This is a genomic window from Nonomuraea antimicrobica (assembly GCF_039536965.1).
GTDB classification, from domain to species: domain Bacteria; phylum Actinomycetota; class Actinomycetes; order Streptosporangiales; family Streptosporangiaceae; genus Nonomuraea; species Nonomuraea antimicrobica.
The window spans coordinates 55,679-113,349 of the sequence record NZ_BAAAZP010000238.1 but is presented as its reverse complement, the minus strand read 5'-3'; the positions used below and the strand labels follow the sequence as shown (position 1 = coordinate 113,349).

Genomic DNA, 57,671 nt, shown 5'->3' with positions numbered 1-57,671 from the left:
CTGGCCCAGGGGCTGGCCAGGCGCGGCCACGAGGTGCACGTGATCGGGCTGCAACGGACGGGCGCCCCGTTCCGCTACGTCCAGCGCCCCCGCTACCACCGGCACCTGATCAGCCAGTTCCCCTCGGACTGCGCGCTGGCCCGCAAGCGGTACGACCGGCGGCTCAAGGCGCTGCTCGGGGAGATCGGGTCGGGCTACGCGGTGCTGACCTCGCCGTCCGTGGTGGCCCGGGTGTCGCGGCTGCTGCCGCGCGGGTTCCGTCCGATCGGGCAGTACCACGGCTCGTACGACCACGCCGAGAGCTGCTGGCACCTGGCCTCGATCCGGCGCCACTACCCCGGCCTCGACCAGGCCGTCTTCCTCACCGAGTACGACGCGTGGCGCTTCTCCGAGCACGCGCTGCTGCCCAACGCCCACGCGCTGCCGAACCCGCTGGCCGAATGGCCCGACGAGGTGTCCCGGCTGGAGTCGCCGCGGGTGCTGGGCGTGGGACGGCTGGAGGGGGTCAAGCGGTTCGACCGGCTGATCAGCGCGTTCGCCCGGTCGGGGGCGCCCGAGCCGTGGGAGCTGCACCTCGTCGGGGAGGGCGGCGAGCTGGACCGGCTGCGTACGCACGCCGAGCGGGAGGGGCTGGGCGGCCGGGTGGTGTTCAGGGGCGCGGTGCCCGCCGCGCGGATGCCCCAGGAGTACCTGGATGCCTCGGTCGTGGGGCTGACCAGCGAGCACGAGGGGCTGCCGATCGTGCTGCTGGAGTCGGGGGCGCACGGGGTGCCCGCGGTGGCCTTCGACGTGTCCGGCGGCGTACGGTCGGCCGGGCCTGTGCTGGTGCCGCCGGGGGACGTGGACGCGTTCGCGGCGGAGCTGGGGCGGCTGGTGCGGGACGAGGAGGAGCGGCGGCGCCTGGGAGCCGAGGCGCGGGCGAGGGCGGAGTCGTTCCGGCTCCACCACGTGCTGGACGGGTGGGAGGCCCTGTTCGCCCACGTCGACCGCTGAGGCCGGTTCCGGGGAGTCGGCGACAGGGGCCTCCCGCCCGGCTTGTACGAAGGGTCCCGGTCATGCGGGACGCGGGCGGGAGGGAACGGCCCCGGCTACACGGGCTCGGTCAGCTCCTTGCGCTGCTGCGGGATGCCGGCGAGCGAGCGCTGGCGGGTGGTGAGCATGGCGGCCACCGGGCCGGGCTCGCGCATCCGGTTGACCCGGTCGCGCATGCCCTTGCGCATCCGGCTGGCCTTGCGCTTCTGCATGGTCTTCTGGCAGGCCGTGATGTGCTCCTTGGCCGGCCTGGGCGCGCCGCTCAGCTCGTACCCCATCGACTCCAGGCGGTCGCCGAGCATGTGCTCGCACAGGGCGATCTCCCAGTCGTCGAGCCGGGCGGCCCAGCTCCCGACCCGGCTGCGGGTGACCTCGCGGTGGGTGTTGCTGTGCCAGACCTTGTGCTGCGGCACCGCCGCGACAGCCGCCTCGCGAGGCGAGATCATCGACGTCGAGAAGTCCTCCTCCAGGAAGTGGCAGAGCTTCTTCAGCTCGGTCATCGGGTCGTCGGTGAGGTCCTCGTAGCGCAGCTCGTAGTAGGTGTCCTCGGCAAGGGTGCGCCGCAGCCGGCCGCCCGCGTCGATGGCCTCGGCCCAGGTGGAGACGGCATGGAAGGAGTCCAGCGTGTACCAGGGCATCTCCTTCAGCGAGGCCACGCAGTCGCGGCCGTCCCTGATGAGATGGACGAACTGGGCGTCGGGGAAGAGCCGCAGCAGCATGTCCACCTGCTTGACGTAGCTGGGCCGCTTGTCGCCCCAGCGGGCCTTGTCGAAGCGGTCGGCGTACATGCGGAAGGCGGTGCCGAACACGGAGCCGAGCGAGCCCGGCCCGTCCACGGCCTGCTGGACGAACTCGTCCTTGTCGATCTTGAGTTCGCGGAACTTCGTGCTGCGGTCGGTCGCGATCCACTGCGCCAGGGCGCGGCGGCGCTGGTCCACCCGCAGGTCGCCCCACGTGCGACGCCGGTAATAAGCGGGAACGAGGAAGCGCGTCTCCGGCGGCACCGCCAGGCGGGGGTGCGAGTGGAGCATGAGCTGGAGCATCGTGGTGCCGGACCGCGGGCATCCGATGACGAAGACTGGCCGGTCTGACATTTCGTTCTAACCCCCGAAAACTTAGACGAGAACGTGCTCTCGGCTCTCCTGGGACGAGCCCACGCTGTGCCTGCGCGTGAAGAGCCACATCCGGTAGACAAGGAAGACCTCGTTGGCGAGCAGCAGGAGCCCCGACGCCACGGCGAGCGGGATCAGCGCCCATGCCCCCGCAAGGGGCGCGATCACGAACACCGCCGCGTGAAACTCGATGCCGCTCACCAAGTGCGAGCGGACGCGATGGCGGGCCAGGAACCTGTTCAGCCGCCGGAAGAACCGGAAGAAGCCGCGCGGCCGGGACGCCCGCCCCAGCGAGTCCGGCTCCAGCGGGTCGGCGAGCAGCGGGTCGGCCAGCACAGGATCGGCCAGCACGGGATCGACCAGCGCTGGATCGGCGAGCAGCGGGTCGGCGAGCAGGGGATCCGGGCCCGGCTCCTGCCGCTCCTCCCTGACGGCCTCACGCACCCGCTTCATCTGCGGCGCGTTGACGTACCTGAACAGGTCCAGGACGGCCACCGCCGCGCCGAGCACGACGTAGCGCACGTCGCCGGTCAGCGCGTACTGCCCGTACGCCAGCCCGCCCGCGCACAGGACGACCCTGATCCGGTCCCCCACGTAGTCGAGCCAGAGGCCGAAGGGGGTCCCCGTACCCTTGAGCCTGGCGATTTTGCCGTCCACGCAGTCGATCATGAAGCTCAGATAGAAGAAGCATGCGCCCGCTATGAGCTGATTCGCCGCGAAAAAGGCCGCCGACGCCGTGCCGAGGACCAGCGACAGCACGGTGAGCCCGTTGGGCGTCAGCCGGGTGTGGTTGGCGACGGGAAGGGTGACCCGGCAGGCGACCGGGTCCACGAAATACACGGTCCACCAGGAATCTCTCCGCTTGCGTGTCTCGTAGACGTCATCGAGCGAATAGGTCCTCATGGATCCCAGCATGACCACGCGACGCGCCGGAGCGATTACTGTCTGGAACTACTGGGGGATGTCCATGCCGCTTCTTGACCAACCCGGCACGGTAAACCGCCACGCCGTGTTCGCCTCACCGTCCCTGGCCCAGCCCTTGAGCACCAGGCCGCGGATCTCGGCCCGTACCTGGAGGCGCCAGGGGCCGTCGCCTTCGAGGCGGCCGGGGTCGACGGCGGCCACGACGCCGTAGCGGCCCTTGCGCCGCGTCTCCAGCGGGATCCGGCGGCGGCCGTCGCTGAGCCACAGGCCGACCTTGGGGACCTTGCGGTCGACGCGGTGGATGCCCACGTACCCGCTCAGGCGGTACTCGGCGCCCGTCCACTCGCACTCGTCGACCCGGGCGATCAGCTTGAGCTCGTCGCGGGCGTCGAACACCTCGTCGGGCACGCGCAGGCGGCGGTCGCGGAAGAAGGGGTAGTCGCCGTACCAGTTGGTGGTGCGCCAGCCGCGCGGCACCACGCGGGTGACCTCCTCCCGCCCGCGCCGGAACTCGCGTACGGCGCGCAGCTCGCGTACCAGGCCCCGCCTGAGCAGGTGCAGCTCCAGGCGGCGCAGCGAGGGGGCGGTGGCCAGCACGTGCGGGCCCAGCTCGGCCATCCACGAGCGGCCCAGCTCCAGCAGCGGCCCGCAGTCGCCCTCGCACTGCTCCAGCGCCTGGAAGAGGAAGACGGTGTCCTTCTCCAGCACGAGGGAGTCGAAGCCGTCGAGCAGCTCGGGCGCCCGCTCGTCGAGGAAGGCGCGCACGGCGCGGATGGCGGCCAGCCGTTCGCGCAGGTTGGGCAGCTCGGAGCGGCGCTGCGTGATCGAGGTCTCCCCGTCGTCGCGCTTGCGCCAGTGGTAGACGACCTCGCCCAGCATGTCCACGCCGGTGGCCAGCACGTGGGCCTGCATGGCGACGGGCACGTCCTCGTAGATGCCCGAGGGGAAGCACAGGCCGGCGCGTTCCCAGAAGTCGCGGCGGTAGACCTTGTTCCAGACGGTACGGTCTCTGATCAGGACCTGTTTGTCGGTGATGTGGGTGCACAGCTCGGGGCGCCTGAACACCTTCTCGTGCAGGATCGACTCCTCCAGCTCGCCGTCCACCAGCCGCCGCACGGCGCCGCACGCCAGGTCGGAGCCGGTCTCGGCGAGCCTGCCGACGAGCTGCTCGTACGCCTGCGACGGCACGACGTCGTCGCTGTCGGCGAAGGCCAGGTAGGTGCCACGGGCCTGCCTGATCCCCTGGTTGCGGGCCGGTCCCGGCCCGAGGTTGCGCTGGCCGACGAGGACGAAGCGGCTGTCCCTGGCGGCGAAGTCCTCGGCGACGCGCCTGCTGCCGTCCACGGAGCCGTCGTCCACGAGGATCACCTCCATGTCGTCCATGGTCTGGGCGGCCAGTGACTTCAGGCACTCGGTGATGTACGGCTCCACGTTGTAGAACGGGACGACGACGCTGAGCAGGGGGATCATGCCGAATTCGCTCCTTGGCTCGGTATGGGGTCGAGGGCAGCATGCCCCGGCGACCGTCCCGATTCCTGGTCCGATGGCTGTCCCTGATGAGCTCTTTACCCCACGCGTAATCCGCTACGTTGTGCAAGGGATGAAGCACGGACAGTAGGGGGACGCGATGCTGAGAGACGTCCGGAACGAGGAGCTGCCGGTCATCCGCCGCTGGCGCAACCACCCGCGCGTACGCGCCGCCAGCTTCACCACCCACGAGATCAGCCGCGACGAGCACACCCGCTGGTGGGCGGCGACCCTCGCCGACGCGACGCGGCGCGTGCTGATCTACGACCACGACGGCGCCCCCGCCGGGGTGGTGCACTACACGGACGTGTTGCCAGGAACGGCCCGCTGGGGCTTCTACCTCGACCTCGACGGCCTGGAGCGGGCCGGGACACTGCTGCGGGCCTGGGTCGGGCTGGAGCGGGCGGCCATCGAGCACGCCTTCGGACCGCTCGGGCTGACCACGCTGTGCGGGGAGGTGCTGGCCGGCAACGAGCCGGTCATGCGGCTGCACCGGCGGTTCGGGTTCGTCGAGGTGGACGCCTACCAGCGGGAAGTGGACGGGGTGCCGCGCGACGTCGTGGCCATCGAGCTGAGGAGGGACCACACATGATCTCCATCGGGGGACGCGCGATCGGGCCTGGGCATCCGCCGTTCGTCGTCGCGGAGTTGTCCGGCAACCACAACGGCAGCCTGGAGCGGGCGCTGGCCATCGTGGACGCGGTGGCCGACGCGGGGGCGCACGCGCTGAAGCTGCAGACCTACACGCCCGACACGCTCACCATCGACTGCGACGAGCCCGCCTTCCGCGTGGCCGCCGAGCACGAGCTGTGGGGCGGGGAGAACCTCTACCGGCTCTTCGAGCGCGCCCACACGCCGTGGGAGTGGCATGAGCCGATCTTCGAACGGGCGCGCAGGCGCGGCCTGCTGGCGTTCTCCGCGCCCTTCGACCCGACGGCGGTGGAGCTGCTGGAGAAGCTGGGCGTGCCGGCGTACAAGATCGCCTCGTCGGAGGTCGTGGACCTGCCGCTGATCCGGCTCGCGGCGGCGACGGGCAAGCCGATGATCATCTCGACGGGGATGGCCTCGGTCTCCGAGATCGACGCCGCCGTGTCGGCCGCCCGCGAGGCCGGGTGCGCGCAACTGGCCGTGTTGTCGTGCACGGCCACGTACCCGGCGCCGCCGTCGGAGAGCAACGTGCGCTCGCTGCCGCTGCTGGCGGCGCTGACGGGCGAGGTCGTGGGCCTGTCCGACCACACCCTGGGCATCGGGGCCGCGCTGGCGGCGGTGGCGCTGGGGGCGTGCCTGATAGAGAAGCACGTCACCCTGTCGCGGGCCGACGGCGGCGTGGACTCGGCCTTCTCGCTGGAGCCGGCCGAGCTGGCGGCGCTGGTCACCGAGAGCGAGCGGGCCTGGCGGTCGCTGGGCGGGGTGGCGATCGGGCCGCGGTCGTCCGAGCGGGAGGGGCTGCGCTTCCGCCGCTCGCTGTACGTCGTGCGCGACGTGAGCGCGGGCGAGCCCGTGACCCCGGAGAACGTCCGCTCGATCCGCCCCGCGGGCGGCCTGCCGCCCGACGCCGCCGCGCAGGTCATGGGCCGCCACTTCACCCGCGACGTGTCCTTCGGCACCCCGCTCACGTGGGACCTGATCTGACCCGGCCCGTTCAGGAGCTGGTCCGGCGGAGTCCGAGGAGGGCGTCGGCGACGCGTTCCCTGCCCCGGCCGTCCACCAGGCCGCCGCCCCGCCTGCCGTGCTCCTCGCGCACGGCGGGGTCGGCGAGCAGCCGGGCCAGCACGCCGACGGCCCGCTCGTCGGGGGCGCGGCCGAGCCCGGCCGCCACGCCCCGGCCCACCAGTTCCTCGTAGCCGATGAGCTGGTTGTCGGCCACCCAGCTCAGCGCCGTGGGGACGCCGAGGTGGAGCAGCTCCCAAACGGCCGAGCCGGCCGCCGTCACCACCAGGTCGGCCCCGGCCATCAGCTCGGGCAGCCGGTCCGTCGGCGGGATCACGGTGATCGGGTCGTCCGCCTCGAACGGCCGCGGGCTGACGACCGTGGCCCGGAAGGGGCGCCCGGTGGCGGTCAGCGCCCGTGCCCAGGCCGGGGCGACGCCCGCGCTGTCAGTGCCGCCGAAGAAGCACAGCACGTGCGGCACCCCGCCGGGGCCAGGTGTCCGGGTGCGGCGTCGTACGCTGTCGCGCAGCAGCACGTAACGGGCCCCGGCCAGGCGCCGGTCCTGCGCGGGGAAGGGCCGCCGCTCGGCGCCGAGGTTCTGGTCGAGGTAGAGGTCGGCCTCCTGGCCCAGCGGGTCGCCGTCGACGACGGCCAGCACCGCCGTCCCCGCGGCCCTGAGCGCCGTGCCGGTCGGCGGCGGCAGGTCGTACGAGTCGAGCACCACGGCGTCGAGGCCCAGCTCGCGGGCGAGCGCCGCCAGCCCGGCGGGCTCACGGGGCGCCGGGGCCAGCCGCAGCCCGCGCTCGCGGAGCTGGGCCGCCGCCCACGGCGAGTCGCGTACTTCGCCCAGGAAGAGCCCCTCGACCCCCCGGGAGCACAGCTCCTCGGCCAGGGCCACGCACCGTACGAGATGGCCGACCCCGCGCTCCGCCCCCGCGTCGCACCGGAACCCGACCCGCCGGGCGCGGCCCCCGCCCGTCACGCGTCCTGCAAGGACTTCTGCCGTACGTGGGCGTTGAGCCCGCTCACGTCGGGCCGCTCGCGCAGCCAGCCGACCAGCGTCCTGGCCGGGAGGCAGCGGTCGCCCAGCGCGGTCACCACCGCGCGGATCAGCCGCCAGTCGTCCTCGGTGTCGAGGGTGACCCGCAGGTCGTCGGCGACCGGCCGGTAGGCCAGGCCGAGCAGCCGCGCGTCGCCGGGGTGCTCGTAGAGGTAGGAGGTCACGTGGGTGCGGTGGAAGCCGGTGGCCTCCCGGTCGGCCCTGTCGAGCGCGGCCCGGCCGGCGATCTCCACGTCGAGCCCGCGCGGCAGCGTACGGGCCAGGCTGGTGCTGAGGTAGTCGAGCCCGGGCACGGCACGGAAGACCAGCGCTGCCTCCCTGATCACCTCGGGGTCGAGCAGCGGGCAGTCGGCGGTGAAGCGCATGACGGCGTCGCACCGCCGCCCCGCGAGCGCCTGCGTGAACCTGGTCAGCACGTCGTCGACAGGCCCCCGGTGCCAGGCCACGCCCAGCCTGCGGCACTCGGCGACCACCGCGTCGTCGGCCGGCTCGGTCGTGGTGGCCACGAGGAGGTCGTCGAGCGCCCCCGCCTCGCGCGCCGCGCGTACGACCCACGCCAGGACGGACCGGCCGCCCAGCTCCCGCAACACCTTTTCCGGCAAACGCGTCGAGCCCATGCGCGCCTGAATAATTCCGACAATACGCACCGAAGCCCCATTCCCCCGTGTGACTCTGCGTCGTCGAGCGATCGCGCTATGCTACCGCCTGCCACGACGACTACAGCGCGCACGCACGATTCAGGGGGCCACGTGAGCATACTCAGTGGATCGTCGATTCTGATCACCGGAGGCACGGGGTCCTTCGGCAAGGCGTTCATCCGCTACGCGCTCGACTCGCTCGGAGTCCGCCGCCTGGTGGTCTTCTCCCGCGACGAGCTGAAGCAGTACGAGACCCGGCAGCTCTTCGCCGACGACGAGCGACTGCGCTGGTTCATCGGCGACGTACGCGACCGCGACCGGCTGACCCGCGCCATGCACGGCATCGACCACGTCGTCCACGCCGCCGCGCTCAAGCAGGTCGACACCGCCGAGTACAACCCCTTCGAGTACGTCCGCACCAACGTGGCCGGCTCCCAGAACGTCGTGGAGGCCGCGATCGACTGCGGCGTGCGCAAGGTCGTCGCCCTCTCCACCGACAAGGCCTCCAGCCCGATCAACCTCTACGGCGCCACGAAGCTGGTGGCCGACAAGCTGTTCGTCTCGGCCAACCACTACGCCGCCGCCCACGAGACCCGCTTCTCCGTGGTCCGCTACGGCAACGTCGTCGGCAGCCGCGGCTCGGTGGTCCCGCTGTTCCAGCGGCTGGCCGAGCAGGGCACCAGCGTGCCCATCACCGACAAGCGCATGACCAGGTTCTGGATCACGCTGGAGCAGGCGGTGAGGTTCGTGGTCGACTCGTTCGACCTGATGCAGGGCGGCGAGCTCTACGTGCCGCGCATCCCCAGCATGCGCATCACCGACCTGGCCGAGGCCCTGGCCCCGCACAGCCCCGTCTACGAGATCGGCGTGCGTCCCGGCGAGAAGCTGCACGAGGAGATGATCGGCCCCGACGACAGCCGCAGGGCGCTGCGCCTGGCCGACCGCTACGTGGTCCAGCCCACGATCGCGACCTGGGGCTACGTGCCGCCGAACGGCGGCGAGTCCTTGCCCGAGGGCTTCTCCTACCGCTCCGACACCAACGAGCAGTGGTTGTCGGTCGACGACCTGCGCGCCATGGTGACCGGCTGATGCTGCCCTACGGACGCCAATCGATCAACGACTCCGACATCGAGGCGGTCTCCGAGGTGCTGCGCGGCGACTGGCTGACCACCGGGCCCGCGGTCGCCATGTTCGAGACGGAGCTGGCCCGGTGGACGGGCGGCGTGCCGTGCGTGACGGTCACCTCCGGCACCGCGGCGCTGCACGTCGCCTACGTGGCCGCCGAGGTCGGGCCGGGCGACGAGGTGATCACCTCGCCGCTGACGTTCGTGGCCACGGCCGCCACGGCCGCGCTGCTGGGCGCGCGGGTGGTCTTCGCCGACGTGCAGCCCGACACCGGCAACCTCGACCCCGACGCCGCCGCCGCGCTGGTCACCGGCCGCACGCGGGCGGTCACGGCGGTCGACTACGCCGGTCACCCCGCCGACTACGACGAGCTGCGGCAGGTCACCGACCGGGCCGGGGCGGTGCTGGTGGGCGACTCGGCGCACTCCATCGGGTCGGCGTACAAGGACCGGCCGGTGGGGGCGCTGGCCGACCTGACCGCGTTCTCCTTCTTCCCCACCAAGACCGTGACGACGGCCGAGGGCGGGGCCGTCGCGGCGGCCGACCCCCAGCGGCTCCTGCGCGCCACCCGCTTCAGGAACCACGGCCTGGTCAGAGACCCAGCCGAGCAACGCGCCCCCGGCGAGGGCAACTGGCACCAGGAGGTGCACGAGTTCGGGCTCAACTACCGGCTGCCCGACGTGCTGTGCGCGCTCGGGATCAGCCAGTTGCGCAGGCTCGAACGCTTCCGCGAGCGCCGCGCCGAGCTGGTCGCCCGTTACAACGCGCTGCTGTGCGACGTGCCGGGGCTGGAGCTGCCTGCCCAGCGCGCCTACGTACGGCCGAGCTGGCACCTCTATCCCGTCCGGGTCCGCGACGGGCGCCGGCGCGAGGTCTACGAACGCATGCGGGCCGCCGGGATCGGCGTACAGGTCAACTACCTGCCCGCGTACTGGCACCCGGTGTTCGAGGACCTCGGCTACCGGCGGGGCCTGTGCCCCCTGGCCGAGGCGTACTACGCCGAGGAGCTGTCGCTGCCGCTCTACCCCGACCTGTCCGACGCCGAGCACGACCGGGTCGTCGAGACGCTGACCGGCATCCTGGCCTGAGCCGCGCCCGCGCCCCCGCCGGTCAGCGTTCGGCCAGGAGCAGGCAGCCGTCCTCGGCGCGGTCGATGAGGAAGCGCCGCTCGTCGACGGTCGCGACCGTCCGCTGCCGCGTACGCACCAGCGGCCTGATGGGCCTGCCCTGGTCGATGACCACGTCCCACCACGACTCGTGGCCGATGCTCTCGTCGATGTCGGCCAGCGGCACCCGCGCCAGGAAGTCCTGGCCGGTCAGCGCCACCGGGAAGTACATCTCCTCCCCATCGCTCCTGCGCTGCAGCCTGACCACCGGCTCGCCGTCGCCGACGTCGGACATCTCACCGGAGAACACCAGGTCTCCGCCGTCCACCCGGCACTCGCCGATGAGCGCCTGGGCCGTGCGCAGGCGTACGCCCCAGGCGCCCTTCGCGTTGCGGCCCGGCACCAGCCACACTCCCGACCTGCGGCGCGGCGCCGGGGTCAGCGGCGGCAGCCAGCGCGGCCCCGCCACCCTGCCCTCCAGCCGCAGCCCGTGCCCCCTGACGCGGACGTACAGGTCCCAGTGGCCGTGCCTGGCCAGCCGCGCCCGCGACAACACGTCCGGGTCGAAGGCGAACCTGAACGGGAAGCCGTGCTCCGGCACCCGGTCGCCGCCCTCCAGCTCGACGTCCTCCCACGTCGGGACGCTCTCCTCGTCGGAGAGCTGCACGATCTCGCCGGTGCCGCGCTCCTGCAGCCAGCTCCGCACGCGCACCCGGCTCAGCTCGCCCACGTCGAACCTGCCGAGCGCCACCCGCCCCGAGCCGTGCAGCACGCCGTCGCGCCAGTCGAGGCTCACCAGCCTGGGCTGGAGGCTCAGCTCGCCGGAGACCTCCGACAGGTGACCGGGCAGCGCCGGATGTCGCCCGTACCAGCGTTTGCGCAGCCACCCGGCCGAGCCGACCCTGGGTTGCAGGCGGCCGTCCCGCACTTGGGCGAAGAACCCGGCCAGCTCGTCGAGGCGGCGCCGGTGCAGCAGGTGGACCAGCAGGCGCTGCTCGTACGGGAGGCTCTGCCACGCCTCGCGCGACACGCCGTCGAGGTAGCGGACGGCCAGGTCCACCAGGTCGGGCTCGGCCGAGACGCCCATGCCGGCCAGGGCCTCCACCGCGACGCTCATGTCGATGTCGAGCGTGTCGCGGTCGAAGTCGGGCTTGAGCTGCGGCGCGTCACCGGCCAGCAGGGCGGCGGTCTGCGACACCGACAGCAGCCGGTCGCGCAGGTTGCCCGGCTCCAGGCAGCGCTGCGTGATCGAGGAGCCGGGCTCGTCGCGCTGCCGCCAGTGGTAGACGACCCTGGCCAGCACGTCCACCGAACGGGCTCCGACGTGGGCGGCGATGGCGACGGGCTGGTCCTCGTACATGCGCTCGGGGAAGCTCAGGCCCAGGCGGTCCCAGAAGGAGCGGCGGTAGACCTTGTTCCACAACATGCGGTCGCGGATCAGCAGCGGGCGGCGGGTGATGTGGGTGCGCTGGGCGGGCTTGGCGAACGCCTCCCGGTGCGCCCACGACGGGATGAGCAGGTTGCGGTGCAGGCGCATGACGTTTCCGCAGGCCAGGTCGGAGCCGGTGGTCTCCAGCGAGGACACCAGGCGCTTGAACGCGTCGCGCGGCACGGTGTCGTCGCCGTCCACGAAGGCCAGGTACTCGCCGCCGGCGCGGCGCACTCCGACGTTGCGGGCGTGTCCCACCCCGTGGTTGTCCTGCCTGACGAGGGTGATCCGCGGGTCGTCGGCCTGCATGGACTCCACCACGGCGGCCCCCTCGTCGCCGCTGCCGTCGTCCACGCAGATCACCTCCAGGTCGTCCAGCGTCTGGGCGCAGACGGAGTCAAGGCAGGGTCCGATGTACTTCTCGACGTTGTGGAACGGGACGATCACCGAAAGAACCGGCACGAGCACTCCTCATCGTTTCGTCAGCCGGACAGCAGGCGTATGACGCGGCGGGCGACCCTGCGGGGACGGGCCAGGCGGCGGGAGAGGCGGTATCCGAGTGTTCTGCGGTAGGCCGTGGCCTTGCGCTGTGTCCTGCGCAGCTTGGCCTTGGCCCTGACCAGCTCGCGCTCGCGGTAAGAGAGCTTGGTCTCCAGGCGGGCGATCCTGGCCAGCGCCGCGGTGAGCTGGTCGGCCAGCCGGTCGCGGGCGCCCAGCAGGTCGCGGTAGGTCGGGGCGTGCTCGGCCACCTCGGCGGGCCGGCCCAGCTCGGCGTCCAGCTTGCGGGCCCGGTCGAGGTCGCCTGGGTCGCACGGACGCTCGGCCATGCCGCACAGGGTGAGCGTGAGCTCGTCGGCCTCCAGCGGCCACGGCCACGGGTGGTGGTGGCCGGCCGCCACCAGCCTGACCGCGAAGCGCCACAGGATCCGGCACAGCGCCACGCGCGGATCGGGCGACGTGGCCGGGCTCGCAGGCGGGTTGACGGCGGCGAAGCGCCTGCCGTCGTAGACCAGGCTGTCGGTCGCCGCCGACCACGCGGCGGGGTCTGTCCGCCCGTCGGACTCCAGCCAGGCGGCCAGCGCGGAGAGCAGCTCTCGGACCGTCCTGACGTCCTCGCGGGCGCACGCCTCGACGAGGATCTCCTCGACCACGCGACCGGCCGGGATCGGCCGCTCCTCGCCGCCGGGCAGGCGTCTGGTGCCCCCGGCGGTCAGCTCGTACAGGGCCTGGCCCTCCTCGATGAGGCCCAGCGGCAGCGCCACCGCCAGGGCCGTGTCCGCGGCGCGCGGGGGCCGGGAGGCCACGGCCAGCCACAGCGGGGCCAGCGCCTCCCCCAGCCCGTGCCGGAACACCTGCCGGCTCAGCCGCAGCGGATCGGCCACCAGCATCCGGTCGCCCTCTCCGGCGCTCAGCGCGAACGTCAGCGCCTCGGGCAGCTCGAACCCCAGCGCCTCCCTGGACAGCAGCGAGCGCGGCGACTGCCGGTCGGGGTAGGCGGAGTAGCAGCGCTGCACGCTCAGCCCCGCCGACTCCAGCCCGAGGTCGAGCGCGGCAGGGCCGCCCGGGTAGCCGGGGTCGAAGCCGTGCGGCGCCCACTGGTCGTCAGCGCACTCGCGGCCGGCCGGGCGGGCCTCGATGAAGCGGTCGACGCCCAGGTCGTTGTGCACGCCGAGGACCATCCGCCCGCCGGGCGCGACGAGGTCGGCCAGCGCCTCCAGCGACTCGTTCCAGGCGGCGGCGGGCGCCTCGGCCGAGTGCGTACGCAGCAGCCCGTCGAGGGCCAGCACCAGATCGTACGGCTCGTCGGCGTCGAGCACCTCCAGCCGCCCGCAGAACACCTCCAGCCCCGGATGCCGCTCGCCCAGCGCGCAGGCGTCAGGGTAGGAGCGCAGCAGCACGGCCACCGTGCCCGCCCGCGCGACCACCTCGTCGACCAACCCCTGCGCATGCGGCCCGACCAGCAGCACCCTGCCGCCCTCCGGGAGCAGCCGCCTGAGCAGCTCCAGCGCCGCGCCCCGCCAGTCCGTGACACCGCCCACGCTGGACAGGTCGGACCACAACAACATCTCCCCGCCGATCAACCGGACGTTGTCGGGTGCCTCGTTCATGCGCATCGCATCCGCTTCCAGCCGAACATTCGCCGTAGTTCCTCCGGTGTCGCCTGATACTCGAATCCCAGCTCCAGCCGCGCCGTCTCGGCGGCGAGTTCGGGGTCGACGTGCGTGCCGTGCAGGTCGGGCCAGAGCCGCAGGCGGCGGGCCGTGCCGCCGTACTCGGGGCGTTCGTCCTCGTACTGCATCGGGTCTCCGTACACGGCCACCTCGCATCCCACCGAGGCTCCGTAGAACAGCGCGCTGCCGAGCCTGTTGGAGGCCACCCTGCGGTGGCGCCGCAACTCGACCAACTGCTTGCGCAGGAAGTCGCGGCCCTTTCCCTCCCAGCGGGATCCGCGCTCGCCATGACTGATAACCCGGAATCCCCTCGATTCGTACGCTTGCCGAATGTCCGGATTTGCGAATTCCAGCCAATAAAGGCAGATCGTGACCGGACCAGTCTCGACATTTCGGATTTCGTCGGCGAGCCGGGCGTGGTCACCGCTGACGGAATACTTTTCCCAGCCATGAAAGGGATACCAGATCGTACCCTCGCGATCAGGCCTGACGCCGAGGTCGGGCTCTAGGTAAAGAAGGTAGATCCACGGGGCCCCGATCAGATAGTGGCCCCTGCGCCCCATCGACCATCCCCTGCGGCGCAGCACGTCCGACCAGACGAAACGGGGATACCCCGGGCTGCACCAGTGGTCGTTCGGGGGAAATCCATGCAGATAGTTCCATCCGTGCTGGAGGAAACCTTGAATACGTTTTGGCGCCTCGTCCTGGAGGCCGCAGTATCTGCCGAGTATGCGGGAGTGCCCGTACCAGTGATTGGATTCGTCCATCATTCCCCCCGTACGGTTGCCGTGTCCCATCCGACATTCCCAGCCCCCATCCCGGGTCACGCCTCGTTATACGGTTCCATTACTGAGGACGGGGCCTTGGTTTCTCATGCCACACGATTACCGCTACACTTCGACGTGGCTTGAGCACAGAGAGTGAGTGATCATGAGTCATCTCGACCGTCTGCGGGCCGTGTTCCGCATGACGCTCAACCTTCCGCCCGACCGGCCCGTCGACGGCCTCCAATACCGGTCCATCCCACAGTGGGACTCCCTGGCCCACATGGCGCTCATCGCGGCGATGGAGGACGAGTTCTCCATCATGATCGACACCGACGAGATGATCGACATGAGTTCGTTCGCCAAGGCGGTCGAGCTGCTGGAGAAGCATGGCATCGGCGCCGCCGCAGTCTGAGCCCGCCGCCGCCCCTGCGCCGCGTGGCGCCCGCGAGGCCCTCGCGGCCCCGTTCGGGGCCCCCGCGCCAGAGCCGGAGGCAGAGGAAACCAGGGTCGCGCTGGTCACGGGCTCGACGGCGGGCATCGGCCGGGCCGTGGCCGCCGCCCTCCTCACGACCGGGCACACCGTCGTGCTGCACGGCCGCGACGAGGAGCGGGCCGCCAAGACCGCCGCCACGCTGGGCGCGGAGACCGGCGGCCCGGCCGACTCCGTCCACGGCGACGTGGCCGACGCCGGCCAGGTCGCGGCCATGATGCGGCAGATCTACCAGCGCCACGGCCGGCTCGACGCCCTCGTGGTCAACGCCGGCGCCCACGCCGCCGGCCTGCTCGGCATGACCGGCCGCGACACGATCGAGCAGCTCTTCCGGGTCAACGCCCTCGGCGCCACCCACACCCTGCAGGCCGCGCTCCGGCTGCTGCGCCGCGGCACGTGCCCGGCCGTGGTGCTGGTCTCCTCGGTCATGGGCCGCGCGGGCGGTCCCGGCCAGGCGGTCTACTCCGCCACCAAGGCCGCGGTCATCGGCCTCACCCTGGCCGCGGCCAAAGAGCTCGGCCCCGCGGGCATCCGGGTCAACTCCGTGGCCCCCGGCTACATCCAGACCGGCATGCTCGCCACGCTTGACAACGAGGCCCGCACCGCCACGGTCGCGGCCACCCCGCTCGGCCGCCTCGGCGAGCCGTCCGACGTCGCGCGGGCCGTGGCGTTCCTGGTCTCGCCTGAGGCGGGCTTCATCACCGGCCAGGTGCTCGGCGTCGACGGCGGGCTGGTGCCGTGATGTTCCCGCACCCCGAGGCCAGGCTGATCGCCGCGGGAGACAAGGAAGGGCTCGGCGGCGACGACCTGGCAGGCTACGTCAAGCGCACGGCGGAAAACCTCGACGCGCTGCCGCCGGGGCCGCTGTTCTGCGGCATGCGCAACAACCTCGCCTCCGTCTTCTGCTACCTCGGCGCCTGGCACGCCGGCCGGCCGATCGCGCTGCTCGACCCCGACCTGCCGGCCGGCACCCTGGCCGAGCTGGCCGAGCGGTTCAGGCCGGGCGCGCTGATCGGGTTCACCCACCCGCTCGACGACCCGCCGCCGCGCCGCCGCGCCGTGCCCGATCCCCATCCCGACCTGGGCGTGCTCCTGGCCACCTCGGGCTCGACGGGCAACCCGAAGCTCGTCCGCCTCTCGCGCCGGGCGGTCCTGGCCAACGCCGGCGCCATCGCCGCCGCGCTGTCCATCGGGCCAGGCGACATCGCGCCCACGAGCCTGCCGCTGCACTACAGCTACGGCCTGTCGGTGCTCAACAGCCACCTGGTCGCGGGCGCCACCGTGGTGCTGACCGAGGCGGGGCTGCTGGAGCGCTCGTTCTGGGCCGACCTGGCCTCATACGCGTGCACGTCGCTGGCCGCGGTCCCCTACCAGTACACGATGCTGCGCCGCATGCGCTTCGACCGCTCGAAGTTCCCCGCGCTCACCACGCTCACGCAGGCCGGCGGGCGGCTCGCGCCCGAGCTGGTCAGGGAGTTCGCCACGCAGGTCGACCGCCTCTACGTGATGTACGGCCAGACCGAGGCCACGGCCCGCATGACCGTCCTGCCCCCCGGCCGGCTCGCCGACAAGCCCGGCTCCGTCGGGGTCGCGGTGCCCGGCGGGCGGCTGGAGATCGACGACGGCGAGGTCGTCTACCACGGCCCCAACGTCATGATGGGCTACGCGGAGACCGCCGACGACCTGGCCAGGGGCGACGACCTGGGCGGGGTGCTGCGCACGGGCGACCTGGGCCGCCTCGACCACGAGGGGTTCCTGCACGTCACCGGGCGGCTCAAGCGCATCGCGAAGGTCTTCGGCACCCGGGTCAACCTCGACGACGTCGAGCGCCTGCTGCGCGGCTCGGGGCCGGCGGCGGCCACCAGCGGCGACGACCGGGTGACGATCTGGACCGAGACGCTCGACGCCGCCGCCCGCGTGCGCCTGGCCCGGCGGCTGGCGGGCGAGCTGCGACTGCACTGGAGCGGGTTCGATGTGCGGCACATCGAGCACCTGCCGCTGCTGGCGACGGGCAAGGTCGACTACCGGGCGCTGGAGTCCCTCGGATGACCGGCCCCGCGCCGTCCCCGCCACCGGCGAGCGTCTTCACGCTGACCGGCCCCGAGCGGGAGGCCGCGCTGCTGCCCGAGTTGGCCGCGCTGACCGAGCGGCACCGCGAGGCGTGCGCGCCCTACGGCCGGATCCTGCGGGCCATCGGCTCTGCGCCGCCCTACGAGCGGGTGGCCGACCTGCCGTGGCTGCCGGTGCGGCTGTTCAAGACGCACGAGCTGCGCAGTGTGCCGCGCGAGCAGGTGTTCCGGGTCCTGACCTCCAGCGGCACGACCGGGCAGGAGCCGAGCCGGGTCCACCTCGACCGGGCGGCCGCGGCCGCGCAGACCCGCAGGCTGGCCGACACGTTCCGTACGCTCCTGGGCGAGCGGCGGCTGCCGATGCTGATCGTCGACACGCCCGCCGTCGTTCGCGACCCGTCGCTGAGCGCCCGCGGCGCCGGGGTGCTGGGCATGATGAACTTCGGCCGCGACCACACCTTCGTCCTCGACGAGCGGGGAGTGGCCGACGTCGAGGCGGTCAAGGCGTTCCTGGCGCGGCACGGGCGGCGGCCGTTCCTGGTCTTCGGGTTCACGTTCATGGTCTGGCTGCACCTGCGCGGGCTGGGCGCCGACCTGTCGCAGGCGACGCTGATCCACTCCGGCGGCTGGAAGCGGCTGGCCGAGCAGGCGGTCGACAACGCCGAGTTCCGGCGGCGGCTGGCCGACGAGTGCGGGCTGAGCAGAGTGCACAACTTCTACGGGATGGTCGAGCAGATCGGCACCGTCTACCTGGAGGGTCCCGACGGCGACGGCCTCTACTGCCCCGACTTCGCCGACGTCGTGATCCGCGACCCGGAGACCTGGCGGGAGACGCCGACGGGCGTGCCGGGGGTGGTCGAGGTGGTCAGCACGTTGCCCACGTCCTACCCGGGGCACGTGCTGCTGACGGAAGACCTGGGCGTGGTGCGCGGCGTCGACGACGGCGCGTGGCCGGGCAAGCGGTTCGAGATCCTGGGCAGGCTGCCCCGGGCCGAGGCCCGAGGCTGCAGCGACACCGTTGGGCAGAGCTGATGCCGGGCGACCGCGCTCCCGACGCCGCCGTGCGGGTCAGGTTCCCGGCCAGTGAGCCGACGACGGTCGAGGAGCTGCTGCAGGGGCTCGGCGACGGGCTCCGGGTGGGCGACGAGCGGATCAGGGAGTTCCTGGCGGGCTTCGGCCGCCGGCTGCTGCGGCCCGCGCTGGCGCGGCGCCATCCCGAGCTGGGCTCGCTCGGCTTCTTCCTGCGGCCCAGCGAGCTGGCCCGTACGGTCGAGGGGCTCGGGCGCGAGCACGTACGCGTCCCGCGCGGCCTGATCTTCCACATCCCGCCCGCGAACGTCGACACCGTCTTCGTCTACTCCTGGGCACTGTCGGCCCTGACGGGCAACCGCAACGTCGTACGCCTGTCGCCCCGCTCCGGCCCGGTGGCCGAGGCCATCCTGGAGACGCTGCGCGAGGCGCTGGCCGACGCCGATCCGGCCGTCGCCACCACCGTCGCCGCCACCCAGCGCATCGTCTCCTACGACCGCTCCGAGGCCGTGACCGCCGCGCTGTCGGCCGCCTGCGACCTGCGGGTGGTGTGGGGCGGCGACGGCACGGTGCGCGCGATCCGGCGGCACCCGCTGGCCCCGCACGCCCGCGACCTCACCTTCCCCGACCGTTCATCGTTCGCGGTGCTGCGGGCGGCGGCGTGGTTGTGCGCGCCGCGGGCGGCCCGGGTCACGCTCGCCGAGGGGTTCGTCAACGACACCTACTGGTTCGACCAGGCCGCCTGCTCCTCCCCCGGCACCGTCTACTGGGTGGGGGCCGAGGGCGACTGCGACGCGGCCCGCGACGACTTCACCGACCACGTCGAGCGGGTGGTGACCGCGCGCGGGCTGGGGGTCGACGCGGCGATGGCCGTGGAGAAGCGGGTCTCCACCTACGGCCTGGCCGCCGACGGGCTGGCGGAGAGCGTGGAGTTCCGCGGCAACGCGCTGGCCTGCGTGCGCCTGTCGGCCGCGGTGGCGCCCCGGCGGTGGCTGGGCGCGGGGACGTTCGCGCACGCCAGGCTGGAGTCCCTGCCCGAGCTGGCCGGGCTGGTCGAGCGGCGCGACCAGACGATGACCCACTTCGGGTTCGGCCAGGCCGAGCTGGAAGAGCTGGCCAGAGGGCTGGCCGGGCGCGGGGTCGACCGGATGGTGCCGGTGGGCAGCGCGCTGAGCTTCCACCGGGTGTGGGACGGCGTCGACCTGCCGGCCGAGTTCACGCGACTGGTGACCGTGATCAGATGACGCTGGCGCCGCCCGAGAGCACGCTCGTCCGCCTGTCGAAGTCTCCGGGGCGCAGGCTCGGCTCGCGGTGGGCACCGGCGGCCCTCGTGTGCGCCGGGGCGGCAGCGGTCTTCCTGTGGTGCGGGGTCTCCGCACGTGACCTGGGCCTGTTCGCCGCCTACCTCGGGGCGGGCGTGGCACTCCCCGGGACGTTGTTGTGGCGCGGGCTGACCGGGGGCGGGCGGTCCCTGCCCGAGGATCTGGCGGCGGGGCTGGCGCTCGGTTACGCGGTGGAGGTGCTGGCCTACCTCCCCGCGCGGGCGGCCGGGCTGCCGCTGCTCGTGCTGGTGCCGCCCGTCGCCGTCGTGGGCGCGTTCGTGTGCGTGCCCCGGTTGCGGCGCCACTGGCGAGGGCCGGAGCTGCGCGAGCGCATGCCGGTGTGGTGCGCGTGGCTGCTCGCCGGGATCGTCGCCTTCCTGCTGGCGTGGAGCACGATGTTCCTGTTCCGGGTGCCGATGGCGGCGGCGTACGTGGACATGCCGTACCACCTGGCCCTGGTCGGCGAGGTCAGGCACCACGTCCCGCCCACGTTGCCGTCGGTGCTGGGCGAGCGGCTCAGCTACCACTGGTTCGTCTACGCCGACCTGGCCGCCACGAGCTGGGTCACCGGCATCGAGCCGGTCACGCTGGTCTACCGGCTGGCCACGCTGCCGATGGCGGCGGCGACGGCGGTGCTGGTCGTGGTGGCGGGGCGGCGGCTGGGCGGGAGCTGGGGGGCCGGGGCGGCGGCGGCCGGGGTGACGTACTTCCTGTTCAGCCCCGAGCTGGTCGAGGACGTGGTGTTCACCTCGCGTTCGATGTTCACCACCTGGGCCAGCCCGACGCAGACGTTCGGGGCGCTGTTGTTCGCGGCCGTGGTGGTGTTGCTCGCCCGGCCCCAGCCCTTTCCCCGGCCCCAGTGGGCGGCGCAGTGGGCGGCGCTCGGGTTGCTGCTGGCGGTGCTGACCGGGGCCAAGGCCACCTATCTGCCGCTGCTGCTGGCGGGGTCGCTGCTGGTCGTGGCCGTGCGGGCGGTGGTGGAGCGGCGGGTGCCACGGGCGTGGGCGGGAGTGGCGGCGCTCACGCTGGTCTGCCTGCTGTTCGCCCAGTTCGTGGTGTTCAGGCAGGGGGGACAGGGCACGGCGCTGTCGCCGTTCGCGGCCATGCGGGAGCTGTGGGGGCAGGTGGCGGGGATCGGGCCGCCGGAGCTGGCCTCCGCCCCGCTCCTGCCGCTGGTGCTGCTGACCGGAGTGCACCTGTTCTGCCTGGCCTGCGTGTGGGGCGGGGTGGCGGGGCTGGGGCGGCGGGCGCTGGAGCCGCCGGTGCTGCTGTTGCTCGGGGTCGGGGCGGCGGGGATCGGCGCGGCGGTGCTGCTCGGGCATCCGTCGCAGTCGCAGCTCTACTTCCTCGAAGCGGCCCGGCCCTACCTGTCGATCGCCGCCGTGTGCGGGGTGCTGGCGGCGCCGCGCATCCCCTGGACGTCGGCCGCGGTCCTGGCCGGGCTCGGGGCGGGGGGCGCGCTGGTGGCCGCGGCGCCGGAGCTGTCCGGGGCGCCGCTGGCGCGGGTCGTGCTGCCGTACCTGGTGCTGGGGGCCGGGGCGCTGCTGGTGTGGCGGCGCGGGTTCGTGCTGGCGGTGGTCGCGCTGGTCGCGGGGTACGCGGTGCCCGGCTCCGTACGCGAGGTGGCCGGGCACGTCATGCCCGGGGAGGAGGATCGCGACGAGCTGATCCCCAAGGGCGCGTTGGAGGCCGGGCGGTGGCTGCGCGAGCACTCCGCGCCCGGCGACGTGGTGGCCACCGACCTGCACTGCCGGTATCCGTGGTGGCGGTTGTGCGACAGCAGGCACTTCTGGGTGTCGGGGTTCAGCGAGCGGCGGGTGCTGGTCGAGGGGTGGGCGTACGCCGAGAGCACGCTGTCGCGGGCCGAGCCGTTCGTCCGGCCGTACCTGGAGGTGCCGTTCGCCGACCAGCGGCGGCTGAGGGAGAACGACGCGGTGTTCCGTACGCCGACGGCGAAGAACGTCCGACGGCTGGCCCAGAAATACGGCGTCAAATGGCTCTTCACCGGGATAAATCCGGAGCTGGGGAAATACGCGCGCTTGCGCTTCAGGAACGCGACCTCCTCCGTCTACCAGCTCGGCTGACCGAACTCGGCTGCGGGTAAAGGAATCTCCGGCTGCCGGAATGGCCGGGTGAAACCACCCGCGCCGCACCGAACGTGCCCAGCAACATGTCCGTGGACCCACGCCCGCGAGCGAGATCAGGGGAGTCTATGGACACGCGTGCCGTCATGGAGCCGAGACCGCGCGTCCTCGACCCGGTGGCCCGGCCCGCGCCACGGCCGGCGCCACGGCTCGCGTACGTCGACATCGTCATCCCCGTGCTGAACGAGGAACGCGCCCTGCCCGGCTGCGTACGCACGCTGACCCGCCACCTCGACGCCCGCTTCCCGCTGCCGTGGCGCATCACGATCGTGGACAACGGCAGCACCGACGCCACCTGGCCGGTCGCCACCGGGCTGGCCAGGGAGTACGAGAAGGTGCACGCCCTGCGGCTGGACATCAGGGGCCGGGGCGCGGCCCTGCGCGCGGCCTGGCGCGACAGCCCTGCCGACGTCGTGGCGTACATGGACGTCGACCTGTCCACCGGCCTCGACGCCCTGTTCCCGCTGGTCGCCTCGGTGGCCGGCGGCCACTCCGAACTCGCCATCGGCACCCGGCTCGCGCACGGGGCCCGTACGCGTCGCTCGCTGCGCCGCGAAGTGGTCTCCCGCGGCTACAACGCCCTGCTCAAGTACGGCTTCGGGGCCCGCTTCAGCGACGCCCAGTGCGGTTTCAAGGCCGCCAGGACCGACGTGGTCAGGCCGCTGATGCGCAAGGTCGAGGACGACTCCTGGTTCTTCGACACCGAGTTGCTGCTGCTGGCCGAGCACAACGGGCTGCGGGTGCACGAGGTGCCGGTGGACTGGATCGAGGACGCCGACTCCCGCGTGCAGCTGGTCAGGACGGCCGTCGACGACCTCAAGGGGTTGGCCCGGGTCGCCTGGTCGATGTCGCGGGGACGGGCCACGGTCGAGGTGGCCAGGCCCGAGCCCGCGCCCGCTCATCCGGACGCCGTGCTCGCCAGGCCGCGAGCGGTGACGGTGGCGAAGTTCACGTCGTTCGCCATCGGGGTGGCTTCTGGGGTGATTTATGCGCTGGCCTATCTGCCTCTGCGCGAGTTCTGGTCCCCGGCGATGACGAATGTCGCCGCGCTCGCCCTGGCCGGGATCTTCGCCACCGCGGCCAACCGGCGGTGGACGGCCGCGCGATGGACGGCCGCACGATGGGCCGCGCGGTGGGGGTCGGGGTGGCGGATCGCGGCGCGGTTCCGCGCGGCGCTGCTCGTGATGGTCGCCTACGCCCTCACCACGATGGCGGCGCTCTCCGTGCCCGCCGGGTCTGGGCGGCTCGCGGAGATGGGGGCGGTCGCGGCCGCGTACGGCCTGCTGGTGCTGCTGCGCGTCACCGCCCTGGACCGGCGGCTCGAGGCCCGTACAGAGGCCCGTACAGAGGCACGGGCGCAAGCGCGGACAAGGAAGTGACGGATGGAAAGCTCTGAGATCGCCCGCCTGATCGCCCTGGAGAGCACCCACTGGTGGTACCGCGAGCGCCGGGCCATCCTGCGCAGGGAGCTGCGCGGGCTGGGCCGTCCCGGCCGGGCGCTGGACGTCGGCGCCGCGGGCGGCGGGAACACCAGGGTGCTGGCCGAGGCCGGATGGGACGCGACCGCCGCCGACCACTGCCCGGAGGCGGTGGAGACCGCCCGGCGGCGCGGGCTCAAGGCGGTGCTGGCGGACGCGCGGTCGCTGCCGTTCGAGCCGGGGAGCGTGGACCTGGTGACCGCCTTCGACGTGCTGGAGCACATTCCCGAGGACGACGTGGTCGCCGCGGAGATCGCCCGCGTGCTGGCGCCCGGCGGGTACGCGCTGATCGCGGTGCCGTGCGACATGTCACTGTGGTCGCCCCACGACGACGCCGTCGGCCACGTACGCCGCTACGCCCGCGAGTCGCTGACCCACGTGGTCGAGCAGGCCGGGCTGACCGTCGACCGGGTCTGGAGCTGGAACGTCCTCCTGCGCCCCCTGGTGGCCCGGCACCGCCGCCGCTCCACGGGCACGGGCAGCGACCTGCGCAGGACGCCGTTCCTGGTGAACGCGGGCCTGTCGGCCGTCGTCCGGGCCGAGCGCTATCTCCCGGTCAGGTCGTTCAAGGGCGTCACGCTGTTCATGAGGGCCCGCCTGACCGCGTCCGTACCTCTCAGCAGGGCTTGACCCTCGGAATACGATCTTCAGGAAAACAAGACGTCATCGAAGACGTCATCGTCGCGTGATCGTCCCGCATTGCCTTTAGGCTATGGCTTGTGGTGATTCATGCCTTAGTCGCGGCCTCTCTGGCTTTCTCCTCCGTTCCCGCCCAGACCGCCACCGTCAACTGCGCCCGGGTCAAGTGCCTGGCGCTGACCTTCGACGACGGGCCGGGCGCCCAGACCTCCGCGCTGCTCAAGGCGCTCTCGAAGGCAGGCGCGAAGGCCACGTTCTTCCTGGTCGGCAAGCGGGTGGAAGAGCGGCCCGAGGTGGCCAGGCAGATCGTCGCCAAGGGCCACGCGATCGGCAACCACACCTACTCGCACGCCGCGCTGCCCGCCCACTCCGACAACGACATCCTCGACGAGCTCAAGGTCACCCAGGAAGTGATCGAGGAGGCCACGGGGCGGCGGCCGACCATGTTCCGGCCTCCGTACGGGCAGACCGACGAGCGCGTGCTCGGCCTGGCGGCACAGACCGAGCTGGCGGAGATCCTCTGGACGGGCACCACGCTCGACTGGCAGCTCCGCGACACCAAGAAGATCAAGGCGACCGTGCTCAAGCTGGCCAAGCGCGACGGCGTGATCCTCATGCACGACGTGGTCCCGCAGACCGTGACGGCCATGCCGGGCATACTCAAGGAGCTCAAGAAGCGCGGTTACCACCTCGTCACGGTCCCCACGCTGCTGCGTGGCAAGGGCCCGACGGCCGGGAAGAGCTACTTCTAGCGCTCCCGCAGTACGAGACGGGAATCGATGGGCAGTACCACCAGGCCCAGGCCGTGGGTCACGCTCGCGACCTTCCTGGTCGCTCAGGTCGTGCTCGGATGCTGGTGGGCGGCGTTCCACCCGGGCCTGTTCAGCCGCGACTCGGTCCTCTACCTCAGCCACACCCTGGCCGGACCGTGGGTGAGCGACCACTCGGTGGTCTACGACGGGCTGTTGTGGCTGAGCTTCACCGGGACCGGTGACCTGGGCGCGGTCACGTTCGCGCAGACCACCGCCATGGCCGGGGCGCTGACCTACCTGGCGCAGGGGCTCAAGGAGCTGGGCGCGCCGCGCGTGCCGACCACGGCGATCGCCATGCTGATGCCGCTGGCGCCGCCGGTGGGCGCGTTCACGGTGTCGTTGTGGAAGGACGTGCCGTTCACGATCTGCGCCGTGGCGATCGCGGGCGTCTGCGCGCGGATCGCCGCCCGGCGGGCCGTCACCGCGCCCGCGCTGGCCGGGCTGGGGGTGTCGTTCGCGGCGCTCGGGCTCTTCCGCGCGAACGGCTTCCTCGTCGTGGGCGTGACCGTGCTCGCGCTGGCGGTCGTCGTCAGGGCCAGGCGCGTACGGCTGCTGCCGGCCGGCGCCGCCGCCGTCGCCCTGCCCCTCCTGCTGACGAACCTGGTCTACCCGTGGTTCGGCATCGCGGCCCCGTCGAAGACGTACATGTACCACACGGCCTTCGGCGACATCGCGGTCGCCTACCGCCAGCGTCCCGAGCTGTTCACGCCCCAGGACATCGGCCTCATGACCTCGGTGGCGCCGCTGAAGCGCTGGTGGGAGGGGGGCACCTGCGCCACGGTCAACCCGCTGATCTGGCGGCGGGGCTTCGACTGGACGCAGGCCGACGCGCACGCGACCGGACTGCTGGAGCTGTGGCGACGGCTGCTCGTCACCCAGCCGGGGACGGTCGTGGAGACCCGGCTGTGCCGGGGGGCGATCGCCTGGCGGCCGGTGCAGGACGAGACGGTGACCGGGGGGATGACGTACCGGTTCTCGCTGCGGCCGAACGCCGACACCTACGTGGGGCCGGACAAGGTGGCGGACTTCCCCGGGCGGGCGGTGTTCTCGCTGCGCCCGCTGTCCACGGAGCTGAACCAGGTGGCCGGACCGTGGCTGACCGGGGCGCTGGCGCCCGCGTACGACTGGGTGCTGTGGCGGGGGGCGACGTGGGCGTACGTGTCGTACCTGGCCGTGGGGCTGGCGGCGTGGGCGCTGCGGAACCGGTACGTGCTGGGGGTGGCGGCGGTGGTGGCCGGGCAGCAGCTCACTGTCCTGGCCAACATCTCCGCCCAGGACTTCAGGTACCTGGCCACGCCCATCCTCGTGGGGGCGCTGCTGGTGCCGCTGCTGCTGGGGAGCGTGGGACGACTCGTCCGTACGCGGAGGGCCGGTCGCGTCGCGGGCGAGTGAGCGGGACGGGTCCCGGACCGGTCACTCCAAGCTCACACCCCATGAACCCCCTGCGACATCCCCGCCCGCGCGGCTGCCGATCCCGGCGCGGCCGGGACGAGGAAGCGGCGAGGACGAGCACGCCGCCTTCCGGGGCGTGCTGTGGCCGTACGCGCTGATCGGGCTGGTCGCGCTCGGTGCCGCCGCCGCCAGGGTGATCCTGCTCTACGGGCGCAACGGCAACGCGTACTTCGTGCGGGCCTGCCTGTAGCGGCGCGACCCCGGGGCCGCGTCGGCGGCGGCCGGGGTCGTCGCGCTCATCGAGCCCACGGGAGGGCGGTGTGGACGCCCCGGGTGGTCACTCCCACTCGATGGTGCCCGGAGGCTTGCTGGTCACGTCGAGCACCACCCGGTTGACCTCAGGCACCTCGTTGGTGATGCGGGTGGAGATGCGCGACAGCACGTCGTACGGCACCCGCGCCCAGTCGGCCGTCATCGCGTCTTCGGAGGTCACCGGCCGCAGCACCACCGGGTGACCGTAGGTGCGCCCGTCACCCTGCACGCCCACCGACCGGACGTCGGCCAGCAGCACCACCGGGCACTGCCAGATCTGCCGGTCGAGCCCGGCGCGGGACAGCTCTTCGCGGGCGATCGCGTCGGCCTCGCGCAGGATGGCCAGGCGGTCGCGGGTGACCTCGCCGACGATGCGGATGGCGAGGCCGGGGCCGGGGAAGGGCTGACGCCAGACCATGGCGGCCGGCAGGCCCAGCTCTTCGCCCGCCCGGCGCACCTCGTCCTTGAACAGCGCCCGCAGCGGCTCGACCAGCTTGAACTGCAGGTCCTCCGGCAGGCCGCCGACATTGTGGTGGGACTTGATGTTGGCGGTGCCGGTGCCGCCGCCCGACTCGACCACGTCGGGGTAGAGCGTGCCCTGCACCAGGAAGTCGACAGGGCCGTCGGCCATGATGGCGCGCTGCTCGTCCTCGAAGACGCGGATGAACTCGCGACCGATGATCTTGCGCTTCTCCTCCGGGTCCGTGACGCCCTCCAGGGCCTTCAGGAACCGCTCTGAGGCGTCGACCACGCGCAACTTGACGCCCGTGACGGCCACGAAGTCGCGCTCGACCTGCTCGGCCTCGCCCTTGCGCAGCAGGCCGTGGTCGACGAAGACACAGGTCAGCCGGTCGCCGATGGCCCGCTGCACGAGCGCGGCGGCCACCGCGGAGTCGACCCCGCCCGACAGCGCGCAGATCGCCCGGCCGTCGCCGACCTGGCGGCGTACGGCCTGGACGGAGTCTTCGACGATGTTGAGCATCGTCCACGAGGGACGGCAGCCCGCCGCCTCCAGGAAGTGCCTGAGCACCGCCTGCCCGTGCTCGGAGTGCAGCACCTCCGGGTGGAACTGCACACCGTAGAGGCCCCGCTCGACGTGCTCGAACGCGGCGACCGGCGTCTCACTGGTCGAGGCGGTCACCGCGAAGCCCTCGGGGGCCGCGGCCACGCTGTCACCGTGGGACATCCAGACGGTCTGGCCGGCGGGCAGCCCCGCGAAGATGACGCCCTCGTGGAGCACCTGGAGCGCGGTGCCGCCGTATTCGGCGACGCCCGTGCGGGCCACCTCGCCGCCCAGCGCCTGGGCCATGGCCTGGAAGCCGTAGCAGATGCCGAACGTGGGCACGCCCGTGGCGAACAGCCCAGGCGGCACCGGAGGGGCACCCTCGGCGTAGACCGAGGAGGGACCGCCGGACAGGATGATCGCCTTCGGCTTCTTCGCCATCATCTCCTCGACCGGCATGGTCGATGGCACGATCTCGGAGTAGACGTGGCACTCGCGCACCCGCCTCGCGATGAGCTGCGCGTATTGTGCGCCGAAGTCGACCACCAGCACTGTGTCGAATTCAGACACCGTGAGAACCCCCCAAAGGCGATATGCGGTGACCCCAGTCTATCTGCCTTGGCTCTTACACCTGGCCTGGCTCCGGATGACGTGCTAACACAGAAGAATGGATCTTGTCTGGCCCGCGACCGTGTGGGCCCTGTGGATCGCCACGCTGGCCGCGGCCGTCAAAGTGTGCGGCCGGGACAAGAATCGGCGCCGGGCGCCCGGGGAACAGCCGCCCGGAGGACCGCCCGGCCCCGTGGCCGAGCTTTTACGCGGTATGCGGGCTCAGGAGGTGTTCCACTCGGCGCTGTTCGACCTCGCCCGGCGCGGCTGGGTGACGATCGAGGGCGACCGGCTGTCGGACGGCCCGCCCCCTGGCGAGCCGCCCAGCCCCTACGAGCGCTGGGTGCTGCGACGGGTGCGCGCCCGCCTGGCGGGCGCCCCCGAGGCCCCGGTGACCGCCCTCATGCCCTCCGGCTCCGACCTCGACGGCGGCTTCGTCCCGCTCGTCCGCCAGTGCGCCATCGATCTGGGGCTGGCGCGGCGGCGCTGGCCGAGCGTGATCGTACCGGTGCTGCTGGCGGCCGGGCTCGTCCTGCCCTGGTACGCCACGATCGCGGCGGCCGGGCTGTCGTGGCCCGGACTGATCGCGACCACGGCGTCACTGGTGGCGGGGATCGGGCTGCTCATGGGCGGCCGGGGCTTCGTGCTCACGCCGGCCGGCCGGGAACTCGCCGAGTCCGCCCCCATCGGCCCACGGGAAGAGTGGATCTTCACCGGCAGCGGATGGCAGGGCGGCCAGATCGAGCCCGCCGAGACGCCACCGCGCGGCTCGGGCCGCCAGGAGGTCACCGGGCACGTCGTCAAGCGGTGGACGGACGACGAGCGCTGCTACATCGCCCTGCACGACGGGAGTTCGCCGAAGGCCACGTCCTTCCAGGTCGAGTCGGGTCTCTACCACGACGTGCTGCCGGGCGACTCCGTACGGCTCCTGGTCAGGCCGCGCAGCGGCACGGTGGCGCGGGTGCTGGCCCACGACCGCCACTGGTAGCGGCGCTCACTCATGACCCTCACTGTGCGGCGGGTCCTCGGGCGGACGGCCGGGCAGGTTGCCTGGCAGGTTGCCGGTCAGCAGGGTCTCGGTCTGCAGGCGCAGGCGGGCGGCGTACTTGGGGTCGGTCAGCAGCAGGAACCGTTCCTCCCTGATGGCCGTGACGACCAGGTCGGCCACCTCCGACGGCTCGATGCCGTGCTCAGCCGCCCTGCTGACCCTCTCGTGCGCGTCCACCTCGTCCTGCGTGGGGGTGGAGACCAGGCCGGGCGGCCGGACGCGGTCGGAGTCGCCGATGCCCGTCCTGACCGCGCCGGGGCACAGCGCGCTCACCCGCAGCTTGGACCCCGTGGCCGCCAGATCCTGGGCGAGCGCCTGGGACGCGGCCAGCGCGGCGTACTTCGTCACCGAGTAACCGCCCGACCCCGACGCCGCGAACAGCCCCGCCACGGAGACGGTGTTGACGATGTGCCCCTCGGTGTCCTGCTCGATCATGCGCGGCACGAACTCGCGGATGCCGTGCAGCACGCCCCACAGGTTCACGCCGAGCAGCCAGGTGAGGTCCTCCTCGTCGCGCGTCCACAGGTGGCCGCCCTGGAAGACCCCGGCGTTGTTGCACAACACGTGTACGGCACCCAGCTCCCCGAAACACCGGTTGGCCAGGTGCCGTACGGACGACGCGTCGGACACGTCGGTGATCTGCGTGAGCACCTTGGCGTCCCCGGCCAGCGCGGCCGTCCGGGCGAGCCCGCCGTGTTCCACGTCGGCGAGCATCAAGGTCATCCCCTCGGCCGCGAACCGGAGGGCCAGCGCCCGCCCGATGCCACTGGCCGCACCCGTCACCACCGCGACCTTGCCGGAGAGCTCGCGCACGGAACAGACCTCCCTAGCGATCTCGCAGACGCCAGGACGTTTTCAGGATCAGTCCGAGAGACGCTACAGGATGGCCTCGATCAGCCCCAAGGGCGGCGAGCCGAGGTCGAGCAGCGCCTTGTGGAAGCGCTGCAGGGTGAACCCGGCGCCCCATTCCTTGCGGGCTCGCTCGCGCAGATCGAGGATGAGCAGCTTGCCCCACGTGTAACGCCCGTACGTCGGGTCGAACGTGGCCCGCCGCGCCTCCGACAGCGCCGCCGGGCCGGCCAGGTGCGTGTCGGACGCGAAGCGCCGGGCGCCGTCCTCGACCGTCATCTGCCCGGTGTGCACGCCGATCGCACAGGCCAGCCGGGTGACCCGCAGGAGCGACTCCACCCACACGCCGATCTCGAAGCGCGGGTCGCCGGGCTCGAAGCCCTCCTCGACGCACAGCTCCTCCGCGTAGTGCGCCCAGCCTTCGATGAACGCCATCGACTGCAGCAGCCTGCGCACCTCCGACGGCGCCCGCCGCAGCGCCCTGGCGTGCGAGAAGTGCCCAGGAGCGACCTCGTGCACGTTGATGGCCGGCAGCGTCGTACGGCTGAAGACCTCCAGCCACTCCTCCTGGTCCTGCTCGGGCCAGGAGGCGTCGGGCGGCGTGATGTAGTACCAGGACGGGCCCTCGGGCTCGCCCGGCGAGTTCCACGCCATCATGGCCATGGCCCAGCGGCGCGACTCGGGCGCCAGCCCGACCAGGCACTCGCCGTCGTGGTAGGGCACGAGGTCCTTCTCGCGGGTGAAGGCGATGGCCTTCTCGGTGCCGATCCGCGCGGCCTCGATCACGCCGTCGGCGTCGGGGTGGTCCTTGACCAGCTCGCGTACGACGTCGAGCGGCGCCCTGCCCTGCTCCCCCAGCTTCGCGCACGACTCGGCGAGCAGCGCCATCAGCCGGTCGCGCTCGGCGTCGGCCCGCTCGGCCAGCCTGCCGAGGTCGACGGGCAGCCCTTCGGCCGTGCCCATCAGCCTGGCCAGCGCCTCGCCGCCGAGCGCCGCGTCGGGGTCGCCCTCGTCAGCCGCCCGTTCGACGTGCGCGACGAGCCTGCCGTGCGCCGCGAGCGCGGCCTCGTCCGTGACGCCCGCCGACAGGCCCTTGACCGCTCCGATCAGGGACTTCGCCACGGGTGCCGGGACCTGGTCGAGCGAGGCGAGCGCGTGGTCCACGGCCTCTGGCCAGAGCGCCAGGTGGGCCGCCTTGGCCGCGGCGCGCTCCTCCTCGGGGCCGTAGTCGCGGTCGTAGCAGGCCAGGTCGAGGTTGGACAGGTGGATCAGCGGGTTCTTGCGGTGCAGCTCCAGCTCGCCGAACTGGGTACGCAGACTCTCCTCGAACACCTGTAGGTGCCTGGCGTCGTGCGCGTCCGCGGGCGCGGCTCCCTGGCCGAGCCGGGCCAGCCCGGTCCGTACGCCGTCGGGCGACAGGTCCTGGATCTGGCCGTCGTACTCGTGCCTGCCGCCGCCCTCGCGCGCCTCGGCCACGATCAGGTCGGTGATGGCGCGCAGCCTGGCGTCAAGTTCTGTCATGCCGCCGACGCTAGCGCACGCCCTTCCTGGCCTTAAGAGGAAAAATCGCGAAGCGCACCGATCGTCCGAGAGGGCAGGATGACCTTCATGCCCCTCCGCGTCACCACCCTCGCCGAACGCCCGGAATTCGCCTCGACGTTGTGGGAGATGGACCACACCTGGCACGAGTTCGTACTGAACGATCCCATCGCGGACCTGTACTACGCGGTCGCCACAACTGTGTATCCCGACTACGTGCTCGTGGCCGACGACTCCGCCGAGCCGGGGCGGCTGGCGGCCCGGGGGTGCATGATCCCGTACGTGTCGGACGGGGACCCGCTGCCCGACGACGGCTGGGACGGCGTCATCCGCTCCGGCCGGCTCGCCCGCGAGCGGGGCCGCCAACCGGACGCGATCTCCGCCCTGGAGATCACCGTCCGGCGCGACCTTCAGGGCAAGGGCCTGTCGGCGGCGATGGTGGCGGCGATGCGCGACCACGCCGCCCGTCTCGGCCACCGCGAGCTGGTCGCCCCCGTACGCCCCAACCGCAAACACCTCGAACCCCACACCCCGATGACCGAGTACGCCTTCAGGACCCGCGCGGACGGGCTGCCGTTCGACGACTGGCTCCGGGTGCACGTGCGCGCGGGCGGGAAGATCGTCAAGGTGGCGCCGCGCTCGATGGTGGTGCCGGGCACGCTGGCGGAGTGGCGAGGTTGGACGGGGCTGCCGTTCGACCGTACGGGGGCGGTCGAGGTGCCGGGGGCACTCACGCCGGTGCACTGCGACACGACCCACGACCACGCCGTCTACATCGAACCCAACGTCTGGGTCACCCACCCCTTAACCTGACCCACCCCCACCCCCCACCCCCATGCCGCCCACACCCCAACCTGAACCGCTCGCGCCTCAACCCACCGCACCCTGACCTGAACCGCTCCCGCCCCATGCCGCCCACTACCTGGCCAGAGCCTCTTCCCACAGCACGCGGGCCACCAACCAGCCGAGGCGCAACCCACCCACCCCAACCACTGCCTGTCCCGAGAAACCACCCACAACATGCCACCGCCACCACCTTCAGCCCCCGCCACCATCCGCGTCAGCCGTCGCTGGGCTGACGCGTGCCCGGTAGCAGCCGCCACTTGGCTGACGCACGCACTCCCCGGTGTCAACCGTCATTGGACTGACACGCGCACTCCCCGGTGTCAGCCGCCGCCCGCCGAGCTGACCAGCCGCCGCAGCTTCTGCTCGTGTCGTGCGACGTCCAGCCCTCGCTCCGCCGCCCACGTGTCGTCGTGGCAGGTCGCCAGGTGCCGTTCCGCCGCGTCGCCGATCAACGACACCACGGTGCCGGACTCTCCCCTGGCTCGCATGCGCTCGACCAGCTCCAGCGCCGCCCAGAGCGCCGTGCCCGACGAGGCGCCCACCGGCAGGCCGGTGACTTCCCGGAGGTGCCGGGCCGCCGCCACCCCCGCCGCGTCGGGGACCGGGACGACCATGTCGACCAGCTCGGGCCGGAACCCGGGCTCGACACGCGGTCGCCCGATGCCCTCGATCCGCGACGGCATGCCCGTGGCGTAGTCGGGCACGTCGAGCGTCCAACCCGGGAAATATGCCGAATTCTCGGGATCCGCCACCGCGACCCGACACCGCCATCCCCCGCCACCGGGGGCGTCTTCGCGCGTGGTGAAGTCATCAGAGCCACCGCCAGGCGCCCGAACCCAACGCTCGTCGAAGTCACCCCGCTGCGCCTCGGGAGAGTCACCAGGCTGCGCCCGAACCGAACGCTCAGGGGAGTCACCAGGCTGCGCTCGAACCGAACGCTCAGGGGAGTCACCGGGATGCGCTCGGACTGAACGCTCGTCGGAGTCGCCACCATGAGCCCGTACCCAGCGCCCGAGCGTGGCCGACGTCGCCCCCGTGCCCGCGCCCACCACCACCCAGTCGGGCCGGACCTGCCCGAACAGCTCCTCAGCCAGGTCGTGCTCAGCCGCCCGCCCGAACTGATCGAGGAAGTGCCCCTCAACCTGCCGAGCCGCGTCGTAGATGGCCAGCGGCGGCGTCACGAACCGGCACTCCCCGCCCAACTCCTCCACCGGCCGGGCGCGTGCCGGGCTGTGCTTGCCCGGCATGACCACGATGTACGGCAACCCCAGCCGCCGCGCGAACCACGCCTGGGCCACGGCCGCGTTCCCGCCCGTCGCCTCGACCACGGTCGTGCCCTCGGTGACCAGCCCGTCGAGGATCGCCCGCCGGAACAGCGCCCTGGCATGCCGGTGTCGCAGGCTGCCGGTCGGCTGCCTGGACTCGTCTTTCAGCAGCAACCTGATGCCCGGCACAGGCAGCGGGAAGTCGATCAGCGGGGTAGGCTCCCCCGCCGCCAGCACGTCGAGGGCTCGCGCAGTCCAGCTCACGCCCCCACCTTGCCAGGCCAACCGCCGACAAACCGCCCACGTTCGCCAGAAGCCAACAGCACCCACCGAGACCGCTGCCCAGGAGCCACCAGAACCAGGCACGAGCGGCGACCGAGACCCCGGAATCACCAGCATCCGGGCAGGAGCGGCGACCAAGCCCCTTCCGGACCACCACCGTCCAGGGAGGACCGGCGACCGAGACCCTTCGGACCACCGCCTTCCAGGCAGGAGCAGCGACCGAGACCTGCGAGAGCCACCACCATCCCGGCAAGGGCTGAGCTGATCAGCGGATGCTGGTCCGCTCGCCGGGAGCGAGGAGCCGCAGCCGCTCCCCGTACCCCGCGAACGCCCTCTCCACCGACTCCCGCCCCTGCGTGAAGTGCGCCCAGTGCTCGAAGTGCAGCGGCACCACGTACCGAGCGCCGAGGATCTCGGCCACCGCGACCGCGTCCTCGCTGGTCAGCGTCAGATATCCATCGACGAGCGGCGTCCTTGCGCCACCGGCGAACAGCAGGGCCACGTCCACCCGCCCCACCCGCTCCGCCACAGCGCGTACGACGTCCAGCGAGGCGTTGTCCCCGCTCACATAGACGGTCGGCAGCCCCTCACCCGAGAGCACGAACCCGGTCACCTCCCCGACAAGGTGCTCGGTCCCGTCGGGCCCGTGCTGCGCCGGAACCCCGGTCACCCGCAGCCCGCCACCACCCACCTCGACAGACGTCCAGTTGGGCAGCGCCCGCACGGGCGCACCGATCCGCGACGCCGCAGAGCCCGTAGAGAGCACCAACGGCACCGTCCCCCAGATACTCCCGCCCGGCCCGATCGAGATTGTCCGGATGCTGATCGTGCGACAACAGCACAACATCGACGGACCCCACCTCGTCGGCCCCGAACGCCGCCCCCGCCGTCTTCGTGAGCGCCCGATTCCCGATCGGATAGTCCCCAGGCGCGTCGAAGGTGGGGTCGGTCAGCAGCCGCACCCCACCGATCTCCAGTACGGCCGTCGGCCCTCCGCCATAACGAATCTCCATGCCCTGCATGGACACCCCCTTTCCCTACCGCCTATTCCCCCGAATGACCCCGCCGCAGGAACACGACCACAGCTGGCGGCTGGTGACCGACCGCGCCTGGCCCCCGAAATCTTGCTAGAACACGTGTGGCAACCGTGCCTGTCGCCGATGTCATCGATCAGGTTCGGACCTGGGCCACTGATCAGCTCACAAACTCTGTCGTCACCCGGACCGGCATTGTGGCTGAGAACTGCCTCATCATCGGCTAACACATGGTGGTGCACGCGCTGGACTGGCGTTCGCTGCTCGATCGCTTGCGACCCTCGCCGACGATCAGGGCGATGACCGGTCCGGCCTCGGTCCGACCGGTGGAGGTGTCGGTGGCCAGAGCTTCGTCACCCGTCTTGATCTTCTCGATGGCTTGCGGGAGCCGTCCGCCATGACCTCGTAGCTCTCGTAGATGACGTCCTCGGCGACGTCCCGCTCGTCGGGCGGGACTCTCCCGTCCGTGGCCGTGCCGACGTGGGCGTTCTCGAGAATCGTGTCGAGCGGCCGGAAGATTCCGCGGAACTACCCGCCGGTAGTTTTTGCAGTTCCGTGGCGTAGCGACAGAATCTTTACATGGCATCCTTCGCTCCCCTCCGCCCTGGAGATCCACAACGCCTGGGGAGCCTGGATCTCCTCGGCCGGCTCGGCGAGGGCGGACAGGGCGTCGTCTACCTCGCCAAAGATCACGCGGGCAGCAACGTGGCGGTCAAATGGCTGCGGCCCGACCTGTCGGGCGACCAGGTGAGCGTTGAGCGGTTCCTGCGCGAGGTGCAGGTCGCCCAGCAGGTCGCGCCCTTCTGCACAGCCGCCGTCCTGGGCACGGGGGTCGAACAGGACCGGCCGTACATCGTCAGCGAGTTCATCGAAGGGCCCTCCCTACAGCGGGTGGTGCAGGACGAGGGGCCGCGTACGGGCTCCGTGCTGCACCGGCTGGCCATCGGCACCGCGACCGCGCTGGCCGCCATCCACCAGTCCGGCATCGTGCACCGCGACTTCAAACCGGCCAACGTGATCATCGGAGCCGACGGGCCACGGGTGATCGACTTCGGCATCGCGCGGGCGCTCGACGCCACCTCCACGATCAGCAGCATGGTCGTGGGGACGCCGTCGTACATGCCGCCCGAGCAGATCATGGGGCACACGGTGGGGCCGGCCGCCGACATGTTCTCGTGGGCCGGGGCGATGGTGTTCGCGGCGTCGGGACGGGCTCCGTTCGGCAGCGACACCATGCCCGCGGTGATCAACCGGGTGCTCAACCAGGAGCCCGATCTGAGCGTGCTCGACGGTACGCTGCGCGACGTCGTGGCCTCCTGCCTGTCGAAGGACCCGGCGCAGCGGCCCACGGCCGAACAAGTGATCATGAGGCTGCTCCAGCAACCGGCTCCGAACGCGGGGATGAACGCAGCCCCGAACGCAACCCCCAACGCAGCCATGAACGCGGGCATGAACGCGGGCATGCTGGCGAGGGCCGCCGCCGAGGCCGCCCCCGCGCCACCGTCCGTGCCACCCTCTGGGCCACCCTCTGGGCCACCCTCTGGGCCACCCTCTGGGCCACCCTCTGGGCCACCCTCTGGGCCACCGTCCGGTCCTCCTTCCGGGCGGCCGTCCGCGCCCCCTCCCGGCCCCCACTCCGGACCACAACACGGGCCGCCTTCTGGGCCGTTGTCCGGTTCCGTCCCGTATCCGGAGACGACGCCGTATCCGGGCAGGTTCGCGCAGCAGGCGCCCGCCCCTCGGCGGCCGTGGCACAACACCCCCACCATCCCACCCTCAGGGCAGCCGGTCGTCCACCCCCATCACCGGCGCAAGAGCGCCAGGGGCCCGCTGATCGCCGGTCTCGCGGTGGCGGCGGCGCTGCTGGTGCTCGCCGGGGTCATCGTGGTCATCCAGCTCGACAAATCGTCCGCGGGGAACCTGGCGTCCTCCTCCTCGCCCGCGCGGACGCGGACCGGCACCACGGCGAAACCGTCCGCCACCCAGGCGAGCGTGCCGCCCCGGGGCACCGCGAAGACGCTCGTGGGAGCCGACATCACCCTGTACGAGCACCCCTCCGACGCCATCGTCCTGACCTCCTACGAGATCTACGACAAGGACAAGAAGGAGTGGACCGACTACGCCAGGGCCTCCCTGTCGGGTTCGTTCACCAAGTACGCCGGCAACGCGGAGTCGATGGTCTCCCCCGACGGGCGCTACCTGGCTTCCAGGGGCAAGCGCTACACCAGTGACGACTACGACTTCATCGTCATCACCGACCGGCAGACCGGCCGGCGTACCACGATCAAGACCGTCAAAGACCCGCTGATCAGCAGCATCAGGTCCTGGTCGAACGACGGCTCGCGGATCCTGCTCAACATCGAGCACAAGATCGCCGACGACGAGTGGGTCTACCCCGGTTTCGTGCTCGTGGACGTGGCCGCGAAGAAGGCCAAGGTCGTCAACGTGAACGACACCTCCGTACGCGAGCACGCCTTCGGCCTCGGCCCCGACGGCAAGAGCACCATCAACTACTACGGCGACGAGAACGACGCCGCCCTGCGCTATTTCGACGCCAACGGCAAGGCCACGCGCTCCCAGCCCGGCATCGGCCGGCTCTACGTCGGCACGCTGGACGTCTTCTCGCCCTCCGGCAAGTCTTTCGTCACCAACTGTCCGGGCGGCAGCGACGGTGACCACTGCATCTGGGACGTGGCCTCCGGCGAGCAGGCGCACAGGTTCTACTCCGACTGCGACAAGGTCCTCGGCTTCTACGACGAGACCCACCTCTACTGCTGGGAGAACGACAACGCCGAGGAGACGGACGAGCTCCAGGTCGTCGACTTCGACGGCAAGATGGTGCGCAAGCTGATGGAGACCCCCGACGACGTCAGGTTCAGCCCCGCCTTCACCGTCAACCCGAACCGGGGCTCCTGAACCATCCCGCCCCCGCAACCGTCATGGAGGGCATGAAGACGTTGATCCGCACGGCGGTGACCGCCGCGGCGCTCGCGACCGTCACGGCCGCCTGCACCTCTTCGACGGGAGGGACCCCCGACCGGCAGCCGCCCCCGAAGGCGAACCTCGGCGCCGTCCGCCTGGTGGCCTACACGAGCTGCGACGACCTGCTGTCCGGCCTGCGGGAGAAGACCGCCGAGAACGTCACCGCGTACGGCTTCGGCAACGCCATGCCCATCGCCTACATGGAGGACGCGTCGAGCATGGCCTCCCAGGCGAAGGGCAGGGCCGACACGCCCGAGCACTCCACGACGAACGTGCACGAGGCCGGCGTGGACGAGCCCGACCTGGTCAAGACCGACGGCAACCGGGTCTTCACGGTCACGGACGGCACCCTGCGGATCATCGACACGGCCACCAGGAAGGTCACGGCGTCGCTCAAGCTCACCGAGGGCGACGGCGGCGCGGGCATCCCCGGCGACCTGCTCGTCTCGGGGGACCGCGCGCTGGTGCTCATGCGCGGCGGTGATGTCATGTACAAGTCGATCGTCCCGCCGGGAGACACCCGGTACGTGCTGGTCGACCTCGCGGGCGAGCCCAAGGTGCTGAGCACGATCAAGCCGCAGGGCTCGTACGTGGACGCCAGGATGGTCGGCTCCACGGTCCGGATCGTCACCCGCAGCCAGCCCGACATCACCTTCCCCCAGCCGCAGGGCGAAACCTCGGAGGCCGAGCTGGTCAAGGCGAACCAGGCCACGGTCCGGCGGGCGCCGGTGGACGCCTGGCTGCCCAAGATCGAGATCACGGACGCCTCGGGCGCGGTCAAGAAGGACACGGTCGCGTGCGAGCGGGTCAGCCACCCCGCCGAGTACACCGGCACCTCGATGCTGACCGTGCACACCATCGACCTGGCGCAGGGCGTCACCGCCGCCGGGACCGACCCGATCAGCCTGGCGGCCGACGGCGACACCGTCTACGGCACCGGCCAGAGCCTGTACGTGGCCAGCAACCCGCAATGGTGGTTCCCGGTGCGCCCGCTCCCGGCCGTCGTGCCCCCGACGACGACGCCCGCCCCGAGCGACACCGCCACCACCAAGACCCCGGCCCCGACCCCGAGCGACACCGCCACCTCAACCCCGCCCCCGAGCGACACCCCCACCGCCCAGACCCCGCCCGACGGCGCCACCGCCGCCCCCGCCGAGGAGCCGACCCCCGACGAGCCCGCCGTGTCCATGTCGGCGAGCGCACCCCGGCGACCGGACCCGCGCCCCACCCCCACGGTCCCGCCCGAGGAGACCGAGGTGCACAGGTTCGACCTCTCCTCCCCGGGCGCGCCCAGGTACGTGGCCTCGGGCAAGGTGCCGGGCCGGCTGCTGAACCAGTACTCGCTCTCCGAGTACGACGGCCACCTCCGCCTGGCCACCACCCTCAACTCCCAGGACGGCTCGACCAGCTCCAGCACCGTCTACGTGCTCAAGACCGACACCATGGCCAAGGTCGGCGAGGTCGGCGGCCTGGGCAAGGGCGAGCGCATCTACTCGGTCAGGTTCATCGGCCCGGTCGGCTACTGCGTCACCTTCCGCCAGGTGGACCCCCTGTACACGCTCGACCTGCGCGACCCGGCGGCGCCCAAGGTGACGGGCGAGCTGAAGATCACCGGGTACTCGGCGTACCTGCATCCCGGCGCGGAGGGCCGGCTGATCGGCATCGGGCAGGAGGCCAGTGAGCAGGGCAGGACGCTGGGGACGCAGGTCTCGTTGTTCGACGTCAGCGACCCCGCCGCCCCGCGCCGGATGTCGCAGTTCTTCCAGAAGGACTCGGGCTCGGGCGCCGAGTGGGACCCGCACGCGTTCCTGTACTGGCCGAAGACCGGCCTGTCGGTGATCCCGCTGACCCAGCAGGAGGAGTCGGGCGCGCTGGTGCTAAAGATCGACGATTCGGGCGTGCGGCGGCTCGGCATGATCCACCATCCGACTCAGGAGGGAGATTACCGATATCAGCCGGGCATCCAGCGCTCACTGATCATCGGTGCCTCGATCTGGACGTTCTCCTACGAAGGCGTGCAGGTCAACGACCTGGCCACGCTCGCCTCACAAAACTGGATCCCACTTCGTTAAGCCGCTAAACATGCCGGTTCGCCCTAGCGAACCGGCATCTTTTTTATGGACTTATCCGGACACATGATGAAAAATTTGCTGACACTGTCATGTCGGGCCGGGCGGATCCTGTCACAAACGAGGGCCTCCGGTCCATCAACCAGAAAGGGCCCCACGCTGCCATGCGATCACGCACCCCCCTGCTCGCGTTGCTCGTCAGCGCGCTTGCGTTACTCGCGGCGCCACTGCCCGTGTCAGCAGCCGCCCCTGAAGGCACCTACATCGTCCAGCTCAACCCGTCGCTGCGGGCACCGCACAACGCCGCCGAGACCCAGGTGGCCCAGCACGGCGGACAGCTCATCGGCGTCTACGAGCACGCGTTCAAGGGCTACACCGCCCGCCTGAGCGCCACCGCCGCCGAGAAGCTCAAGAGCGACCCGAGCGTGCTCACCGTCGAGCCCGACGCCGAGGTGCACGCGTTCGTCCAGACCGTACCCACCGGCATCCGGCGCATCTTCGCCCCCGGTAACCCCAACATCGACATCGACAGCACCGACGACGTCCGCATCGACGTCGACGTCGCCGTGGTCGACACCGGCGTGGACAACACCCACCCCGACCTGAACGTGGCCGCCATCGCCAACTGCGTGACCGGCGTGTGCGTCAACAACTCCGGCGTCGACGACAACGGCCACGGCTCCCACGTCGCCGGCACCGTGGGCGCCATCGACAACACCATCGGCCCGGTGGGCGTCGCGCCCGGCGCCCGCATCCACGGCGTGAAGGTCCTCAACTCGGCCGGGTCCGGCACCCTGTCCGCCATCGCCGCGGGCATCAACTGGGTGGTGGCGCGCGCCTCCACCATCGAGGTCATCAACCTGAGCCTGGGCTGCAACGGCTGCACCAGCAGCGCGATCAGCACGGCGATCACGAACGCGGTCAACGCCGGCATCGTCGTCGTGGTGGCCGCGGGCAACAGCCGCATCAACACCTCGACGTTCTTCCCCGCCAACCACGCCGACGTGGTCACCGTCTCCGCGCTGACCGACAACGACGGTCTGGCCGGTGGCACCGGGGGCAGCACGCTCTCGTGCCGCAGCGAGACCGACGTGGACGACACCCTGGCGTTCTACTCCAACTACGGCGCGACCGTGGAGATCACCGCGCCGGGCACCTGCATCTACTCGACCTACAGCAACGGCGGCTACGCCACGATCAGCGGCACCTCGATGGCCAGCCCGCACGTGGCCGGCGCGGCGGGGCTGCTCACCCGTGGCACTCGCAAGCCGACGACGCGGGCGGGTGCGCTGGCGGTGCGCAGCACGCTGATCTCCACCGGCAACTTCAACTGGACCGACGACTCGGGCGACGGCGTCAAGGAGCCGCTGCTCGACGTCAGCAACGCCACGCGCTACTAACCGTCCGTAGCGACGTGCGGCCGTGACGGACCTGACGGTCGCCACGTGAGCAAGTGAAGGAGAACCATCCTGGAACGGGCGGTCCGCGGAGCCCACAGCACCGCGGGCCGCCCTTCCGCGTCGACCCTGCTCACGCCTTGACCCCGCTCACGTGTGCTCGGGCGCGACCACGGGGACGATCTCCGGCGCCCCCAGCCTGATCGCGTCGGCCTCCTGGTCGGAGTCCTGCTCCTGCGAGCGGCGCTCGGCCTCGACCCGCTTGGTGTAGTACTCGACCTCCCGCTTCACCTGCTCGCCGTCCCAGCCGAGCGGTTCGGCCAGCAGCTCGGCGGCCTCCTGCGCCACCGCCAGCCCGCGGTGGAAGGTCTCGATGGAGATGCGGGTACGCCGGGTCAGCACGTCGTTGAGGTGCCGGGCGCCCTCGTGGCTGGCCGCGTAGACGATCTCGGCCCGCAGATAGTCGTCGGCCCCCGACAGCGGGCGGCCGAGCGACGGGTCGCGCTCGATCAGCTCGAGCACCTCGTCGATCAGCGAGCCGTACCGCTGGAGCAGGTGCTCGATCCTGGCCACGTGCAGCCCGGAGCTCTGCGCGATCCGGTAGCGCGAGTTCCACAGCGCCTGGTAGCCCTCGGCGCCCACGAGCGGTACGCGGTCGGTGCACGAGCGCGGCACCCGCTGGTCGAGCCCGTGCGCCACGGCGTCCACCGCGTCCTTCGCCATGACCCGGTAGGTCGTGTACTTGCCGCCCGCGATCATCACCAGGCCCGGCACAGGATGCGCCACCACGTGCTCCCTGGACAGCTTGGAGGTCTCGTCCGACTCGCCCGACAGCAGCGGACGCAGCCCCGCGTAGACGCCCTCGACGTCGTCGCGGGTCAGCGGCACGGACAGCACGGCGTTGACGTGGTCGAGCAGGTAGTCGATGTCGGCGCGGGAGGCGGCCGGATGACTCTTGTCGAGCGTCCACTCGGTGTCGGTGGTGCCGATGATCCAGTGGCGGCCCCAGGGGATCACGAAGAGCACCGACTTCTCGGTACGCAGGATGATGCCGGTCAGCGAGTGGATGCGGTCTCTCGGCACGACCAGGTGGATGCCCTTGGAGGCGCGTACGTGGATCTGGCCCCGCCCTCCGACCAGCTCCTGGATGTCGTCGGTCCACACGCCTGTGGCGTTGACGACCTGCCGGGCGCGTACCTCGAAATCGTGGCCGGACTCCAGGTCGCGCACGCGTACGCCGGTGACCCGCTCGCCCTCCCGCAGGAAGCCCACGACCTGCGCCCTGGGCGCGATGTACGCGCTGTACGTGGCCGCGGTGCGCAGGAGGGTCATCACGTAGCGGGCGTCGTCGACCTGGGCGTCCCAGTACTGGACGGCGCCGGTGAAGGCGCTCTTCTTCAGCGCCGGGGCCAGGCGCAGCGCCCTCGCCCTGGACAGGTGCCGGTGACCGGGCACGCCGCGGGTCACGCCGGTGGCGAAGCCGAGCGTGTCGTACAGGGCCACGCCCGCGCCCACGTAGGGGCGTTCCCAGCCGTAGTGGGTCATCGGGAACAGGAACGGCACCGGCCTGACCAGGTGCGGCGCGATGCGCTGGAGCAGCAGCGCGCGCTCTTGCAGGGCCTCACGTACCAGCTCGAAGTTGAGCTGTTCGAGGTAACGCAGGCCGCCGTGGATCAGCTTGGACGAGCGCGACGAGGTGCCGGAGGCGAAGTCACGCGCCTCGACCAGGGCCACGTCGAGCCCGCGGGTCACGGCGTCGAGCGCGATGCCCGCCCCCACGACGCCGCCGCCGACCACGACCACGTCGAGCTCCTGGGCCGCCATGCGCTCCAGCGCCTCGGCGCGCTCCGCGGGCCCGAGCCGGGCCGCGCTCCTTCCCGCCGTCATAAATCCCCCTGGTACGGCATTGTCGCCTGTGCTCGATACCTACCCGCGCGCCCCTCTTTCTGTAACTCCCGCCGGGCGGCGCCTCCCCGTCGCGGGCCGGGCGCGTCAGGCGCGGATGACCTTCACCCCGGCGTCGGTGAGCCGGCCCGTCAGCTCGTCGGAGAGCCGCCCGTCGGTCACGAGCGTGTCGATCTGGCCGATCGGGCAGATCCGTGAGAAGGCCCGCTGCCCCACCTTGGACGAATCGGCCACCACCACGACCTGCGCGGCCCGGCTGATCAGCAGGTGGTTGACGCTGGCCTCCCCCTCGTGGTGCGCCGAGGCCCCCAGCTCGACGTCGAGCGCGTCCACTCCCAGGAACGCCACGTCGAGCGTCACCTGCTCCAGCACCCCGGTGGCCAGCGGCCCGATCAGCTCGTAAGACTGCGGCCTGGCCACCCCGCCGGTGACCACGATCTTGACGTGCTGCCGGACGGTCAGCTCGGCGGCGATGTTGAGCGCGTTGGTGACGATCGTGAACCCGCTCTCCAGCGTGGCCGACGTGGCGAGCGTACGGGCCAGCTCGGAGGTGGTCGTGCCGCCGTTGAGCCCCACGATGGCCCCCGGCGGGACCAGCTCGGCCGCCGCGACCGCGATCCGGTGCTTCTCGTCGGCGTGCCGGGCGGTCTTGTAGCGCAGCGGGAGGTCGTAGCTGACGCTCTGCGCCACCGCGCCGCCCCGCGTACGCATGAGCATCTGCTGCTGGGCGAGCTGGTCGAAGTCCCGTCTGATCGTCGCGGTGGAGACGTCGAGCGCCTGCGCGGCCTCCTCCACCGACAGCCTGCCCTCCTGCGACAGCAGCTCCAGGATGGCGTTCCAGCGGTCGTAGCGGGACACGAAGAGCCTCCCTTGGGCCTCTCTCGAGGACGAGGTCAGGAGCAAGCGTGGCACAACCTGGGGTGCCAGGGCCACTGGTGTTCATTGCTGCACTTTCGTACTATGAAAACGACAGAAACAATCACATCTGGGGAGGTAATCGGTGACCACCCACACCGAGGCCGAGATCGCGTCCCAGCCGTCGTGCTGGCAGCGCGCCGCCGCGAACGTTCCCGCCGACGCGCTGCCACGCCACGGCGAGCGGGTCGCCGTCGTCGGCTGCGGTACGTCGTGGTTCATCGCGATGGCGTACGCGGCGCTGCGTGAGCGGGCCGGGCACGGCGAGACGGACGCGTTCGCCGCCTCCGAGTTCCCCACGGGCCGCCGCTACGACCGGGTGCTCGCGCTTTCGCGCTCGGGCACCACGACCGAGGTCCTCGACCTGCTGGCGCGCACGACCGCGCGGACCACGGCCGTCACCGCCGACCCGGAGACGCCGATCATGCGGGCCGCCGACGAGGTCATCGTGCTCGACTACGCCGACGAGAGGTCGGTCGTGCAGACCAGGTTCGCCACCACGCAGCTCGCCATGCTCCGCGCCGGGCTGGGCGAGGACCTCGCGCCCGCCGTCGCCGACGCCGAGCGGGCCGTGGCCGAGCCGCTGCCCGCCGAGCTGGTCGGCGCCGAGCAGTTCAGCTTCCTGGGCGCCGGCTGGTCGGTCGGCCTGGCCCAGGAGGCGGCGCTGAAGATGCGCGAGGCGTCCCGCTCGTGGACGGAGGCGTACCCCGCGATGGAGTACCGGCACGGCCCGATCAGCATCGCCGGGCCCGGGAGGGTCACCTGGATGCTCGGCACCGCCCCCGAGGGCCTGCGCGCGCAGGTCGAGGCGACCGGCGGCACGTTCGTCGAGACCGGGCTCGACCCGATGGCCGAGTTGATCCGCGCCCAGCGGGTGGCCGTGGCGCGGGCCTTCGCCAAGGGGCTCGACCCCGACGAGCCCATGCACCTCACGCGATCTGTGATCCTTTCTTCATGAGCCTTACTCTTGCCGACGCCCGGATCGTGACCCCCGACGGAGTTCACGAGGGGTGGCTGACCATCGAAGACGGCCGCATCACGCACGTCGGCCACGGATCCGCCCCCGGTCCCGGCCTCGGCCTGGGCGGGCGGCACGTCGTACCGGGGTTCGTGGACATCCACAACCACGGCGGCGCGGGCGGGTCGTTTCCCACCGGCGAGCTGGACAAGGCGCGTGACGCCGTGGCGCTGCACCGGCGCCACGGCACCACTACGACCATGGCCAGCCTGGTCACCGACTCGATCGAGGGCCTCACCAGGGCGGCCTCGGCGCTGGCCGAGCTGTGTGACGAGGGGCTGGTGGCCGGGATCCACTTCGAGGGCCCGTACATCTCCAGGGCGCGCTGCGGCGCGCACGACCCGACGATGCTGCGCGAGCCCTCGCCCGAGGAGTTCGCGCGGCTGGTCAAGGCGGGGCGCGGGCACGTACGCATGGTGACCATCGCGGCCGAGCTGCCCGGCGCGCTCGACACGATCAGGGCGGCCGCCGCCGAAGGCGTGATCGCCGCCATCGGCCACAGCGACGCCGACTTCGAGCAGACGATCGCCGGCATCGAGGCGGGCGCGAGCGTGGCCACCCACCTCTACAACGCGATGCCGCCGCTCGGCCACCGCGCCCCCGGCCCGGTGGCCGCGCTGCTCGACGACGAGCGGGTGACGGTCGAGCTGATCAACGACGGAGTGCACGTGCATCCGGCCATGCTGCGCCTGGCGTACGAGGTGGCGGGGCCGGGCCGGACCGCGTTGATCACCGACGCGATGGCGGCCACCGGCCTGGGCGACGGTGACTACGGGCTGGGCCCCATGCAGGTCCGGGTCGAGGGCGGCGTGGCCAGGCTGGTCGAGGGCGGCTCGATCGCGGGCTCCACGCTCACCATGGACGTGGCGTTCCGACGCAGCGTCCAGGAGGTGGGCATGTCGCTGCCGGACGCGGTGCAGGTGGCCTCGCTGACCCCGGCCCGGGTGCTGGGCCTGGCCGACCGCATCGGCTCGATCGCCGTCGGCAAGGCGGCCGACCTGGTGGTGCTCTCCGACTCCCTGGAGGTGGACGGCGTGCTGAAGGACGGCGTCTGGATCACGGAGCCCTGATGATCCTCACGGTGACGCTCAACCTCGCTCTCGACGTGACGTACCAGGTTCCCGGCGTCGACTGGGACGGCGTCAACCGGGTCAGCGCGGTGCACAGGCGGGCGGGCGGCAAGGGCGTCAACGTGGCCAGAGTGCTGGCCGCGCTCGGCCAGGACGTCCTGGTCAGCGGGCTGGCGGGCGGGCCGACCGGGCGGGCGATCGAGGCCGACCTGCGCGCGGCGGGGCTGCCGAGCGCGTTGACCGGCATCACCGCCGACTCCCGCACCACGCTCGCGGTCTCGGAACCACCCGAGACCGGCGCGGGGCGTACGGCGCTCTTCAACGAGCCGGGGCCCGAGGTCACGCCCGCCGAGCTGCGGGCCTTCCTGACCACGTACGAAGCGCTGCTGGCGACCGCCAGAGCGGTGGTGATCTCGGGCAGCCTGCCGCGCGGGGTGCCCGCCGACACCTACGCCGCCCTGGCCGCCGTCGCCGCGGACCGGGGCGTCCCCGCCATCGTGGACGCCGACGGCGAGCCCCTGCGCCACGCCCCCAAGGGCCGCCCCTCCGTCGTCAAGCCCAACGCGGACGAGCTGTCCAGGGCCGTTCCCGGCGGCACCCCGGCCGAGGGCGCCCAGGTGCTGCGCGAGCAGGGAGCCGAGTCGGTGGTCGTGTCCATGGGCGAGGAGGGCCTGCTCGCGGTCACCGGCGGGGGGACGTTCAGGGCGCGGATGCCGTACAAGGTGGCGGGCAACCCGACCGGGGCGGGTGACGCCCTGGTCGCCGGGCTGGCGCTCGGCCTGGTGGAGTCGGCCCCGTGGCCCGACCGGCTCCGGCGGGCCGCCGCCCTCGGCGCGGCGGCCGTGGCCACGCCCGTGGCCGGCGAGTTCGACCCCGACCTGTACGCCGCCATCCACCCCCAGATCACCATCACGTAAGGAGCCAGGCATGCCCCTCGCCGCCATCGGCGACATCGTCAGCCAGTCACCCGCAGGGGTGGGCGCGTTCAACGTGATCCAGCTCGAACACGCCACCGCCATCGTCACCGGCGCCGAGGCCCTGAAGCTCCCGGTCGTGCTGCAGATCAGCGAGAACTGCGTGCGCTACCACGGCGCCCTGGAGCCGGTCGCGCTGGCCGCGCTCGCGGTGGCGAGGCGGGCCGAGGTGCCGGTCGCGGTCCACCTCGACCACGCCACCGACCGGGCGCTCGTCGAGGAGGCGGTCGCGCTCGGCCTCGGCTCGGTCATGTACGACGCCTCCGCCCTGCCCGACGAGGACAACGTCGCCACCACGGCCGAGGTCGCGGCCTGGTGCCACCAGCGCGGCGTCTGGGTGGAGGCCGAGCTGGGCGAGGTCGGGGGCAAGGACGGCGTGCACGCGCCCGGCGCCCGTACCAAGCCGCACGAGGCGGTCGACTACGTGACCAGGACCGGCGTCGACGCGCTGGCCGTGGCCGTGGGCACCTCGCACGCGATGACGACCAAGGACGCCGTGCTCGACCTGGAGCTCATCGCCGAGCTGCGCGCGGCCGTACCGGTGCCGCTGGTGCTGCACGGCTCGTCGGGGGTGCCGGACGACGTGCTGCGCGAGGCCGTACGCCAGGGCATGAAGAAGATCAACATCGCCACCCACCTGAACAAGGCGTTCACCGGCGCGGTACGCGACTACCTGACCCACGACGAGCGCGTCGTCGACTCCCGCAAATACCTCAAGGCGGGCCGGGACGCGGTGACGCGCGAGGTGTCCCACCTCCTGGGCGTGCTCACGAGCTGAGCCGTTCGCGCACCGGCGCGGCCGAACGGCCCAGGGCGTGCAGGCGTCGTGGACGAGCTGCTCGACGGCCGCCCCGGTCGCCCTCTCCCGCCGGTCTCATGCGCCCAGTCGTGCCAGGACCCGCTCGACCTGGCGCCGGAAGGTCCCGGGCGGGTTGCGGGGACCCTCGTGGGACAGCAGGAACAACCAGACGAGCGCGTGCGCCTTGCGGCAGTCGCGCAGCCGCCGCTCCTCCGGCGGGGTCAGCTCGAACCTGCGCGCGATCTCCACCTCGCCGTCCACCCACATCGACACGTGCTCGGCCAGCTCCGCCAGCTCGAACGCCACGTCGCTGCGCCCGGAGTCCTCGAAGTCGACGATGCGTACGCGGCTGCCGTCCCACAGGAAGTTGGCCAGGTTGCCGTCACCCGCCCCGAAGGCCGGCCTGATGCCCGTCTCTCCCGGCGACCAGCCCTCCAGCCACCGCAGCCCCTCCTTGACCGCCCGGTCCGCCAGCGGGTCCCTCGGCTCCCAGGAGCCACAGCGGCGCCTGACCCAGTCGACGAGCGCCTCGCGCTGCCAGGGGCGTACCGGCAGGCCGCGCAGCACCTGCTCGGGCACGGCGGCGTGCAGCTCGGCGAGCGCGTCGGCCATGGCCGAGACGTGCACGGCACGCGCGAGCAGCCCTCGCAGCGGCACCCCGCCGATCCGGGACATCGTGACCACGTCACCGTCGTACGCGATCGGCTCGGGAGCCAGCCCGGGTGCGTGCTCGGCCAGCAGGTTCAGTGCCCGCCACTCGCGGTCGGCCGCGCCGGGCTTGCTGTCCAGGTATCGCTTGACGACCCGGTCGCCCTCGTACGACAGCTCGTGGGTGTGCTGAAGATCAGCCATGCCCGCATGCTAGGGCACCAACCGCGCGTCGGCCCTGGTGACGGGCCCGCGTCCGGCAACGGCACCGTGCTGATGGCCTCTGCCCGGCCGCGTTCACCAGGGCACGGGCCGCCCGTCGCGGAAGAACCCGCCGCTGGGCCCGTCGTCGGGCAGATCCACCGCCCACAGCACGCTGCGCGCCCCCTCGGCCACCGGCCGCCCGCCGGGACCGCCCATGTCGGTCGCCACCCACCCGGGGCACACGGCGTTGACCAGGATCCCCTCGCCGCGCAACTCGGCCGCCAGGATCCTGGTCAGCGCGTTCAGCCCGGCCTTGGACACCGCGTACGCCGGGTTCCCCGCCCCCATCGAGGCCAGCGACCCCAGCTCGCTGGAGACGTTCACCACCCGCGCGTGCCCCGAGGCCCGCAGCAGCGGCAGCAGCGCCAGCGTCACCTGCCACGCGCCCAGGAGGTTCGTCTCCAGCGCCTCCCTGACCACCGTGAGATCCGCGTCGGAGGCCCGCTGCCAGGTGTCGTAGTGAATGGCCGCGTTGTTGACCAGGACGTCGACCCGCCCATGAGCGTCAGCCAGCTCCCTGGCGAAGCTCCGCGCGGACCCGGGATCCGCCACGTCGAGGCGGCGCGCCTCCACCGTCCCGCCGCCCAGCTCGCCGACCGCCTTCTCGGCCTTGCCCAGGTCACGGGCGGTCAGCACCACGAGGTCGCCGTTGAGCGCGAGCTGCCGGGCGATCTCCCGCCCGATCCCCCGGTTGCCTCCCGTGACCACGCACACCCGTGGCACCGCCATCACATCCTCCCCCGCAGGAACTCCCGCTCCACCTCGTTTCCGGAGCGGGCGATGGCCGCCTCGTACGCCTGGGCGGCCTCCGCCGTACGCCCTGCCCGCCGCAGCAGGTCGGCCCGTACGGCATGGAACAGGTAGTACCCATCCACCTCATCGAGCCCGTCAAGCAGCCGCAAAGCCGTCGCGGGCCCCTCGACCTCGGCCACCGCCACCGCCCGGTTCAGCGCCACCACCGGGCTCGGGTCGAACGTCAGCAGCAGGTCGTACAGCCGCAGGATCTGCCCCCAGTCGGTGTCCCCGGCGCGGGCCGCGTCGCTGTGCACGGCGTTGACGGCCGCCTGCACCTGGTACGGCCCCGGCCGGTCGAGCCGCAGGCACCACCGTACGAGGGCCTGCCCCTCCTCGACGAGCCCCCGGTTCCACAGCTCCCGGTCCTGCTCGGCCAGCGGCACCAGCTCACCGCCCGGCCCCGTACGCGCCGCGCGCCGCGCGTCGATGAGCACCATGAGCGCGAGCAGCCCCACGACCTCGGGCTCGTCCGGCAGCAACGCGGCCAGCAGCCGCCCGAGCCTGATGGCCTCGGCGCACAGCTCCGCGCGGACGAGCCGGTCGCCGGAGCCGGCCGTGTAACCCTCGTTGAAGATCAGGTAGACCACCGCCAGCACCGACCGCAGCCGTTCAGGCAGGTCGGCGGCGCGCGGCAGCCGGTACGGGATGCGCGCGTCCCGGATCTTGCCCTTGGCCCTGACCAGCCGCTGGGCCATGGTCGGCTCGGGCACCAGGAAGGCGCGGGCGATCTCGGCCGTGGTGAGACCGCCCAGCAGCCGCAGCGTGAGCGCCACCCGCGCGTGCGTGGCCAGCGCCGGATGGCAGCAGGTGAAGATCAGCCGCAGCCGGTCGTCGTGGACCGGCCCCTCGTCCAGGGGTTCGGCGGGGGCGTTCAGGAGCGCCGCCTGCGCGTGCTTCCCCGGCCGCGCCGACTCCCTGCGCAGGCGGTCGACGGCCCGGTTGCGCGCGGTGGTGATGATCCATCCCGCGGGGCTGGGCGGCCTGCCGGACTCGGGCCAGCGGCGCAGCGCCACGGTGAACGCGTCCTGGACCGCCTCCTCGGCGAGGTCGATGTCGCCGAAGACGCGTACGAGGACGGCGACCGCCCGGCCGTACTCCTCGCGGAACACCCGCTCGATCTCGGACATGCCCGCTCAGCGGTCGAGGGCGGCCCTGCGCTGCATGGCCTCCACGGTGTTCTTGGCGACCTTCAGCGAGGCGCCCGTCGCCTTCCGGTAGATCGCGATGGCCGTGATCGTCTTGCCCTGGCGCAGTGCCTGGTAGAAGTCCGGCGGAAGCCCCTGTCCGTCCGGGGTCTGGGCGTCGACGCCCAGATACCGCTGGAGTTCGGCCACCTGCTGCTCAAGCCGGGCGATTCTCTCCTCAACGGAATCCATGGCAGGAACCCTATGCCGCGGCCTCCGCCGCCGGGAAGGTACGGCGGAGCCACGGACGTGGCGGAGGGATCAGCGCTGGATCGGCGCGACGACGACCTCCACCCGCTGGAACTCCTTGATGTCGGAGTAGCCGGTCGAGGCCATGGTGCGCTTGAGCGCCCCCATGAGGTTCATCGACCCGTCGGCCACGCTGGAGGGCCCGTGCAGGATCTGCTCCAGCGTCCCCACCGTCCCGAACGCGACCCGCCGCCCGCGCGGCAGATCCGGGTGGTGCGCCTCCGAACCCCAGTGGAACCCGTGCCCGGGCGCCTCGGCCGCGCGGGCCAGCGGCGAACCCACCATCACGGCGTCGGCCCCGCAGGCGATGGCCTTGGCGATGTCGCCGGAGGTGCCCATGCCGCCGTCGGCGATCACGTGCACGTAGCGCCCGCCGGACTCGTCCATGTAGTCGCGTCGCGCCGCGGCGACGTCGGAGATCGCGGTGGCCATCGGCACGGCCACGCCCAGCACGTTGCGCGTCGTGTGCGAGGCGCCCCCGCCGAAGCCCACCAGCACGCCGGCCGCGCCGGTGCGCATCAGGTGCAGGGCGGCGGTGTAGGTGGCGCAGCCGCCCACGATGACCGGCACGTCGAGCTCGTAGATGAACTGCTTGAGGTTGAGCGGCTCGGCCCGCCCCGAGACGTGCTCGGCCGAGACCGTCGTGCCGCGGATGACGAAGATGTCGACACCCGCGTCGATCACGGTCTTGTGGTACTGCACCGTGCGCTGCGGCGACAGCCGCACGGCGGTGGTCACCCCGGAGGCGCGGATCTCCTCGATGCGGCGGCCGATCAGCTCTTCCTTGATCGGCGCCGCGTAGATCTCCTGGAGCCGCTTGGTGGCCGCCGCCTGGTCGAGGGCGGCGCACTCCTCCAGCAGCGGCAGCGGCTCTTCGTATCGCGTCCAGAGCCCTTCGAGGTCGAGCGGCGCCAGGCCGCCCAGCCGGCCGATCTCGATGGCGGTGGCCGGCGAGACCACGCTGTCCATGGGAGCGACGACCACGGGCAGCTCGAACCGGTAGGCGTCGATCTGCCAGGCGATCGAGACCTCCTCCGGGTCGCGGGTACGCCGCGAGGGCACCAGGCCGATCTCGTCGAGCGCGTACGCCCGCCGACCGGTCTTGCCCCGGCCGATCTCCACCTGCTGAGTCATGCGCTTACCTTCTGTGATAGTTCGGAGCTTCCACGGTCATCTGAATGTCGTGGGGGTGACTCTCCTTGAGGCCCGCCGCCGTGATCGGCATGAGCTCGCAGTCGGTGTGCATCTGGTCGATCGTGCGGCAGCCGGCGTACCACATGCCCTGGCGCAGCCCGCCGATGAGCTGGTGGGCGACGGCCGCCACCGGGCCGCGGTAGGGCACCTGACCCTCGATGCCCTCGGGGATGTACTTGTCCTCGCCGCCGACCTCGGCCTGGGCGTAGCGATCCTTGCTGAAGGAGGTGCCGCCGCGCTCGCGGTTGCGTACGGCGGCGAGCGAGCCCATGCCCCGGTACGACTTGAACTGCTTGCCGTTGATGAAGATCAGATCACCGGGCGACTCCTCGCACCCGGCGAGCAGCGAGCCCAGCATGACCGTGTCGGCTCCGGCGGCGATCGCCTTGACGATGTCGCCGGAGTATTGCAGGCCGCCGTCGCCGATCACCGGCACCCCGGCGGGGCCGGCCGCCTTCGACGCCTCGTAGATGGCGGTGACCTGCGGCGCGCCGACCCCGGCCACCACGCGGGTGGTGCAGATGGAGCCGGGGCCCACGCCCACCTTGACCGCGTCGGCGCCCGCGTCGATCAGCATCTGGGCGCCGGCCCTGGTCGCGATGTTGCCGCCGATGACGTCGACCTTGCTGTTGGCCTTGACCTTGGCGATCATGTCGGCCAGGCCCCTGGAGTGGCCGTGCGCCACGTCGACGACCACGACGTCGACCCCGGCCTCGATGAGCGCCTTGGCGCGCAGCTCGGCGTCGCCGCCGACGCCCACGGCCGCCCCGACCACGAGCCGGCCGTCGGCGTCTTTCGTGGAAAGCGGATACTGCTCACTCTTGGTGAAGTCTTTGACCGTGATCAGGCCGCGCAGCCTGCCCTCGCCGTCGACGAGCGGCAGCTTCTCGATCTTGTTCTGTCTGAGCAGGGTGAACGCGTCGTCACGCGAGACCCCCACCGGGGCCGTGACCAGCGGCATCTTGGTCATGACCTCGCGGACGGGCCGCGAGTGGTCGTGCTCGAAACGCATGTCGCGGTTGGTCACGATGCCGACGAGCGTGCCGGACACGTCGGTCACCGGCACCCCGGAGATCCGGTACGTGGCGCACAACCGCTCCACGTCGGCCAGCGTGTCGTCGGGGCTGCACGTCACCGGGTTGGTGACCATGCCGGCCTCTGACCGCTTGACCAGGTCGACCTGCTGGGCCTGCTCTTCGACCGGCAGATTACGGTGGAGGACGCCGATGCCGCCCTGTCGCGCCATGGCGACCGCCATGCGGGCCTCGGTCACGGTGTCCATGGCCGCGGAGACCAGGGGGATGGACAACGTGATGCCTCGGGACAGGCGGGAGCGGGTGTCGGCCTCACCGGGCTGCAGGTCGGAATAAGCGGGCACCAGCAGCACGTCGTCGAAGGTCAATCCCATTTCGGTGAACTTGGACATGCCGCGGCCCCTCCTGCCTTGAGCTGATTGAGCCAAGTCTAGGGCCTGTCTCCAAAAGGCACTGATGCCGGGAGGCTCCAAAAGGCACTGATGCCGGGAGGACGATGACCCCCACAGTCCGTCGTACTCCCGGCATCCGCCGCGCCGGTGGATGGGACGGTCGGTGATCCGCCCCATCCACCGGCCACCGGCACCCCTGGCGGGCGGCGCCCCACGCCACCGGACCCCCCTCCGCGTCCTGATGGCCTGCGCCGCCGGGCCCATGAGCTGGGTGCCGACGCTAGGTAAAGCCTGCGTTACGCAACGGCACATTCGCAATGTGAATACGTGCAACTGCACGAAGCTGCACGCTGCTTGGAACGAGTCAGCCCAACGAGCGGACAGCGACGGACTTCGGAGCTATCCTCGCGACACGCCCGTGAACCCCCGACGGAGCCGCCCGTAATGCACAACCAGCCCCAAATCGCTTCCGATCCCTTTGAGACGCTGGGTCTCGATCCGGCCCAGACCGCGCTCTACTCCGCGGTGCTGCGCCTGCACAGGGCGACGCGCTCCGATCTGGCACAAGCGATGGACGGCCCCGTCGACATGGTCGGCCGCCAGTTGGACGATCTCGTCAAGCTCGGCGTGATCGACGTGCAGTCCGGCCAGTATCTCGCCAGGCACCCCGCCGCGGCGCTGGGCCGGGTGATCGCCGACCGCCTCGACCACCTGGCCGAGGAGAGCCGCAGGATCGATTCGGCGCTCGGTTCCATCCGCGGCCTGATCCGCGACTACGACGCCGGCCGCGACTACCGCAGCGGCCCTTTCACGGTGGAGATGGCGAGCGGGGCCGACATCCTGTACGAGAGCGTGGTCGGCATTGCCGTGCAGTCGCAGTCGCCGCCGTTGAAATTAGTCACCGCGATTCCAGACGAGCGCACCATGACGGATTTTGCCCGGAAATTTGCGGATCCATGGATTGATGCGCAAAAACGAAACCTGCTCACCGTTCACGCGATCATTCCGGTCTCCACTCTCCTGCTGCCCGGCGTCCGCGACCAGCTCACCAGCCTGATCGACGCCGGCGGCATGGTACGCACGCTCGACCGGGTGCCGAGCTGGTTCATGACCGTCGGGCCCGAGGTGGCGGGGCTGCCCGCGCACTGGGGCGGCAACCTGCCCGACCACGCCTACAACTTCTACCTCGTCCGCACCTCGGTCGTCGTGGGCGTGCTGTGCTCCCTGTTCGACGAGCTGTGGGCCCGCGCCGTACCGCTGCCGTGGAGCCACCGGGGCGACGGCGTGACCCAGGTGTTGCGCCTGGCCGCGCAGGGCCTGTGCGACGAGTCGATCGCCCGGCAGCTCGGCGTCTCGGTACGCACCGTCCGCGCGAGGTTCGCCGACGCGATGACCGAGTTGGGCGCTCAGTCCCGCTTTCACGCAGGTGTCGAGGCAGCCAGACGCGGATGGCTGAGGTAATCCCCACCGCGCGGGCCGCTTCGGTCATATGGTGGGAAGGTGCTGGAAGACGTCCCCCGCGATCCGTTCGCGGACGACCCGAACGACCCTTCCTCGGCGATGGGCGCACTCGACGACGCCGAGCCACTGACAGCGGCCGAACGCGACGAGGCCATCACCGACCTCGCCGACGTCGAGGTCTTCCGCTCCCTGCTCGAACCACAGGGAGTGCTGGGGCTCGTGCTCGACTGCCCGGAGTGCGGTGAGCAGCACTTCTTCGACTGGGAGCTGCTGCGCGGCAACCTGAAACAGATGATCGAGAAAGGCCAGCCGCAGGTGCACGAGCCGGCCTTCCACCCCGACCCCGCCGACTACGTGAGCTGGGACTACGCCAGAGGCTACGTCGACGGCGTCATCGACACCGAAGAGCGCCGCTGACCGACGTCATCGAGCAGCGCGGCCAGCAACCGCACTGCTCGATCGTCCGAGTCGGGCCGCTCGCCACGACCGAGCGCGTCGAGCAGCGCATCGGTCTCGTCCTCTGGGGTCAAGCCGACTCCAGCTCGGCCATCTGCCGCAGTCTGGCCAGCGCCCGATGCTGGGCGACGCGGACGGCTCCTGGTGACATGCCGAGTACATTACCGGTCTCCTCGGCGGACAGCCCCGACACCACCCGCAGGAGCAGCAACTCCCGCTGGTTGTCCGGCAGCCTGGCCAGGAGCCTGCGGGCGTGCTCGACCTCGATGTAGCGGACCACCGTCTCCTCTGGCCCCGGCCCGTCGTCGGGCCCGTCGGGCAGATCCTGGGTCGGTACGGCCGAGCGCACCGAACTGCGCAGCGCATCGGCCACCTTGTGCGAGGCGATCCCGAACACGAACGACGCGAAAGGGCGCCCCATGTCGCGGTACCGCGGCAACGCGGACAACACCGCGATGCACACCTCCTGGGCCACGTCATCGGCAATGTGATATTGCCCAGAAACCCTGCCCAGCCTGGCACGGCAATACCGCACCACCATCGGACGCAACTCGCCGAGCAGGGATTCGATCGCACTGCGATCTCCCTGCACAGCGAGGCTCGTCAGTTCTCTTAGGTCGGAGTCATCCGTCCGTGCCGGAAGTCTCGACGCGAGCCTTACCCCAATTTTGGCGTCGGCGACGCTTCCCTCGCTCACGATAGGCATGATGCCCGTACTGATCGGGCCTGTCGTCATGGCGAACGGATACGGATTGGTCACATTGAAGCGACGATAACGACCAGTAATCGGCCGACCACACTAAGGCTTATCATTGACATAATGTTTCAGGGGATAACCCGGAATGCACGATATTTGTCAGACCCCAGACGCTTATCCCGCGTTCCCGGTTTACTCGGCTAATCACCCCTTTCTCCACACTTCCCCACATCCCCACCTGCGGCATCGAAGGTCGAAACCTTCCCCTCATTCACCCCTGACCTCCAGGAGCTCCAGATCCCCGCGGCCCCAGAGCCACCTCGCGACTGAAGGCACCTCGCGGCTGGGGGCACCCGTGGCGGAAGACGCCGCCGGCGGCCACAGGGGCACGTGCCGCTGACGGCCACGTGGGTGACCACCTGCGGGCCACCCGGCCCTGGTGGGGTCACCCAGCCCTGGTCGGGCCACTCAGCCCCGGTTGGGCCACCCGGCCCTGGTCCAGGCTTTCAGGAGCCCGTGGACGGGCCGGAAATGCCGTACGGCCCGCACCCCAGCGGGTGCGGGCCGTACGGACGGCGGAAGAGAGCGGTCAGTGGCCGTGGCCGTGACCCTGGCCGGCGGCCGGGGCCTCCTCCTCGGGCTTGTCCACCACGAGCACCTCGGTGGTGAGGAGCATGCCCGCGATCGAGGCCGCGTTCTGCACGGCCGAGCGGGTGACCTTCACCGGGTCGCTGACGCCCTGGTCGAGCAGGTTGCCGTATTCGCCGGTCGCGGCGTTGAGGCCGTGACCCGGCTCCAGCTCGGCCACCTTGTGCGTGACCACGTAGCCCTCGAGGCCGGCGTTCTCGGCGATCCAGCGTGCCGGCTCGACCAGGGCACGGCGCACGATGGCGACGCCCGTGGCCTCGTCGCCCGTCAGGCCGAGGTCGTCGATGTCCTTCGAGATGTGGATCAGCGCGGAGCCGCCGCCGGAGACGATGCCCTCCTCGATCGCGGCGCGCGTCGCGGAGATCGCGTCCTCGAGGCGGTGCTTCTTCTCCTTCAGCTCCACCTCGGTGGCGGCGCCGACCCGCAGCACGCACACGCCGCCGGCGAGCTTGGCCAGGCGCTCCTGCAGCTTCTCGCGGTCCCAGTCGGAGTCGGACTGCTCGATGGCGAGCCTGATCTCCTTGACGCGGTCTTCGATGGCCGCCTGGTCACCGGCGCCGTCGACGATCGTGGTGTTGTCCTTGGTCACCACGACGCGGCGGGCCGTGCCGAGCACCTCGAGGCCGACGTGCTCGAGCTTGAGGCCGACCTCCTCGCTGACGACCTGGCCGCCGGTGAGGATGGCGATGTCCTGGAGCATTGCCTTGCGGCGGTCGCCGAAGCCCGGGGCCTTGACGGCCACGGAGGTGAAGGTGCCGCGGATCTTGTTGGTAACGAGCACGGCCAGGGCCTCGCCCTCGACGTCCTCGGCCACCAC

The 57,671-nt window shown here is 71.7% G+C and carries 49 protein-coding genes (2 of these 49 running past the window's edge); 26 read left to right on the top strand and 23 right to left on the bottom strand.

What is annotated here, in order from left to right; translation table 11 throughout:
- Window positions 1-993, top strand: the 3' portion of a protein-coding gene (locus tag ABD844_RS50510; RefSeq protein WP_344896546.1) for a glycosyltransferase. 66 nt of this gene lie to the left of the window's left edge; only the last 993 of its 1,059 coding nucleotides appear in the window; its start codon lies off the left edge, out of view; it ends in the stop codon at window positions 991-993.
- Between the two features lie 95 nt (window positions 994-1,088).
- Here the strand turns inward: ABD844_RS50510 and ABD844_RS50505 are convergent, their stop codons facing one another.
- From ABD844_RS50505 to ABD844_RS50495, 3 genes are read right to left on the bottom strand one after another with little or no spacing between them, the layout of a single operon-like run.
- A complete protein-coding gene (locus ABD844_RS50505; protein ID WP_344896543.1) occupies window positions 1,089-2,126 on the bottom strand; it encodes a sulfotransferase family protein in 1,038 nt (345 codons plus the stop codon).
- A 21-nt stretch (window positions 2,127-2,147) separates the two neighbouring features.
- Entirely contained in the window at window positions 2,148-3,047 is a 900-nt protein-coding gene (locus ABD844_RS50500) for a CDP-alcohol phosphatidyltransferase family protein (protein ID WP_344896540.1), read from the bottom strand.
- Between the two features lie 48 nt (window positions 3,048-3,095).
- A complete protein-coding gene (locus ABD844_RS50495; protein WP_344896537.1) occupies window positions 3,096-4,538 on the bottom strand; it encodes a glycosyltransferase family 2 protein in 1,443 nt (480 codons plus the stop codon).
- 157 nt (window positions 4,539-4,695) lie between these two features.
- On the opposite strand from ABD844_RS50495, the gene ABD844_RS50490 reads away from it, so the two are divergent.
- Window positions 4,696-5,187: a GNAT family N-acetyltransferase gene (locus ABD844_RS50490; RefSeq protein ID WP_344896534.1), complete on the top strand. Its 492-nt coding sequence runs from the start codon at window positions 4,696-4,698 to the stop codon at window positions 5,185-5,187.
- Window positions 5,184-6,227, top strand: a complete 1,044-nt coding sequence (pseI, locus tag ABD844_RS50485; RefSeq protein ID WP_344896531.1) for a pseudaminic acid synthase — start codon at window positions 5,184-5,186, stop codon at window positions 6,225-6,227. Before ABD844_RS50490 ends, pseI begins: the two co-directional genes overlap by 4 nt.
- A 10-nt stretch (window positions 6,228-6,237) precedes the next feature.
- Here the strand turns inward: pseI and ABD844_RS50480 are convergent, their stop codons facing one another.
- Entirely contained in the window at window positions 6,238-7,227 is a 990-nt protein-coding gene (locus ABD844_RS50480; RefSeq protein ID WP_344896528.1) for a PseG/SpsG family protein, read from the bottom strand.
- Window positions 7,224-7,952 (bottom strand): cytidylyltransferase domain-containing protein, encoded by a 729-nt coding sequence (locus ABD844_RS50475; RefSeq protein WP_344896525.1) that lies wholly within the window; start codon window positions 7,950-7,952, stop codon window positions 7,224-7,226. The genes ABD844_RS50480 and ABD844_RS50475 overlap by 4 nt, the downstream gene beginning before the upstream one ends.
- 102 nt (window positions 7,953-8,054) lie before the next feature.
- Between ABD844_RS50475 and pseB the strand changes: the two genes are divergently transcribed.
- Both pseB and ABD844_RS50465 read left to right on the top strand, forming a co-directional pair.
- On the top strand, window positions 8,055-9,032 hold the full coding sequence (pseB, locus tag ABD844_RS50470) for a UDP-N-acetylglucosamine 4,6-dehydratase (inverting) (RefSeq protein ID WP_344896522.1): 978 nt from the start codon (window positions 8,055-8,057) through the stop codon (window positions 9,030-9,032).
- Window positions 9,032-10,156: a DegT/DnrJ/EryC1/StrS family aminotransferase gene (locus ABD844_RS50465; RefSeq protein ID WP_344896519.1), complete on the top strand. Its 1,125-nt coding sequence runs from the start codon at window positions 9,032-9,034 to the stop codon at window positions 10,154-10,156. The genes pseB and ABD844_RS50465 overlap by 1 nt, the downstream gene beginning before the upstream one ends.
- A gap of 22 nt (window positions 10,157-10,178) precedes the next feature.
- Here the strand turns inward: ABD844_RS50465 and ABD844_RS50460 are convergent, their stop codons facing one another.
- From ABD844_RS50460 to ABD844_RS50450, 3 genes are read right to left on the bottom strand one after another with little or no spacing between them, the layout of a single operon-like run.
- On the bottom strand, window positions 10,179-12,065 hold the full coding sequence (locus ABD844_RS50460) for a glycosyltransferase family 2 protein (RefSeq protein ID WP_344896516.1): 1,887 nt from the start codon (window positions 12,063-12,065) through the stop codon (window positions 10,179-10,181).
- A 20-nt stretch (window positions 12,066-12,085) separates the two neighbouring features.
- A complete protein-coding gene (locus ABD844_RS50455) occupies window positions 12,086-13,711 on the bottom strand; it encodes a hypothetical protein (protein ID WP_344896513.1) in 1,626 nt (541 codons plus the stop codon).
- Complete coding sequence (locus ABD844_RS50450) at window positions 13,708-14,571, bottom strand: hypothetical protein (protein ID WP_344896510.1); 864 nt, start codon at window positions 14,569-14,571, stop codon at window positions 13,708-13,710. Before ABD844_RS50450 ends, ABD844_RS50455 begins: the two co-directional genes overlap by 4 nt.
- 133 nt (window positions 14,572-14,704) lie before the next feature.
- On the opposite strand from ABD844_RS50450, the gene ABD844_RS50445 reads away from it, so the two are divergent.
- From ABD844_RS50445 to ABD844_RS50400, 10 genes are all read left to right on the top strand, one after another.
- Entirely contained in the window at window positions 14,705-14,953 is a 249-nt protein-coding gene (locus ABD844_RS50445; protein WP_344896507.1) for an acyl carrier protein, read from the top strand.
- A complete protein-coding gene (locus ABD844_RS50440) occupies window positions 14,928-15,773 on the top strand; it encodes an SDR family NAD(P)-dependent oxidoreductase (protein ID WP_344896504.1) in 846 nt (281 codons plus the stop codon). Before ABD844_RS50445 ends, ABD844_RS50440 begins: the two co-directional genes overlap by 26 nt.
- Window positions 15,773-17,080, top strand: a complete 1,308-nt coding sequence (locus tag ABD844_RS50435; protein ID WP_344896501.1) for an AMP-binding protein — start codon at window positions 15,773-15,775, stop codon at window positions 17,078-17,080. Before ABD844_RS50440 ends, ABD844_RS50435 begins: the two co-directional genes overlap by 1 nt.
- Window positions 17,077-18,132 carry a LuxE/PaaK family acyltransferase gene (locus ABD844_RS50430; RefSeq protein ID WP_344896498.1) on the top strand — a complete coding sequence of 352 codons (1,056 nt, stop codon included), beginning with the start codon at window positions 17,077-17,079 and terminating at the stop codon, window positions 18,130-18,132. Before ABD844_RS50435 ends, ABD844_RS50430 begins: the two co-directional genes overlap by 4 nt.
- Window positions 18,132-19,373, top strand: coding sequence for an acyl-CoA reductase (locus ABD844_RS50425; protein WP_344896495.1), 1,242 nt, complete (start codon window positions 18,132-18,134; stop codon window positions 19,371-19,373). The genes ABD844_RS50430 and ABD844_RS50425 overlap by 1 nt, the downstream gene beginning before the upstream one ends.
- Entirely contained in the window at window positions 19,370-21,535 is a 2,166-nt protein-coding gene (locus ABD844_RS50420; protein ID WP_344896492.1) for a hypothetical protein, read from the top strand. Before ABD844_RS50425 ends, ABD844_RS50420 begins: the two co-directional genes overlap by 4 nt.
- 128 nt (window positions 21,536-21,663) lie before the next feature.
- The gene (locus tag ABD844_RS50415) at window positions 21,664-22,974 is read left to right on the top strand and encodes a glycosyltransferase (protein WP_344896489.1); all 1,311 of its coding nucleotides are present in this window, start codon (window positions 21,664-21,666) and stop codon (window positions 22,972-22,974) included.
- 3 nt (window positions 22,975-22,977) lie between these two features.
- Complete coding sequence (locus ABD844_RS50410; protein ID WP_344896486.1) at window positions 22,978-23,703, top strand: class I SAM-dependent methyltransferase; 726 nt, start codon at window positions 22,978-22,980, stop codon at window positions 23,701-23,703.
- Between the two features lie 92 nt (window positions 23,704-23,795).
- Window positions 23,796-24,464 (top strand): polysaccharide deacetylase family protein, encoded by a 669-nt coding sequence (locus ABD844_RS50405; protein ID WP_344896482.1) that lies wholly within the window; start codon window positions 23,796-23,798, stop codon window positions 24,462-24,464.
- A 27-nt stretch (window positions 24,465-24,491) separates the two neighbouring features.
- Window positions 24,492-25,916 (top strand): hypothetical protein, encoded by a 1,425-nt coding sequence (locus tag ABD844_RS50400; RefSeq protein WP_344896479.1) that lies wholly within the window; start codon window positions 24,492-24,494, stop codon window positions 25,914-25,916.
- A gap of 337 nt (window positions 25,917-26,253) precedes the next feature.
- Here ABD844_RS50400 and guaA read toward each other — a convergent pair whose 3' ends face one another.
- Window positions 26,254-27,801, bottom strand: coding sequence for a glutamine-hydrolyzing GMP synthase (guaA, locus tag ABD844_RS50395; RefSeq protein WP_344896476.1), 1,548 nt, complete (start codon window positions 27,799-27,801; stop codon window positions 26,254-26,256).
- Between the two features lie 97 nt (window positions 27,802-27,898).
- Here guaA and ABD844_RS50390 point away from each other — a divergent pair, with 97 nt between their 5' ends.
- A complete protein-coding gene (locus ABD844_RS50390; protein WP_344896473.1) occupies window positions 27,899-28,828 on the top strand; it encodes a DUF2207 domain-containing protein in 930 nt (309 codons plus the stop codon).
- A gap of 6 nt (window positions 28,829-28,834) precedes the next feature.
- On the opposite strand, the gene ABD844_RS50385 is transcribed toward ABD844_RS50390, so the two are convergent.
- On the bottom strand, window positions 28,835-29,701 hold the full coding sequence (locus ABD844_RS50385) for an SDR family NAD(P)-dependent oxidoreductase (RefSeq protein ID WP_344896470.1): 867 nt from the start codon (window positions 29,699-29,701) through the stop codon (window positions 28,835-28,837).
- A gap of 63 nt (window positions 29,702-29,764) precedes the next feature.
- Window positions 29,765-31,258: a DUF885 family protein gene (locus tag ABD844_RS50380; protein ID WP_344896467.1), complete on the bottom strand. Its 1,494-nt coding sequence runs from the start codon at window positions 31,256-31,258 to the stop codon at window positions 29,765-29,767.
- Window positions 31,259-31,345: 87 nt separating this feature from the next.
- Between ABD844_RS50380 and ABD844_RS50375 the strand changes: the two genes are divergently transcribed.
- Window positions 31,346-32,089: an N-acetyltransferase gene (locus ABD844_RS50375; protein WP_344896464.1), complete on the top strand. Its 744-nt coding sequence runs from the start codon at window positions 31,346-31,348 to the stop codon at window positions 32,087-32,089.
- 353 nt (window positions 32,090-32,442) lie between these two features.
- Here the strand turns inward: ABD844_RS50375 and ABD844_RS50370 are convergent, their stop codons facing one another.
- Window positions 32,443-33,651, bottom strand: coding sequence for a PLP-dependent cysteine synthase family protein (locus tag ABD844_RS50370; RefSeq protein ID WP_344896461.1), 1,209 nt, complete (start codon window positions 33,649-33,651; stop codon window positions 32,443-32,445).
- A 283-nt stretch (window positions 33,652-33,934) separates the two neighbouring features.
- Window positions 33,935-34,393 carry an MBL fold metallo-hydrolase gene (locus ABD844_RS50365; protein WP_344896458.1) on the bottom strand — a complete coding sequence of 153 codons (459 nt, stop codon included), beginning with the start codon at window positions 34,391-34,393 and terminating at the stop codon, window positions 33,935-33,937.
- A gap of 889 nt (window positions 34,394-35,282) precedes the next feature.
- Here ABD844_RS50365 and ABD844_RS50360 point away from each other — a divergent pair.
- From ABD844_RS50360 to ABD844_RS50350, 3 genes are all read left to right on the top strand, one after another.
- The gene (locus ABD844_RS50360; protein ID WP_344896454.1) at window positions 35,283-37,619 is read left to right on the top strand and encodes a serine/threonine protein kinase; all 2,337 of its coding nucleotides are present in this window, start codon (window positions 35,283-35,285) and stop codon (window positions 37,617-37,619) included.
- Between the two features lie 32 nt (window positions 37,620-37,651).
- Entirely contained in the window at window positions 37,652-39,757 is a 2,106-nt protein-coding gene (locus ABD844_RS50355) for a beta-propeller domain-containing protein (RefSeq protein ID WP_344896451.1), read from the top strand.
- 161 nt (window positions 39,758-39,918) lie between these two features.
- Window positions 39,919-41,154 (top strand): S8 family serine peptidase, encoded by a 1,236-nt coding sequence (locus tag ABD844_RS50350; RefSeq protein WP_344896448.1) that lies wholly within the window; start codon window positions 39,919-39,921, stop codon window positions 41,152-41,154.
- Window positions 41,155-41,301: 147 nt separating this feature from the next.
- Here ABD844_RS50350 and ABD844_RS50345 read toward each other — a convergent pair whose 3' ends face one another.
- On the bottom strand, window positions 41,302-43,038 hold the full coding sequence (locus ABD844_RS50345) for a glycerol-3-phosphate dehydrogenase/oxidase (protein WP_344896444.1): 1,737 nt from the start codon (window positions 43,036-43,038) through the stop codon (window positions 41,302-41,304).
- A gap of 105 nt (window positions 43,039-43,143) precedes the next feature.
- Window positions 43,144-43,914: a DeoR/GlpR family DNA-binding transcription regulator gene (locus ABD844_RS50340; protein WP_344896441.1), complete on the bottom strand. Its 771-nt coding sequence runs from the start codon at window positions 43,912-43,914 to the stop codon at window positions 43,144-43,146.
- A 142-nt stretch (window positions 43,915-44,056) separates the two neighbouring features.
- On the opposite strand from ABD844_RS50340, the gene ABD844_RS50335 reads away from it, so the two are divergent.
- From ABD844_RS50335 to ABD844_RS50320, 4 genes are read left to right on the top strand one after another with little or no spacing between them, the layout of a single operon-like run.
- Window positions 44,057-44,929 (top strand): SIS domain-containing protein, encoded by an 873-nt coding sequence (locus ABD844_RS50335; RefSeq protein WP_344896439.1) that lies wholly within the window; start codon window positions 44,057-44,059, stop codon window positions 44,927-44,929.
- On the top strand, window positions 44,926-46,059 hold the full coding sequence (gene nagA / locus ABD844_RS50330; protein WP_344896436.1) for an N-acetylglucosamine-6-phosphate deacetylase: 1,134 nt from the start codon (window positions 44,926-44,928) through the stop codon (window positions 46,057-46,059). Before ABD844_RS50335 ends, nagA begins: the two co-directional genes overlap by 4 nt.
- Window positions 46,059-46,976 carry a 1-phosphofructokinase family hexose kinase gene (locus tag ABD844_RS50325; RefSeq protein WP_344896433.1) on the top strand — a complete coding sequence of 306 codons (918 nt, stop codon included), beginning with the start codon at window positions 46,059-46,061 and terminating at the stop codon, window positions 46,974-46,976. Before nagA ends, ABD844_RS50325 begins: the two co-directional genes overlap by 1 nt.
- A gap of 10 nt (window positions 46,977-46,986) precedes the next feature.
- Window positions 46,987-47,811 (top strand): class II fructose-bisphosphate aldolase, encoded by an 825-nt coding sequence (locus ABD844_RS50320; RefSeq protein ID WP_344896430.1) that lies wholly within the window; start codon window positions 46,987-46,989, stop codon window positions 47,809-47,811.
- A 96-nt stretch (window positions 47,812-47,907) separates the two neighbouring features.
- Here the strand turns inward: ABD844_RS50320 and ABD844_RS50315 are convergent, their stop codons facing one another.
- The 6 genes from ABD844_RS50315 to guaB form a co-directional block, all read right to left on the bottom strand.
- Window positions 47,908-48,684 carry a phosphotransferase family protein gene (locus ABD844_RS50315; RefSeq protein ID WP_344896427.1) on the bottom strand — a complete coding sequence of 259 codons (777 nt, stop codon included), beginning with the start codon at window positions 48,682-48,684 and terminating at the stop codon, window positions 47,908-47,910.
- A 93-nt stretch (window positions 48,685-48,777) separates the two neighbouring features.
- Window positions 48,778-49,473, bottom strand: a complete 696-nt coding sequence (locus ABD844_RS50310) for an SDR family oxidoreductase (protein ID WP_344896424.1) — start codon at window positions 49,471-49,473, stop codon at window positions 48,778-48,780.
- On the bottom strand, window positions 49,473-50,666 hold the full coding sequence (locus ABD844_RS50305; protein WP_344896421.1) for an RNA polymerase sigma factor: 1,194 nt from the start codon (window positions 50,664-50,666) through the stop codon (window positions 49,473-49,475). The genes ABD844_RS50310 and ABD844_RS50305 overlap by 1 nt, the downstream gene beginning before the upstream one ends.
- Window positions 50,667-50,672: 6 nt before the next feature.
- Window positions 50,673-50,915, bottom strand: a complete 243-nt coding sequence (locus tag ABD844_RS50300; protein ID WP_344896418.1) for a hypothetical protein — start codon at window positions 50,913-50,915, stop codon at window positions 50,673-50,675.
- Between the two features lie 69 nt (window positions 50,916-50,984).
- A complete protein-coding gene (locus tag ABD844_RS50295; protein ID WP_344896415.1) occupies window positions 50,985-52,106 on the bottom strand; it encodes a GuaB3 family IMP dehydrogenase-related protein in 1,122 nt (373 codons plus the stop codon).
- A gap of 4 nt (window positions 52,107-52,110) precedes the next feature.
- Window positions 52,111-53,592 (bottom strand): IMP dehydrogenase, encoded by a 1,482-nt coding sequence (guaB, locus tag ABD844_RS50290; protein WP_344896412.1) that lies wholly within the window; start codon window positions 53,590-53,592, stop codon window positions 52,111-52,113.
- A 327-nt stretch (window positions 53,593-53,919) separates the two neighbouring features.
- Between guaB and ABD844_RS50285 the strand changes: the two genes are divergently transcribed.
- Window positions 53,920-55,053, top strand: a complete 1,134-nt coding sequence (locus ABD844_RS50285) for a helix-turn-helix transcriptional regulator (RefSeq protein WP_344896409.1) — start codon at window positions 53,920-53,922, stop codon at window positions 55,051-55,053.
- A 39-nt stretch (window positions 55,054-55,092) separates the two neighbouring features.
- Window positions 55,093-55,470 (top strand): DUF5319 domain-containing protein, encoded by a 378-nt coding sequence (locus ABD844_RS50280; protein WP_080043188.1) that lies wholly within the window; start codon window positions 55,093-55,095, stop codon window positions 55,468-55,470.
- 109 nt (window positions 55,471-55,579) lie between these two features.
- Here ABD844_RS50280 and ABD844_RS50275 read toward each other — a convergent pair whose 3' ends face one another.
- Entirely contained in the window at window positions 55,580-56,215 is a 636-nt protein-coding gene (locus tag ABD844_RS50275) for a sigma-70 family RNA polymerase sigma factor (protein WP_090930520.1), read from the bottom strand.
- 580 nt (window positions 56,216-56,795) lie between these two features.
- On the bottom strand, window positions 56,796-57,671 hold the 3' portion of the coding sequence (groL, locus tag ABD844_RS50270) for a chaperonin GroEL (protein ID WP_344896405.1). Its footprint extends 738 nt past the window's final position; 876 of the gene's 1,614 nt are visible here — the last part of the coding sequence; the start codon falls outside the window, past its right edge — the gene reads right to left on this strand; the stop codon is at window positions 56,796-56,798.

Bases quoted from the DNA above. Each gene is read 5' to 3' on its own strand.
- ABD844_RS50500 (WP_344896540.1), bottom strand. From the start codon at position 3,047: ATGAGGACCTATTCGCTCGATGACGTCTACGAGACACGCAAGCGGAGA.
- ABD844_RS50435 (WP_344896501.1), top strand. From the start codon at position 15,773: ATGTTCCCGCACCCCGAGGCCAGGCTGATCGCCGCGGGAGACAAGGAA.
- ABD844_RS50325 (WP_344896433.1), top strand. From the start codon at position 46,059: ATGATCCTCACGGTGACGCTCAACCTCGCTCTCGACGTGACGTACCAG.
- ABD844_RS50465 (WP_344896519.1), top strand. From the start codon at position 9,032: ATGCTGCCCTACGGACGCCAATCGATCAACGACTCCGACATCGAGGCG.
- ABD844_RS50430 (WP_344896498.1), top strand. From the start codon at position 17,077: ATGACCGGCCCCGCGCCGTCCCCGCCACCGGCGAGCGTCTTCACGCTG.
- ABD844_RS50295 (WP_344896415.1), bottom strand. From the start codon at position 52,106: ATGACTCAGCAGGTGGAGATCGGCCGGGGCAAGACCGGTCGGCGGGCG.
- ABD844_RS50320 (WP_344896430.1), top strand. From the start codon at position 46,987: ATGCCCCTCGCCGCCATCGGCGACATCGTCAGCCAGTCACCCGCAGGG.
- ABD844_RS50420 (WP_344896492.1), top strand. From the start codon at position 19,370: ATGACGCTGGCGCCGCCCGAGAGCACGCTCGTCCGCCTGTCGAAGTCT.
- nagA (WP_344896436.1), top strand. From the start codon at position 44,926: ATGAGCCTTACTCTTGCCGACGCCCGGATCGTGACCCCCGACGGAGTT.
- ABD844_RS50315 (WP_344896427.1), bottom strand. From the start codon at position 48,684: ATGGCTGATCTTCAGCACACCCACGAGCTGTCGTACGAGGGCGACCGG.
- ABD844_RS50410 (WP_344896486.1), top strand. From the start codon at position 22,978: ATGGAAAGCTCTGAGATCGCCCGCCTGATCGCCCTGGAGAGCACCCAC.
- ABD844_RS50355 (WP_344896451.1), top strand. From the start codon at position 37,652: ATGAAGACGTTGATCCGCACGGCGGTGACCGCCGCGGCGCTCGCGACC.
- ABD844_RS50360 (WP_344896454.1), top strand. From the start codon at position 35,283: ATGGCATCCTTCGCTCCCCTCCGCCCTGGAGATCCACAACGCCTGGGG.
- ABD844_RS50445 (WP_344896507.1), top strand. From the start codon at position 14,705: ATGAGTCATCTCGACCGTCTGCGGGCCGTGTTCCGCATGACGCTCAAC.
- ABD844_RS50305 (WP_344896421.1), bottom strand. From the start codon at position 50,666: ATGTCCGAGATCGAGCGGGTGTTCCGCGAGGAGTACGGCCGGGCGGTC.
- ABD844_RS50425 (WP_344896495.1), top strand. From the start codon at position 18,132: ATGCCGGGCGACCGCGCTCCCGACGCCGCCGTGCGGGTCAGGTTCCCG.
- ABD844_RS50300 (WP_344896418.1), bottom strand. From the start codon at position 50,915: ATGGATTCCGTTGAGGAGAGAATCGCCCGGCTTGAGCAGCAGGTGGCC.
- ABD844_RS50375 (WP_344896464.1), top strand. From the start codon at position 31,346: ATGCCCCTCCGCGTCACCACCCTCGCCGAACGCCCGGAATTCGCCTCG.
- ABD844_RS50495 (WP_344896537.1), bottom strand. From the start codon at position 4,538: ATGATCCCCCTGCTCAGCGTCGTCGTCCCGTTCTACAACGTGGAGCCG.
- ABD844_RS50450 (WP_344896510.1), bottom strand. From the start codon at position 14,571: ATGGGACACGGCAACCGTACGGGGGGAATGATGGACGAATCCAATCAC.
- ABD844_RS50440 (WP_344896504.1), top strand. From the start codon at position 14,928: ATGGCATCGGCGCCGCCGCAGTCTGAGCCCGCCGCCGCCCCTGCGCCG.
- ABD844_RS50390 (WP_344896473.1), top strand. From the start codon at position 27,899: ATGGATCTTGTCTGGCCCGCGACCGTGTGGGCCCTGTGGATCGCCACG.
- guaB (WP_344896412.1), bottom strand. From the start codon at position 53,592: ATGTCCAAGTTCACCGAAATGGGATTGACCTTCGACGACGTGCTGCTG.
- ABD844_RS50505 (WP_344896543.1), bottom strand. From the start codon at position 2,126: ATGTCAGACCGGCCAGTCTTCGTCATCGGATGCCCGCGGTCCGGCACC.
- ABD844_RS50345 (WP_344896444.1), bottom strand. From the start codon at position 43,038: ATGACGGCGGGAAGGAGCGCGGCCCGGCTCGGGCCCGCGGAGCGCGCC.
- pseI (WP_344896531.1), top strand. From the start codon at position 5,184: ATGATCTCCATCGGGGGACGCGCGATCGGGCCTGGGCATCCGCCGTTC.
- ABD844_RS50400 (WP_344896479.1), top strand. From the start codon at position 24,492: ATGGGCAGTACCACCAGGCCCAGGCCGTGGGTCACGCTCGCGACCTTC.
- ABD844_RS50275 (WP_090930520.1), bottom strand. From the start codon at position 56,215: ATGCCTATCGTGAGCGAGGGAAGCGTCGCCGACGCCAAAATTGGGGTA.
- ABD844_RS50415 (WP_344896489.1), top strand. From the start codon at position 21,664: ATGGACACGCGTGCCGTCATGGAGCCGAGACCGCGCGTCCTCGACCCG.
- ABD844_RS50310 (WP_344896424.1), bottom strand. From the start codon at position 49,473: ATGGCGGTGCCACGGGTGTGCGTGGTCACGGGAGGCAACCGGGGGATC.
- ABD844_RS50490 (WP_344896534.1), top strand. From the start codon at position 4,696: ATGCTGAGAGACGTCCGGAACGAGGAGCTGCCGGTCATCCGCCGCTGG.
- ABD844_RS50455 (WP_344896513.1), bottom strand. From the start codon at position 13,711: ATGAACGAGGCACCCGACAACGTCCGGTTGATCGGCGGGGAGATGTTG.
- ABD844_RS50380 (WP_344896467.1), bottom strand. From the start codon at position 31,258: ATGACAGAACTTGACGCCAGGCTGCGCGCCATCACCGACCTGATCGTG.
- ABD844_RS50350 (WP_344896448.1), top strand. From the start codon at position 39,919: ATGCGATCACGCACCCCCCTGCTCGCGTTGCTCGTCAGCGCGCTTGCG.